Origin of the sequence: Pseudomonas sp., from assembly GCF_017744435.1 — a bacterium.
GTDB lineage: Bacteria > Pseudomonadota > Gammaproteobacteria > Pseudomonadales > Pseudomonadaceae > Aquipseudomonas.
The window spans coordinates 1-56,987 of the sequence record NZ_JAGIBG010000074.1; the positions used below are offsets into that span (position 1 = coordinate 1).

At 63.6% G+C, this 56,987-nt stretch carries 50 protein-coding genes and 1 tRNA gene (1 of these 51 running past the window's edge); 21 read left to right on the forward strand and 30 right to left on the reverse strand.

All coding sequences use genetic code 11. The features are described from left to right. Positions 1-165 precede the first annotated feature (165 nt). Together rssC and rssB are read right to left on the reverse strand one after the other, a co-directional pair. Complete coding sequence (rssC, locus tag J7573_RS26045; protein WP_027919583.1) at positions 166-648, reverse strand: anti-sigma factor antagonist RssC; 483 nt, start codon at positions 646-648, stop codon at positions 166-168. Then, positions 645-1,829, reverse strand: a complete 1,185-nt coding sequence (gene rssB / locus J7573_RS26050; RefSeq protein ID WP_294341703.1) for a two-component system response regulator RssB — start codon at positions 1,827-1,829, stop codon at positions 645-647. Before rssB ends, rssC begins: the two co-directional genes overlap by 4 nt. 270 nt (positions 1,830-2,099) lie before the next feature. On the opposite strand from rssB, the gene J7573_RS26055 reads away from it, so the two are divergent. Beyond that, positions 2,100-2,399 carry a PilZ domain-containing protein gene (locus J7573_RS26055; protein ID WP_159409532.1) on the forward strand — a complete coding sequence of 100 codons (300 nt, stop codon included), beginning with the start codon at positions 2,100-2,102 and terminating at the stop codon, positions 2,397-2,399. A gap of 51 nt (positions 2,400-2,450) precedes the next feature. Here J7573_RS26055 and J7573_RS26060 read toward each other — a convergent pair whose 3' ends face one another. Continuing rightward, positions 2,451-3,158, reverse strand: coding sequence for a VacJ family lipoprotein (locus tag J7573_RS26060; RefSeq protein WP_294341557.1), 708 nt, complete (start codon positions 3,156-3,158; stop codon positions 2,451-2,453). Positions 3,159-3,347: 189 nt separating this feature from the next. Between J7573_RS26060 and J7573_RS26065 the strand changes: the two genes are divergently transcribed. Continuing rightward, positions 3,348-3,911, forward strand: a complete 564-nt coding sequence (locus J7573_RS26065; protein ID WP_294341559.1) for a phosphonoacetaldehyde phosphonohydrolase-related protein — start codon at positions 3,348-3,350, stop codon at positions 3,909-3,911. Positions 3,912-4,034: 123 nt separating this feature from the next. Then, a complete protein-coding gene (locus J7573_RS26070) occupies positions 4,035-4,298 on the forward strand; it encodes a DUF4404 family protein (RefSeq protein ID WP_103449838.1) in 264 nt (87 codons plus the stop codon). Positions 4,299-4,336: 38 nt separating this feature from the next. On the opposite strand, the gene queF is transcribed toward J7573_RS26070, so the two are convergent. Continuing rightward, complete coding sequence (gene queF / locus J7573_RS26075; RefSeq protein ID WP_294341561.1) at positions 4,337-5,167, reverse strand: NADPH-dependent 7-cyano-7-deazaguanine reductase QueF; 831 nt, start codon at positions 5,165-5,167, stop codon at positions 4,337-4,339. Positions 5,168-5,235: 68 nt separating this feature from the next. After that, positions 5,236-5,763, reverse strand: coding sequence for a cupredoxin family protein (locus J7573_RS26080; RefSeq protein WP_294341562.1), 528 nt, complete (start codon positions 5,761-5,763; stop codon positions 5,236-5,238). Between the two features lie 181 nt (positions 5,764-5,944). Here J7573_RS26080 and cinR point away from each other — a divergent pair, with 181 nt between their 5' ends. Continuing rightward, positions 5,945-6,625 (forward strand): two-component system response regulator CinR, encoded by a 681-nt coding sequence (cinR, locus tag J7573_RS26085; protein ID WP_294341565.1) that lies wholly within the window; start codon positions 5,945-5,947, stop codon positions 6,623-6,625. Continuing rightward, positions 6,622-7,968: a heavy metal sensor histidine kinase gene (locus tag J7573_RS26090; RefSeq protein ID WP_294341707.1), complete on the forward strand. Its 1,347-nt coding sequence runs from the start codon at positions 6,622-6,624 to the stop codon at positions 7,966-7,968. The genes cinR and J7573_RS26090 overlap by 4 nt, the downstream gene beginning before the upstream one ends. A 42-nt stretch (positions 7,969-8,010) precedes the next feature. On the opposite strand, the gene J7573_RS26095 is transcribed toward J7573_RS26090, so the two are convergent. From J7573_RS26095 to J7573_RS26105, 3 genes are read right to left on the reverse strand one after another with little or no spacing between them, the layout of a single operon-like run. Further along, entirely contained in the window at positions 8,011-9,252 is a 1,242-nt protein-coding gene (locus J7573_RS26095) for a lipoprotein-releasing ABC transporter permease subunit (RefSeq protein WP_294341566.1), read from the reverse strand. A gap of 59 nt (positions 9,253-9,311) precedes the next feature. After that, positions 9,312-9,995, reverse strand: a complete 684-nt coding sequence (lolD, locus tag J7573_RS26100; protein ID WP_176506135.1) for a lipoprotein-releasing ABC transporter ATP-binding protein LolD — start codon at positions 9,993-9,995, stop codon at positions 9,312-9,314. Positions 9,996-10,002: 7 nt separating this feature from the next. Next, the gene (locus tag J7573_RS26105; RefSeq protein ID WP_294341570.1) at positions 10,003-11,253 is read right to left on the reverse strand and encodes a lipoprotein-releasing ABC transporter permease subunit; all 1,251 of its coding nucleotides are present in this window, start codon (positions 11,251-11,253) and stop codon (positions 10,003-10,005) included. Positions 11,254-11,346: 93 nt separating this feature from the next. Between J7573_RS26105 and J7573_RS26110 the strand changes: the two genes are divergently transcribed. Both J7573_RS26110 and J7573_RS26115 read left to right on the forward strand, forming a co-directional pair. Beyond that, positions 11,347-11,931, forward strand: a complete 585-nt coding sequence (locus J7573_RS26110; RefSeq protein WP_294341571.1) for a PilZ domain-containing protein — start codon at positions 11,347-11,349, stop codon at positions 11,929-11,931. A gap of 30 nt (positions 11,932-11,961) precedes the next feature. Then, positions 11,962-12,678, forward strand: a complete 717-nt coding sequence (locus J7573_RS26115) for a glycerophosphodiester phosphodiesterase (protein ID WP_294341574.1) — start codon at positions 11,962-11,964, stop codon at positions 12,676-12,678. Between the two features lie 48 nt (positions 12,679-12,726). Here the strand turns inward: J7573_RS26115 and sthA are convergent, their stop codons facing one another. The 3 genes from sthA to J7573_RS26130 form a co-directional block, all read right to left on the reverse strand. Next, positions 12,727-14,121: a Si-specific NAD(P)(+) transhydrogenase gene (sthA, locus tag J7573_RS26120; RefSeq protein ID WP_294341576.1), complete on the reverse strand. Its 1,395-nt coding sequence runs from the start codon at positions 14,119-14,121 to the stop codon at positions 12,727-12,729. A 202-nt stretch (positions 14,122-14,323) separates the two neighbouring features. Then, positions 14,324-15,295: an FAD:protein FMN transferase gene (locus J7573_RS26125; RefSeq protein ID WP_294341580.1), complete on the reverse strand. Its 972-nt coding sequence runs from the start codon at positions 15,293-15,295 to the stop codon at positions 14,324-14,326. A gap of 224 nt (positions 15,296-15,519) precedes the next feature. Continuing rightward, positions 15,520-16,983 carry a glyceraldehyde-3-phosphate dehydrogenase gene (locus J7573_RS26130; RefSeq protein ID WP_294341582.1) on the reverse strand — a complete coding sequence of 488 codons (1,464 nt, stop codon included), beginning with the start codon at positions 16,981-16,983 and terminating at the stop codon, positions 15,520-15,522. A 168-nt stretch (positions 16,984-17,151) separates the two neighbouring features. Between J7573_RS26130 and mfd the strand changes: the two genes are divergently transcribed. The 3 genes from mfd to J7573_RS26145 are packed head-to-tail and all read left to right on the forward strand — an operon-like array spanning position 17,152 to position 24,496. Next, complete coding sequence (mfd, locus tag J7573_RS26135) at positions 17,152-20,601, forward strand: transcription-repair coupling factor (RefSeq protein WP_294341585.1); 3,450 nt, start codon at positions 17,152-17,154, stop codon at positions 20,599-20,601. Positions 20,602-20,610: 9 nt separating this feature from the next. Beyond that, positions 20,611-21,183 (forward strand): CsiV family protein, encoded by a 573-nt coding sequence (locus J7573_RS26140; RefSeq protein WP_294341587.1) that lies wholly within the window; start codon positions 20,611-20,613, stop codon positions 21,181-21,183. Between the two features lie 4 nt (positions 21,184-21,187). Next, positions 21,188-24,496, forward strand: a complete 3,309-nt coding sequence (locus tag J7573_RS26145) for a DEAD/DEAH box helicase (RefSeq protein WP_294341589.1) — start codon at positions 21,188-21,190, stop codon at positions 24,494-24,496. 120 nt (positions 24,497-24,616) lie between these two features. Here the strand turns inward: J7573_RS26145 and nagZ are convergent, their stop codons facing one another. From nagZ to J7573_RS26160, 3 genes are read right to left on the reverse strand one after another with little or no spacing between them, the layout of a single operon-like run. Further along, positions 24,617-25,615: a beta-N-acetylhexosaminidase gene (gene nagZ / locus J7573_RS26150; RefSeq protein ID WP_181004570.1), complete on the reverse strand. Its 999-nt coding sequence runs from the start codon at positions 25,613-25,615 to the stop codon at positions 24,617-24,619. Between the two features lie 22 nt (positions 25,616-25,637). Beyond that, positions 25,638-26,162 (reverse strand): L,D-transpeptidase, encoded by a 525-nt coding sequence (locus tag J7573_RS26155; protein WP_294341593.1) that lies wholly within the window; start codon positions 26,160-26,162, stop codon positions 25,638-25,640. 40 nt (positions 26,163-26,202) lie between these two features. Next, positions 26,203-26,910, reverse strand: coding sequence for a TetR/AcrR family transcriptional regulator (locus J7573_RS26160; RefSeq protein WP_294341595.1), 708 nt, complete (start codon positions 26,908-26,910; stop codon positions 26,203-26,205). A 212-nt stretch (positions 26,911-27,122) separates the two neighbouring features. Here J7573_RS26160 and lexA point away from each other — a divergent pair, with 212 nt between their 5' ends. Continuing rightward, positions 27,123-27,731 (forward strand): transcriptional repressor LexA, encoded by a 609-nt coding sequence (gene lexA / locus J7573_RS26165; RefSeq protein ID WP_294341597.1) that lies wholly within the window; start codon positions 27,123-27,125, stop codon positions 27,729-27,731. 13 nt (positions 27,732-27,744) lie between these two features. Further along, on the forward strand, positions 27,745-28,221 hold the full coding sequence (gene sulA / locus J7573_RS26170; RefSeq protein ID WP_294341603.1) for an SOS-induced cell division inhibitor SulA: 477 nt from the start codon (positions 27,745-27,747) through the stop codon (positions 28,219-28,221). A gap of 39 nt (positions 28,222-28,260) precedes the next feature. On the opposite strand, the gene J7573_RS26175 is transcribed toward sulA, so the two are convergent. The 7 genes from J7573_RS26175 to J7573_RS26205 all read right to left on the reverse strand — a co-directional run bounded on the left by J7573_RS26175 (position 28,261) and on the right by J7573_RS26205 (position 36,555). Further along, positions 28,261-28,494, reverse strand: coding sequence for a hypothetical protein (locus tag J7573_RS26175; protein WP_004376430.1), 234 nt, complete (start codon positions 28,492-28,494; stop codon positions 28,261-28,263). Positions 28,495-28,544: 50 nt separating this feature from the next. After that, entirely contained in the window at positions 28,545-29,060 is a 516-nt protein-coding gene (locus J7573_RS26180) for a DUF6586 family protein (protein ID WP_294341638.1), read from the reverse strand. 187 nt (positions 29,061-29,247) lie between these two features. Further along, positions 29,248-31,860, reverse strand: coding sequence for a type I DNA topoisomerase (gene topA / locus J7573_RS26185; protein ID WP_294341641.1), 2,613 nt, complete (start codon positions 31,858-31,860; stop codon positions 29,248-29,250). A gap of 100 nt (positions 31,861-31,960) precedes the next feature. Then, positions 31,961-32,212 (reverse strand): DUF1653 domain-containing protein, encoded by a 252-nt coding sequence (locus J7573_RS26190; protein WP_079227151.1) that lies wholly within the window; start codon positions 32,210-32,212, stop codon positions 31,961-31,963. A gap of 80 nt (positions 32,213-32,292) precedes the next feature. Then, positions 32,293-33,468, reverse strand: a complete 1,176-nt coding sequence (fadA, locus tag J7573_RS26195) for an acetyl-CoA C-acyltransferase FadA (RefSeq protein WP_294341643.1) — start codon at positions 33,466-33,468, stop codon at positions 32,293-32,295. Positions 33,469-33,499: 31 nt separating this feature from the next. Next, positions 33,500-35,647, reverse strand: coding sequence for a fatty acid oxidation complex subunit alpha FadB (gene fadB, locus J7573_RS26200; RefSeq protein WP_294341644.1), 2,148 nt, complete (start codon positions 35,645-35,647; stop codon positions 33,500-33,502). 470 nt (positions 35,648-36,117) lie between these two features. Beyond that, entirely contained in the window at positions 36,118-36,555 is a 438-nt protein-coding gene (locus J7573_RS26205; protein WP_294341646.1) for a hypothetical protein, read from the reverse strand. A gap of 110 nt (positions 36,556-36,665) precedes the next feature. On the opposite strand from J7573_RS26205, the gene J7573_RS26210 reads away from it, so the two are divergent. Further along, the gene (locus tag J7573_RS26210) at positions 36,666-37,106 is read left to right on the forward strand and encodes a universal stress protein (RefSeq protein ID WP_294341649.1); all 441 of its coding nucleotides are present in this window, start codon (positions 36,666-36,668) and stop codon (positions 37,104-37,106) included. A 115-nt stretch (positions 37,107-37,221) separates the two neighbouring features. Here the strand turns inward: J7573_RS26210 and J7573_RS26215 are convergent, their stop codons facing one another. Continuing rightward, a complete protein-coding gene (locus J7573_RS26215) occupies positions 37,222-39,150 on the reverse strand; it encodes an ATP-binding cassette domain-containing protein (RefSeq protein ID WP_294341652.1) in 1,929 nt (642 codons plus the stop codon). Positions 39,151-39,372: 222 nt separating this feature from the next. On the opposite strand from J7573_RS26215, the gene J7573_RS26220 reads away from it, so the two are divergent. After that, a complete protein-coding gene (locus J7573_RS26220; RefSeq protein WP_294341656.1) occupies positions 39,373-41,301 on the forward strand; it encodes a transglycosylase SLT domain-containing protein in 1,929 nt (642 codons plus the stop codon). 121 nt (positions 41,302-41,422) lie between these two features. On the opposite strand, the gene J7573_RS26225 is transcribed toward J7573_RS26220, so the two are convergent. Beyond that, complete coding sequence (locus J7573_RS26225) at positions 41,423-42,226, reverse strand: MOSC domain-containing protein (RefSeq protein ID WP_294341659.1); 804 nt, start codon at positions 42,224-42,226, stop codon at positions 41,423-41,425. A gap of 56 nt (positions 42,227-42,282) precedes the next feature. Beyond that, the gene (locus J7573_RS26230) at positions 42,283-43,218 is read right to left on the reverse strand and encodes a chemotaxis protein CheV (RefSeq protein ID WP_110631238.1); all 936 of its coding nucleotides are present in this window, start codon (positions 43,216-43,218) and stop codon (positions 42,283-42,285) included. 350 nt (positions 43,219-43,568) lie between these two features. On the opposite strand from J7573_RS26230, the gene J7573_RS26235 reads away from it, so the two are divergent. The 3 genes from J7573_RS26235 to J7573_RS26245 all read left to right on the forward strand — a co-directional run bounded on the left by J7573_RS26235 (position 43,569) and on the right by J7573_RS26245 (position 46,014). Further along, positions 43,569-44,078: a histidine kinase gene (locus J7573_RS26235; protein ID WP_294341666.1), complete on the forward strand. Its 510-nt coding sequence runs from the start codon at positions 43,569-43,571 to the stop codon at positions 44,076-44,078. Positions 44,079-44,467: 389 nt separating this feature from the next. Continuing rightward, positions 44,468-45,358: a sensor histidine kinase gene (locus tag J7573_RS26240; protein ID WP_294341668.1), complete on the forward strand. Its 891-nt coding sequence runs from the start codon at positions 44,468-44,470 to the stop codon at positions 45,356-45,358. Next, positions 45,355-46,014 (forward strand): response regulator transcription factor, encoded by a 660-nt coding sequence (locus J7573_RS26245; protein ID WP_294341670.1) that lies wholly within the window; start codon positions 45,355-45,357, stop codon positions 46,012-46,014. The genes J7573_RS26240 and J7573_RS26245 overlap by 4 nt, the downstream gene beginning before the upstream one ends. On the opposite strand, the gene yegS is transcribed toward J7573_RS26245, so the two are convergent. Continuing rightward, positions 45,998-46,885, reverse strand: a complete 888-nt coding sequence (gene yegS / locus J7573_RS26250) for a lipid kinase YegS (RefSeq protein ID WP_294341671.1) — start codon at positions 46,883-46,885, stop codon at positions 45,998-46,000. The genes J7573_RS26245 and yegS overlap by 17 nt on opposite strands. Before the next feature lie 308 nt (positions 46,886-47,193). Here yegS and J7573_RS26255 point away from each other — a divergent pair, with 308 nt between their 5' ends. Next, on the forward strand, positions 47,194-48,648 hold the full coding sequence (locus J7573_RS26255; RefSeq protein ID WP_294341674.1) for a mannose-1-phosphate guanylyltransferase/mannose-6-phosphate isomerase: 1,455 nt from the start codon (positions 47,194-47,196) through the stop codon (positions 48,646-48,648). A 51-nt stretch (positions 48,649-48,699) separates the two neighbouring features. Next, complete coding sequence (locus J7573_RS26260; protein WP_294341677.1) at positions 48,700-49,947, forward strand: glycosyltransferase family 4 protein; 1,248 nt, start codon at positions 48,700-48,702, stop codon at positions 49,945-49,947. Here J7573_RS26260 and glp read toward each other — a convergent pair. After that, on the reverse strand, positions 49,936-51,162 hold the full coding sequence (glp, locus tag J7573_RS26265; RefSeq protein WP_294341678.1) for a gephyrin-like molybdotransferase Glp: 1,227 nt from the start codon (positions 51,160-51,162) through the stop codon (positions 49,936-49,938). The genes J7573_RS26260 and glp overlap by 12 nt on opposite strands. Continuing rightward, complete coding sequence (gene moaB / locus J7573_RS26270) at positions 51,146-51,685, reverse strand: molybdenum cofactor biosynthesis protein B (RefSeq protein ID WP_294341679.1); 540 nt, start codon at positions 51,683-51,685, stop codon at positions 51,146-51,148. The genes glp and moaB overlap by 17 nt, the downstream gene beginning before the upstream one ends. Before the next feature lie 168 nt (positions 51,686-51,853). Between moaB and J7573_RS26275 the strand changes: the two genes are divergently transcribed. Both J7573_RS26275 and J7573_RS26280 read left to right on the forward strand, forming a co-directional pair. After that, positions 51,854-52,075, forward strand: coding sequence for a YgdI/YgdR family lipoprotein (locus tag J7573_RS26275; RefSeq protein ID WP_110631211.1), 222 nt, complete (start codon positions 51,854-51,856; stop codon positions 52,073-52,075). An 81-nt stretch (positions 52,076-52,156) separates the two neighbouring features. Further along, a tRNA-Pro gene (locus J7573_RS26280) sits at positions 52,157-52,233 on the forward strand. A gap of 52 nt (positions 52,234-52,285) precedes the next feature. On the opposite strand, the gene mqo is transcribed toward J7573_RS26280, so the two are convergent. The 3 genes from mqo to J7573_RS26295 form a co-directional block, all read right to left on the reverse strand. Then, positions 52,286-53,869 carry a malate dehydrogenase (quinone) gene (gene mqo, locus J7573_RS26285; protein WP_294341685.1) on the reverse strand — a complete coding sequence of 528 codons (1,584 nt, stop codon included), beginning with the start codon at positions 53,867-53,869 and terminating at the stop codon, positions 52,286-52,288. Between the two features lie 187 nt (positions 53,870-54,056). Beyond that, a complete protein-coding gene (locus J7573_RS26290) occupies positions 54,057-55,673 on the reverse strand; it encodes a methyl-accepting chemotaxis protein (RefSeq protein WP_294341688.1) in 1,617 nt (538 codons plus the stop codon). A 189-nt stretch (positions 55,674-55,862) separates the two neighbouring features. Further along, a protein-coding gene (locus J7573_RS26295; RefSeq protein ID WP_294341692.1) for an ABC transporter transmembrane domain-containing protein crosses the window boundary here: on the reverse strand, positions 55,863-56,987 show its 3' portion. It continues 639 nt past the right edge of the window; only the last 1,125 of its 1,764 coding nucleotides appear in the window; its start codon lies off the right edge, out of view; it ends in the stop codon at positions 55,863-55,865.

Consider the following 56,987-nt stretch of genomic DNA (forward strand, 5'->3'; position numbering starts at 1 on the left):
AAGCCTTCCATGACCTGGTGAATGCGCTGGAGCGGACCTGATCTTCAGCCTGTGCCGGCCTCTTCGCGGCTAAAGCCGCTCCCACAGGCACGCCACAGGCTTCAAGGCGGGTGATATCCCTGTGGGAGCGGCTTTAGCCGCGAAGAGGCCGGCACAGGCTGAAGATCAGGTCCGCTCCAGCGCATTCACCAGGTCATGGAAGGCTTCGCGGTTGGAGTCATTGAGCCCCATGAGAATCTTGTGCGCCTCCAGCACCTTGGAGCGCACCACATCCTCGTTCTGATCCTGCGATGGCAGGTCGGTCAGGCACTCAGGGCGTGGCACCGGGCGGTCGACGATGTTGAACACCTGGTCGAAGCCCATGGATTGCAGCAGGCGCGAAATGTCCGGGTTGGTGGTGACCACGGTCGGCAACAGGCCAACCTTCTGCCGCGACAGGATCGACAGCTTGGCCAGCAGGCCCAAGGTGGTGCTGTCGATGCTTTCGGTTTCGGTCAGGTCGATGACGATGGTCGAGAAGTTCAGCGCGGTGAAAATCTTCTCGATCGTCGCATCCAGCGCCGAACACAGGGTCAGGCGCACTTCACCGACGAATTTCAGTACAAAGGTACCGCTCTGCTCGGCGAACTGGATTCTACCGGTACTCATTGAAGGTTCCTGCTCAACACCAATAGGGCGATATCATCCGGCATCTCCCCAAGCGTAGCCAATCCGAATCGTTGGCGCAGCCCATCCAGGCTACCACCCGCTGCATTGACGATATCCGGCAAGGCAGCTTCTTTATCTTTGAGCGTATGCCCTGGCAAAAGGTCCAGAATGCCATCGGACATCAGGCTCAGGCTGAACTGTGGTGGCAACTCGATCACCAGGTCCTGATAGGTCGCCTCGTCGAACAGCCCCACCGGCAGGCCGCGGCCTTCCAGATAGCGGGCCTGGCCCGGGGTATACAGCACCGGCAGCGGCAGATGGCCGCCCACGGCATAGGTCAGCAGGCCGGTTTCTTCGTCGATCACGCCACCGACCATGGTCACGTGCTTGCCCAGCTTGCAGTTGATCAGGCCGCGGTTGATGTGGCTGAGCACTTCCGAAGGCTTGAACTCGCGCAGCTTGCTGCTGCGCTTGAATTCGAACAACAGCCGTGTGGTCATGAACTTCAGCAACACCGTGACGAATGCTGACGACGCGCCGTGCCCGGAGACATCGGCCAGGTAGAAGGCAATACGCCGCTCATCCACGCGGAAGTAGTCGGCGAAATCGCCCGACAGGTACAGCGACGGGATGATCTGGTGCTCGAACGTGAACTCGCCGAGCTTCCAGGGGCTTTCCGGCAGCATGTTCATCTGCACCTGGCGACCGGCGGTCTGGTCCTCCTGCAACAGGTGCAGGCTGGCTTCCAGTTCACGGTTGGCCGCTTCGAGCTTGTCGCGGTAGCGCTGGTTTTCCAGCACCAGGCGCGAACGGTCGAGCGCCCGACGTACCGAGTGCTCGAGCACGGCCAGGTCTTCCAGCGGCTTGATCAGGTAGTCGGCAGCGCCCAGGCGCAAGGCCTCGACCGCGTCGCTCATCACGCCGGCACCCGATACCACGATCACCGGCAACTGCGGTGCGCGCTCGCTGATCTGGCGGATCAGTTCGAGGCCGCCCATCTGCGGCATGCGCAGATCGCAGATCACGAGGTCGGGCTGGTGTTCTTCGAAGACCTGGAGCCCCTGCTGGCCATTACCGGCCTGGAGGACGCTGAAGCCACTGTCTTCCAGATAGGCGGCGAGGCTCGCACGGACCACGTCGTCATCATCGATGATCAGCAGCGTTGCACTGATTTTCTGCATGTGGGCGAACGGCGCCGATTTGGGTTGGTGCAGGGGCGTCTGCAAGGCTGACATCCAACTGCTGGAATACTCTGTGGTAACACTCTACTTGAGTTGTAGGCCAAGAACTCGGGCCAGGCAACCAGCAGAGGCAACTCGTAAGGCGCAGACGGTACTCCCATCCGCCTGGCGTTTCAAGCATACGTCGGTCGAGTTCGGTGCTCTTTACAGGGCAAATCACCGAGAGTTATAAGAATGCCAACCAGTACAACCTATTGGGAAGGATGCAGCATGCCTCATACGCCCTCCAATCACAGCGAGAAACGCGATTTCATCCGCATGCGCATCGACACCGAGGTCAGCCTGCTGCATGAGGGGCAAGTCATCGCGGCGGTGTGCCTGGACCTTTCCAGCGGCGGCATGCAGGTGCAGGCGCCGCAGCAATTCAAGGTCGGTGACCACCTGGAGGTGCGCATCGACTCCGACCACCCCGCTCTCAAGGGCCTGCACGCCAGTACCGAGGTGGTGTGGATCGCCGATCAACCCGATGGGCAGCAGAAATTCGGCCTGCGCATCCTGGCCATGCATTGAGCTGTAACAAAAACGGCGACCCGAAGGTCGCCGTTTTCATGCCTGCAAGGATCAGAAGTCGTCTTCGACTTCGCCATCCTTGACCTTGAACTCGCGGTTCTGCAGGAAGGCATTGCGGATGAAGATGTACTTGTCACCCTGAATCAGCTTCTCGGCCGGCAGCAGGCTGGCCCGCGTATCGACCACGTTCAGGGCGAAGATCGAGTTACGCACCGGCACATCGTTGATGTAGCGGTAGGGTTCGGTGTAGGTGTCCGGGTACTTGGCCAGGCCGTCACGCACGGTGCTCGGGCCAAGCAGCGGGATCACCACGTACGGACCGCTGGGCACGCCCCAGTGGCCGAGGGTCTGTCCGAAGTCTTCGTCGTTGCGCTGCAGGCCCATCTTGCTGCCCACATCGAAGAAGCCACCAATACCGAATACGGTATTGACGATCAGCCGCGCCGTATCGACGCCCGCCGCATGGGGCTTGAGTTGCAGCACGTCGTTGGCCAGGTTGGTGACATCACCGACGTTGTTGAACATGTTGTGGATGCCATCCTGCAAGAACTGCGGGGTGACCCACTGGTAGCCCTTGGCCAATGGCTTGAGGCCATAGGTGTCGATCGCATCGTTGAAACGGAAGATCGGGCGGTTGACCGCTTCCCAGGGATCTTCCTCGGTGGCGGCATGGGTGGCTGCCACGGGCGCCAGCAACAAGCTGGCGCAGACACAGGCCTGGGTGACTCGTTCGATCACACCGGCACCGATCCTACGCATAGATGTTTCTCCATCGAATTTCTCGGTCGCAAGCGCAACGGGTGCGCTGCTGTAGGACGGCAGTATAGAGCCTTGTAGGCTGATAAACAGCTTTACACATTTTTGCTCAATAAATTGTGAACAACTGTTGCCCGTCACAGCACGGTAACAATCGTCGAATAGCCTGCGGATTATTTCAGGGACGTTACCATGCTCGCTGCACCCGCCATTACCGCTGTGCTGTTCGGCCTGCGCGGTTGCCTGGTCCAGGCTACCGACAGCAGCCCCCTGCCCGCCCCTGGCGCCCTCGAAACGCTGGCTGGCCTGCGCCATGCGCAGGTGCCGTGCATCTGGCTGGACGACCTGAGCAGCCTGCAAAGCAGGCGCATTGCCAGTGTGTTACCCGATTGGCTGCCAGGTCATTCGGTCAACGGCGTACGCTGGCCGGCGCCAAACGCCTGTTGGCAGGCCTTGATGAGCCTGGACAGCGAACGCCTGGAAGGTTGCGTACTGGTCAGCGGTGAGCCAAAACTCCTGCAGTCAGGCCTCAACGCCGGCTTGTGGACAGTCGGCCTGGCGGCCTGCAACCCGTCGTGCGACCTCTCCTCCAGGCAATGGCAGGCCATGACCCAGCAGGAGCAGGATCAGGCCCGCGGCAAGGCCACGCTGGCCCTGTTCAGCCTGGGCGTGCATTCAGTGATCGACCACCTCGATGAACTGGACACCTGCCTTGCCGACATCGCCCTGCGCTGCAGCAAGGGCGAAAAACCCTGACACAGCCCCATTGATGCGGATCATGCAAAGCGCCAGCGAGTGGATTACGCTAGGAGACAGGCGAGAACCTTTGCCGCTTCGCTGAGGTCCATGCCTTGCCAAGCCATTGATGGAGAACAGCCAATGCCTGCCCGCGAATTGCAAGAGCGCTTGAACAGCCTGCGCGAGCAACTGGACCGCAACGTACCGCTTACGGATGAAGAACTGGCCGCCCTGCACGAAGAGGCCAGGCAGATCGAAGCGCAGTTGAAGCTCGAGGAAGCCACGCCGGACAACAACGTGGTCGATGGGGTGAACCTGGCGATCGAACGCTTCGAAGCCGACCACCCGGATTTGACCGCCACCCTGCGCAGCATTGCCAACTCGCTGCACAGCATGGGTATCTAGACTGCCGGGGGCGCTTTGCGCCCCCAATTACACAGAACTTACTGGCGAACCAGTCGCAGGTTCGCCGGGCTGATCGCCCCGGTGCTGCGGTATGGGTTGATATCCAGCCCGCCGCGGCGCACATACCGCGCATACACGGTCAGGTGCTCTGGCTGCAGCAGGTTCTTCAAGTCCAGGTAGATCCGCTCCACGCACTGCTCATGGAAGTCGGCGTGCTGGCGGAAGCTGATCAGGTAGGTCAGCAGGCTGGCATGGTCCAGCGCCCTGCCCTTGTACTCCACCACCACGCTCCCCCAATCCGGCTGGCCGGTCACCGGGCAGTTGGATTTGAGCAAGTGGCTGTGCACGGTCTCTTCGACCATGCGCTCCGGGTTGCAGCTCAGCAGTTCAGGCTGCGGCTGCTCGTAGTTGTCGATCGCCACATCCAGCGCATCGATGCACTGCCCAGGCAACGCCACTACGCCCTGGGCCTCTACTTCCGCCAGGGTGCGTACCTGCACACCGACCGGCTTGCCAGCGGCGGCCGACAGGTCTTTCACCAGGCACGCCTGCAGCTCACCGATCGAGGCGAACTTGGTCTGGTTCAACGAGTTCAGGTAGAGCTTGAAGGACTTCGACTCGATGATGTTCGGCGAGTCGGCCGGAATGGCGAATTCACCGATGGCCACCACCGGCTTGCCCGAGGGCAGCAGCCACGACAGCTCGAAGCAGTTCCAGTAGTCCACGCCCTGCCACGGCAGGGTCTGGGCAGTCACGCCCAACTCTGCCCACTTGGCCGTGCGCGGGATCGGGAACAGCAGCGAAGGCGTGTAGGTGGCAATGTATTCGCTGGACTTGCCCAGCGGGGAATGTTCGGCGGCGGGATGCATGGAAACTGACCTGGAGGTTCGAAATTGCCTCTAGTCTACCGGTTTTGCACCCCGCCTTGGAGTGCCAGTCACTCGATGGTCAGCTCCCCGACCATACCGGCCTGATAATGCCCCGGCACGTTGCAGGCGAACTCGATCGGCGCCGACTTGCGGAAGGTCCAGGTCAGCTCGGCGCGCTGGCCAGGTTGCACCAGCACGGTGTTGCCAGCGTCGTGACCATGGGCACCGTGGTCCATCGGCTTGGCGGGCGCGTGGCCCATCTGCGAATGGTCCATGCCCTCATGCTGCATGGCCGCGTTGTACATCTTGCCCTGCATGGCGATCATTTCTTTCTGGTGCTCGGCATGCATGGCCTTGTCACCGAGGTTGAATTCATGGGGCAGCTTGCCCTCGTTGATCACCACGAAACGCACGGTCTCGCCCGCCTTTACATGCAGGTTCTTGGGCTCGAAGGCGATGTCCTTGAGCACGACCTCGACGGTGCGAGTGGCCTTGACTGCCGGGGCGGGCTCGCCGAAAGCGAAGGTTTTCGCCTCGCCGGCCAGGGTAGGCAGGCTGACCAAGGCCAACGCGGCGGCAATGAACAGGTGTTTCATGATGACTCCAAAATCACAGCGGGATGAGACCACTCTAGAAAGGCACGGCTGGCGGTTAGCTGACGGGAAGATTACAACTTTGTCAGCTTGGGCGAGGCTCGAGTTAGTCACGTATCATTTCAGCCATTACGTCACCCGCTCCCACATGGGACCGCGTCAACCCTCTGATTGTGGATTGAGCATGAAACTGCTGATCGTCGAAGACCAGGCCCGCACCGGCCAGTACCTCAGCCAGGGCCTGAGCGAAGCCGGCTTCGCCACCGAACTGGCCACCGACGGCGAGACTGGCCAGTACCTGGCCCTGACCGGCGACCACGACCTGCTGATCCTCGACGTGATGCTGCCCGGGCGTGACGGCTGGCAGATTCTGCAGGCCGTGCGCACTGCCGGGCTGGATACCCCGGTGCTGTTCCTCACCGCCCGCGACGCCGTCGAAGACCGCGTGCACGGCCTGGAACTGGGCGCCGACGATTACCTGGTCAAGCCCTTCGCCTTCTCCGAACTGCTGGCCCGGGTACGCAGCCTGCTGCGCCGCGGCGCCAGCCCCAGCCAGGACACCACCCTGACCCTGGCCGACCTGCGCCTGGACCTGATCCGCCGCCGCGCCGAACGGGCCGGTACACGCATCGACCTGACTGCCAAGGAGTTCGCCCTGCTCGAACTGCTGCTGCGCCGCCAGGGCGAGGTGCTGCCCAAATCGCTGATTGCCTCGCAAGTGTGGGACATGAACTTCGACAGCGACACCAACGTGATCGAAGTGGCGGTACGCCGCCTGCGCCTGAAGATCGACGACCCACACCCGAACAAGCTGATCCATACCGTGCGCGGCATGGGCTACGTGCTCGAAGAGCGCCAGGACTGATGCGCCGGCTTTCCCTCGGCACGCGCCTGGCACTGCTGTTTGCTGCCTGTACCGCCACCGTGTCGCTGGGTGCGGGGCTGCTGTTCAACCGTGCCAGCGAGCAGCATTTCGTCGAACTGGACCAGCAACTGCTGGAATCGCGCCTGTCCCCGTTTCGCAGCCAGCTTGCCGGCCTGAAGGGCCCTGACCAACTGCAAAGCCGCTTGCCAGCCCTGCGCAACGAGCTCAGCCACCAGGCTGACCTGGCGCTGCGCATCGATGGCCGCGACGGCGCAATCTGGTTTGCCAGCCGCGACGGCCTGCCAGGCACACCATCAACGCCAGGGTTGACGACCTTGCACGCAGACGGCGTCGATTATCGGAGCCTGGCAGTGTCGGCGGACGCTCAGACGGCTGCGCAACTGACGCTGTTTCTCGATATCACCCATCACCAGCACTTCCTGCAAGGCATGCAGCGCTTGATCTGGCTCACCGTCGGGCTCTCAGCCCTGACCACTGCCCTGCTGGGTGCCTGGGCCGCGCGCAGCGGCCTGCGCCCCCTGCGCCAGATGGGCCAGGTAGCCGCCAGTGTGTCAGCGCGCTCACTGACCACGCGACTGCCAGTGGCACAAATGCCTGAGGAGCTGGCAGAGCTGGCCACTACGGTCAACGCCATGCTGCAACGCCTGGATGACGCCTTCCAGCGCCTGTCGGCCTTCTCCGCCGACATCGCCCACGAGCTGCGCACGCCGCTGTCCAACCTGCTGACCCACACCCAGGTCACCCTCACCCGCCCGCGCAGCCTGGAGGAGTACCGCGAGGCACTGCATGGCAACCTCGAGGAGCTGCTGTGGATGGCGCAGATGATCAACGACATGCTGTTCCTCGCCAAGGCCGACCACGGCCTGCTGGTGCCGGGGCAGGCGGCACTGGCCCTGCACGATGACGTGGATGCACTGCTGGAGTATTACGCGCCGTTGGCCGAGGACAATGAGGTGCACTTGCTGCGCGAAGGCGAGGCGGTATTGCAGGGGGACCGGCATATGCTGCGCCGGGCCCTTTCCAATCTGCTCGACAATGCCTTGCGCTTTACGCCGGCGGGCGGGCAGATACGGGTGACGCTGGAGCCGGGGTTGCGGATTTGCGTGGCCAATACCGGAGCGGCAATCGAAGCGGCGGCGTTACCGCGCCTGTTTGATCGTTTCTACCGGGTGGACCCGGCGCGGCGGGAAGGGAGCAGTGAACATGCCGGGTTGGGATTGGCGATTACCCGGTCGATCGTGCAGGCCCATGGCGGGAGTATTTGGGCGGAATGTCAGGACGGTTGGACGCGTTTCGTGATGGAACTGCCTGAAACTCGGTGAAATTGGGGGGCGCAAAGCGCCCCCCAAGATCTCAAGCAAACATCAAACTGCCAGGCCAATCGCCGGCTGAACCTGAGAAGCCCGATACGCCGGATAGATGGTCGCCAGGAAGCTCATCACCAACCCGGCAGCACAGATCATCAGCACATCCCCGCCCTGCAGTTCGGACGGCAAGCTGCTGACGAAGTAAACATCAGAGGTAAAGATGTGCTGCCCGCTCACCCGCTCCAGCCAGCCGACGATCTGGCTGACATTGAGCGCGGCAATCACCCCGAGCACCCCGCCGATCAAGGTGCCGACAATGCCGATCAGGCTACCCTGAACCATGAACGTACCCATGATCTGCGCTGGCGTGGCGCCCAGGGTACGGAGAATGGCGATATCCGGCCCCTTGTCGTTCACCACCATCACCAGGGTGGCGATGATGTTGAATGCCGCCACCGCGATGATCATCAGCAGCAACAGACCGATCATGGTCTTTTCCATCTTCATCGCACTGAACAGGCTGCCCTGGGTGTGCGACCAGTCATCGGCGCGGTAGCCATCGCCCAAACCGGCTGCGATCGCCTTGGACACCTGGGGCGCTGCGTACAGGTCATGCAGCTTCAGGCGCACGCCTTGTACCTGGCCAGGCGCCCAGCGCTGCATTTCGCCGGCATCGGCCACATGCATGTAGGCCTGCGAACCGTCCAGCTCGGCACCGACCTTGAAGATGCCGACCACGGTCAGGCGCTGCATGCGCGGGGTGATACCGCCGGGTTCCTTGCTGATTTCCGGCACGATCAGGGTCAGCTTGTCGCCGGTGTTGAGGCGGAAGCGCCGCGCGGTCAGTTCGCCGATGACCACGCCGTACTCACCCGGCTGCAGGTCCTGCAGGCGGCCCTGGACGATATGCTGGCCGACGATCGAGACCTTGTCTTCCTCGGCCGGGTCGATGCCGCTGACCTGGATCGGCTGCATTGCGCCCTTGTACGAGAGCATGCCTTCCATCTCGGTGATCGGCGCCGCAGCCATCACGGCCGGGTTCTGCAACGCAGCGTCGGCTGCCTTGTGCCAGTCGTCCAGCGGCTGCACGCCAAGGATCGAGGCATGCGGCACCAGGCCGAGAATGCGCGAGCTCATTTCGCGCTGGAAGCCGTTCATCACCGACAACACCACGATCATCGCCAGCACGCCCAGCGACAGGCCGATCATCGAGGTCATCGAAATGAACGAGATGAAGTGGTTGCGGCGCTTGGCCCGGGTGTAGCGCGCGCCGATGAAGATGGGCAAGGGTCTGAACATGTAGGAAACACCCAATTAAAACGGGGAAACGGGGCGGCGCTGCCACCCCGTGAACTCGGTCAGATCGCCACCAGGTGGCCGTCGTCGAGCTTCAGTACGCGGTCCATCTGGCGCGCCAGGTTGAGGTCGTGGGTCACCACCAGGAAGGCGGTGCGCGACGCACTGGACAGCTCCTGCATCAGCTCCTGGATGCCCTGGGCGGTGTGGTGGTCGAGGTTGCCGGTCGGCTCGTCGAGCATCACCAGGCCCGGGCGGTTGACCAGGGCGCGGGCAATCGCCACGCGCTGGCGCTCACCTCCGGACAGTTCGGCCGGCTTGTGGTGCAGGCGATGGCCCAGGCCGACCCGCTTGAGCAGCGCCTCGGCACGCTCACGGGCTTCCGGGATGGCGGTGCGGCCGATCAGCAGCGGCATGCACACGTTCTCCATGGCGGTGAACTCTGGCAACAGGTGGTGGAACTGGTAGACGAAGCCCAGCTCGCGGTTGCGCAGCAGGCCGCGGGCACGCTCACCGAGGGCCGACAGTTCTTCACCGGCCAGCCACACGCTGCCCTGGGTCGGCCGGTCGAGGCCGCCGAGCAGGTTGAGCAAGGTACTCTTGCCGGAGCCGGAGCTGCCGACGATGGCCACACGCTCACCGGCGTGCAGCTCCAGGTTGAGCCCGGACAGCACCTGCACCGACTCCGGGCCCTCGTCGTAGGACTTGCCCAGGTTGCGGCAACTCAGAACGGCTTTATCACTCATGCGCGACTCACTCATAACGTAGCGCCTCTGCAGGCTGGGTGCGGGCCGCACGCCAGGCCGGGTACAGGGTGGCGAAGAAACTCAGGACCAGCGCCGCACCGCAGACCATGTACACATCCTGGGCCTGGATCTGCGACGGCAGGTAATCGATGAAATACACGTCGGCGTTGAGGAACTTGTGCCCGATCAGCGTCTCGATGCCGGCGATCGCCGCGCTCACGTTCAGCGCGGCAACGATCCCGACCACGGCGCCGATCAGCGTGCCGATCACCCCGATCACCGTGCCCTGGACCATGAAGATCAGCATGATCTGCCCAGGCGTGGCGCCCAGGGTACGCAAGATGGCGATGTCGCCACGCTTGTCGTTGACCACCATCACCAGGGTGGAAATGATGTTGAACGCCGCCACCGCGACGATCAGCAGCAACAGCAGGCCGATCATGGCCTTTTCCATGCGGATCGCCTGGTACAGGTTGCCGTGGGTGCGGGTCCAGTCGCGGCTGTAGTACTCCTGGTCACCCAGCTGCTGGGCGATGCTCCAGGCCACCCGAGGTGCCTGGAACAGGTCGTCGAACTTCAGGCGCAGGCCCTGCACCTGGTCCGGCTTCCAGCGGTGCAGGCGGGACAGGTCGGTGATGTTGGTCAGGCCCAGGTAACCGTCGATCTCGCCAGCGCCAACGTGGAAGGTGCCGACCACGGTGAAGCGCTTCATGCGCGGGAACATGCCGGCCGGGGTCACGCTGACCTCGGGGGCGACGAAGGTCAGCTTGTCGCCGATGGCGACGCCCAGTTTGGCCGCGGCCTTGTCGCCGATCATGATGCCCCACTCGCCGGGCGCCAGCTTGTCGAGGCTGCCTTGCTGGATGAAGTTGTCGATGATCGACACCTCGCGCTCGCGCGCCGGGTCGATGCCATTGAGCAGCACCTTCTGCACCTTGCCGTCATGGGTCAGCAGGCCCTGCATCTGCGTGTACGGGGCAACCGCCAGCACCTGCGGATTCTGCTTTACTTGTTGGGCAAGGGCAGACCAGTCGTTGATCGGCTGGCCGCTCTCCAGCGTGGCGTGGGGGATCATGCCCAACACGCGGGTACGCATCTCGTGGTCGAAACCGTTCATGACCGAGAGCACCACGATCATCACCACCACGCCCAGGGCGAGGCCGATCATCGAGGTCAGGGAAATGAACGAGACGAAGTGGTTACGGCGCTTGGCACGGGTATAACGCGTACCGATGAATGCGAAAAGAGGTCTGAACATGTCGGGGCTTGTTCGGATGAAAGGGAACGTCCTTGTGGCGAGGCGCCTACGGCGGCTTTACACTCGGACCACCGCCGCAACCATGGGTTCGCCATGACGACATTAGACGAAGAAGATCGCCGCGAATACTACCGCATCGAAGATCGGATCGCACTGGAAATCAGCCCCCTCAGCGCGGCCGAAGCCCTTGAGGCAGAACTGTTGCAAGATGATTCGCCGCTGTTCAACCTGCTCAGCGAGCTGCACCTGTCCGACTTCGAGTCGCAGCACCTGCTGCGCCAGCTGAGTGAGAAGGACCGCACCCTGGCAGCTTTCCTGCGTGCGCAGAACAAGCGCCTCGACCTGCTAAGCGCAGTGGTCGCGCAAACCCTGCTCGGTGAAATCGGCCAACCCCAGCGGGTCATCATTTCCGAAGGTGGCATCGAGTTCGCGCAACCTCAGCAGATCGCCCCCGGCACCCGGGTGAAGGTGAAGATGGTGCTGATGCCACGCGCCCACGGTCTGCTGCTGCGCGGCAGGGTCACCCACTGCGACCCGCGCCCGGACGGCGATTTCGAGGTCGGCACGGAATTCACCGACATGACCGATGCCCAACGGCAACTGCTGGCCCGCTACATCCTGCAACGCCAACAGCAGCAACGGCGCCAGCAGCTGGAACAAGACGGCCCCGCCTCCTGAGTCCTACCACCCTGATTTGAAGGAACGAACGTGACCCTGATCTACGGCCACCGCGGCGCCAAGGGCGAAGCCCCCGAAAATACCCTGAAGAGTTTTCAGCAGTGCCTGTCCCACGGCGTGAGCCGCTGCGAACTGGACCTGCACCTGTCGGCCGACAATGAGCTGATGGTGATCCACGACCCCACCCTCAAGCGCACCACCGGCCGGCGCGGCAAGGTGGTCGAACACCCGGCTGCCGAATTGATCAAGATCGATGCGCGCAAGGGTGGCCCTGGCCACGTGCAGCCCTGCCCTATTCCGAAACTGGAAGAGCTGTTCGAGAAATGCGCCTTCGAGCATTGGCAGTTGGAGGTCAAGAGCGCCTCGCGCACCCGTGCCGCCACCACCGTGCTGGCGATCCGCGAGCTGGCTCAGCAATACGGCCTGCTGGACAAGGTGACCATCACCTCGAGCTCACGCGAAGTGCTGGGCGCTGCCCAGGAGCTGGTACCGGATGTGAAGCGCGGGCTGGTAGCCGAGTACGCCTGGCTCGACCCCTTGAAGGTCGCGCAGAACTATGGCTGCGAACTGCTGGCATTGAACTGGACACTGTGCACCCCCGAGCGCCTGCTCAAAGCCCAGGGCCAGGGTCTGCATGTGTCGGTGTGGACGGTCAACGAGCCGGCACTGATGCGCCGGCTCGCTGATTTTGGCGTGGACAGCCTGATTACAGACTTTCCCGGTTTGGCCAAGACCACCCTCGGGTAGGGCTGAAATCGGTCTCCCCGACCGGCTCAGGCCACCGGCCGGAGCCGCTTAAAAAAGCCGGTTCAGGCCGTCGTAGGCAGCTACCCGATAGGCTTCGGCCATGGTCGGGTAGTTGAACGTGGTGTTGACGAAGTACTTCAGATTGTTCTGCTCACCCGGCTGGTTCATGATCGCCTGGCCGATGTGAACGATTTCCGAAGCCTGGTAGCCGAAGCAGTGCACGCCGAGGATTTCCAGGGTTTCGCGGTGGAACAGGATCTTCAGCATGCCTTGCGGCTCGCCGGCGATCTGCGCGCGCGCCATGCCCTTGAAGAACGCCTTGCCCACTTCGTACGGCACCTTGGCCTGGGTCAGCTCCTGTTCGTTCTTGCCGATCGAGCTGATCTCCGGGATGGTGTAGATGCCGGTCGGCACATCGTTGACGAAGCGCCAGCTGCCGTTGTCGACGATGCTGCCAGAGGCCGAACGGCCCTGGTCGTGAGCAGCGCTGGCCAGGCTTGGCCAGCCGATCACGTCACCGGCGCCGTAGATGTTCGACACGCTGGTACGGTAGGCCTCGTCCACCTCGATCTGGCCACGGCTGTTGACCTTGATGCCGATGTTCTCCAGGCCCAGCTTGTCGGTATTACCGGTACGGCCGTTGCACCACAGCAAGGCGTCGGCCTTGATCTTCTTGCCCGATTTCAGGTGCAGGATCACCCCGTTATCCAGGCCTTCGACGCGCTCGTACTCTTCGTTGTGGCGCACGGTGATGTTGTTGTTGCTGAAGTGGTAGCTCAGCGCCTGGGAAATTTCCGAATCCAGGAAGCTCAGCAGCTGGCCGCGGTTGTCGACCAGCTCCACCAGCACGCCAAGGCCGCTGAAGATCGAGGCGTATTCGCAACCGATCACGCCAGCGCCGTAGACGATCAGCTTGCGCGGGGTGTGGCTGAGGCTGAGGATGGTGTCGCTGTCGTAGACGCGCGGGTGGTGGAAGTCGATATCGGCCGGGCGATAGGGGCGCGAGCCAGTGGCGATGATGATGTGCTTGGCGTTGAGCTTCTCGACCACACCATTCGGGCAAACCACTTCGACGGTCTGCTCATCGGCGAAGCTGCCGGTGCCGAAGAACACATCGACGCGGTTGCGGGCATAGTAGCCGGTACGCGACGCGACCTGCTTGGCGATGACCTTCTCGGCGCTCTTGAGCACGTCGGGGAAGGAGAACCAGCGCGGCTCACCGATGGCACGGAACATCGGGTTGGTGTTGAACTGCATGATCTGCCGCACCGAGTGACGCAGCGCCTTGGACGGGATGGTGCCCAGGTGGGTGCAGTTGCCGCCGACCTGACGGCGGCTGTCGACCATTGCCACCTTGCGCCCCGCTTTGGCGGCGTTCATTGCCGCGCCTTCACCGGCCGGGCCGGAACCCAGCACCACTACGTCGTAGTTGTAGACAGCCATGCGTACTCCTTCAGAACTGGCCCGGGGTTACGGTTACCCGCGGGACTCGATCATGCCGCCAGGGCGTCATGAGAAAATTCGGGTGCAGTCTAATCAAGCGTGAACGCCGCGCACATTAACCCTTGGTCGCGTCGTAGGCCAATTTTGCCTGCACTACATGTCATTTACCGATCCCTGGCGGCGATCATCCCTGCCAACGCTTTCAATCGCCTTTCACCGCCTGCTCGAATGCAGGGGTCGCTCGGGAGACGAAGCCACCCTCGGCCCGAGTCACCAAAACCGCAGCCAGATCATGGGCCACGGCGAAGTCCCAGCCGCGCTCCGGCCCCAGGATCAACAGCAGGGTCGAATAGCCATCGGCCTGCAGCGTCGAGGCATCGAGCACGGTGACCGCGGCCAGGTCGTGGTCGACCGGGCGCCCCAGGCGGGCATCGAAGGTGTGTGAATAGCGCCGGCCATTCTCCTCGAAATAGTGGCGATAGTCACCCGAGGTCGATACCCCCAGGCCATTGACCGGAATGATCTGGCGGGCGATCTGGCGGTCTTCGCGGGGCAGTTCCAGGGCGATGCGCCAGGGGCTGCCATCGGGCTTGCGCCCCACAGCCTTGAGCTCGCCGGTGGCTTCGGCGACGAAACTGGCCACGCCCATGGCGCGCAGGCGCTCGGCGATCAGGTCGACGGCATGGCCGGCAGCAATGCTGTTGAAATCCAGTTGTACCGGGGCGTCCTTGCACAGTGCCTGGCCGTCGACGCGCAGGTGGCGATAGCCGACACGCTGGCGAGCCTGGGCCAGGGCCTGCGGGTCGGGCACCTGCTCGTGGCGGGCCTGCGGGCCGAAGCCCCAGAGGTCGAGCAGCGGCTCGACGGTGAGGTCGAAAGCACCGTCGCTCAGTTCGGCCAGGTGCTGGCCGAAGTCGACCAGTTCGAGCATGTCGGGCGGCAAGGCCATGCACTGGTTGGCGGGCAGCAGGTTGAACTGGCTGACCGTGGAGTCGCCGCGGTAGGTCGAGTAATGCTGATCGATGTCGTTGAGAATAGTCTCGACCGCCGCCTGGACTTGGGCCGGCGCGGGGCCGCCGGGTTCGCGGACGTACTGGATGCTGTAGCTGCTGCCCATGGTCGGGCCGCCCAGGCGTTCCAGGGTGGGGCCCTGGTTGCAGGCGGTGAGGAGCATCAAGAGGATTGAGAGAAGTGCACGCAATATCGAGATCTCGATTGTCTGTACCGGCCTCTTCGCGGGCTTGCCCGCTCCCACAGGGATATCACAAGCCTTGAAAGCAGTGATATCCCTGTGGGAGCGGGCAAGCCCGCGAAGAGGCCGGCACAGCCAACAACAAGTGCCAGGCAAAAAAAACGGGAACCCGAAGGTTCCCGTTTTTTCATGCGCTTACAAGCGAATCAGCGTGGAAACGCTGGCGGGTTCACACCCGACATCTCTTCCATCACGCGAACGACCTGGCAGCTGTAGCCAAATTCGTTGTCGTACCAGACGTACAGGACAACGCGGTTGTCGTTGGCGATGGTCGCCTCGGCATCCACCACACCGGCGTGGCGCGAACCGACGAAGTCGGTCGAAACCACTTCCTGCGAGCTGACGTAGTCGATCTGCTTGTGCAGTTCCGAGTGCATGGCGGTCTGGCGCAGGTACTCGTTGATCTCGTCGCGGGTGGTCGGTTTCTCGAGGTTCAGGTTGAGAATGGCCATCGAAACGTTCGGCGTCGGAACACGAATGGCGTTGCCGGTCAGCTTGCCTTTCAGCACTGGCAGTGCCTTGGCGGCAGCGGTGGCGGCGCCGGTTTCGGTGATGACCATGTTCAGCGGCGCGGCACGGCCACGGCGGCTGCCCTTGTGGAAGTTGTCGATCAGGTTCTGGTCGTTGGTGAACGAGTGAACGGTTTCGACGTGGCCGTTGACGATGCCGTACTGGTCGTTGATGGCCTTGAGCACCGGCACGATGGCGTTGGTGGTGCAGGAGGCTGCCGAGATGATCTTGTCATCGGCAGTGATGTCACCGTGGTTGATACCGTGCACGATGTTCTTCAGCGCGCCCTTGCCAGGTGCGGTGAGGATCACGCGAGCAGCGCCCGGGCAGGCCAGGTGCTGGCCCAGGCCGTCGGCATCACGCCATACGCCGGTGTTATCGACGATCAGCGCGTTGTTGATGCCGTACTGGGTGTAGTCGACTTCGCTCGGGCTCTTGGCGTAGATGATCTGGATCAGGTTGCCGTTGGCAGTGAGGGTGTTGTTGGCTTCGTCGATGGTGATGGTGCCATCGAACGGGCCATGCACCGAGTCACGGCGCAGCAGGCTGGCACGCTTGACCAGGTCGTTCTCAGCGCCTTTGCGCACGACGATGGCACGCAGGCGCAGGCCGTCGCCGCCACCGGTCTTCTCGATCAGGATGCGCGCCAGCAGGCGGCCGATGCGGCCGAAGCCGTACAGGACGACGTCAGTACCCTTGCGGGCCGAGACGTTCTGCTGGCCAACCACGTCGGCCAGCTCTTCACGGACGAACTGCTCGGCAGTGCGGCCGTTGCCTTCCTGCTTGAACTTGTTGGCCAGCTTGCCCAGGTCGACCGAAGCGGCGCCCAGTTTCAGCTCGCTCATGGCCTTGAGCAGGGGGAATGTCTCGTGTACGGACAGTTCGGTCTCGTCGGTCTGACGGTGACGCGCAAAGCGGTGGGCTTTGAGGATCGAGATAACCGAACGGTTGATCAGGCTGCGGCCATAAATCGAGCTCACCACATTGTTGTTGCGGTAGAGCTGACCGATAAGCGGGATCATCGCTTCAGCCAGAGCTTCACGATCGATCCACTCACCAAGACACTGGTCGGGCTTCTGAGTCACGGGAACCTTCCACATGTAGGGACAGAAAAAAGGGGCTACATTATGACGCCCCTGCGCGTAACCGGCAATGAGCGCCTGTCGCCGATGGCAAAGCCCGCTGTTCATGGCCTGTGAAGCCTGACAGCAGGCACCGTCACCGGTACAATCGATCTCTTTGCCGCAACGCTTGGAGTGCAATCTCCCGTGTCAGTTCTGCGCCTTCCGCAAATGTCGGCCACGGCCGGCAAACAAACCTGGGGCAACCTGCCCGGGGCCGCCCTCAGCCTGGCCATCGCCGAGGCCGCCAGCAGCGCGGGCCGCTTCACCCTGCTGCTGACCGCCGACAGCCAGGCGGCCGATCGTCTGGAACAGGAGCTGCGCTTCTTTGCCCCGGACCTGCCGGTGCTGCCGTTCCCCGATTGGGAAACCCTGCCCTACGACCTGTTCTCGCCGCACCAGGACATCATCTCCCAGCGCATCGCCAGCCTCTACCGGCTGCCGGAGCTGAGCCACGGCATTCTGGTAGTACCGATCACCACCGCCCTGCACCGCCTGGCCCCCACGCGTTTCCTGCTGGGCAGCAGCCTGGTGCTGGACGTGGGCCAGACCATCGACGTCGAACAGATGCGCACGCGCCTGGAGGCCACCGGCTACCGCTGCGTCGACACGGTCTACGAGCATGGCGAGTTCGCCGTGCGTGGCGCCCTGATCGACCTGTTCCCGATGGGCAGCAAGCTGCCCTATCGCATCGACCTGTTCGATGACGAGATCGAGACCCTGCGCACCTTCGACCCGGAGACCCAGCGCTCGATCGACAAGGTCGACTCGATCCGCCTGCTGCCGGCGCGCGAGTTCCCCATGCAGAAGGAAGAGGTGACCCGCTTCAAGGCGCGCTTCCGTGAGCGCTTCGATGTCGACTTCCGCCGCAGCGCGATCTTCCAGGACCTGGCCAGCGGCATCATCCCCGCCGGCATCGAGTACTACCTGCCGCTGTTCTTCGAAGAGACCTCGACCCTGTTCGACTACCTGCCCGCCGACACCCAGGTGTTCTCGCTGCCGGGCGTCGAGCAAGCTGCCGAGCACTTCTGGAACGACGTGCGCGGGCGCTATGAAGAACGCCGTGGCGACCTGACCCGCCCGTTGCTGCCGCCAGCCGAACTGTTCCTGCCCGTGGAGGACTGCTTCGCCCAGCTCAAGCAGTGGCCACGGGTGGTGGTCAGCGCCGACGACATCGAAGCCGGTGCCGGCCGCGAGCGCTTCCCGGCACGCGCCCTGCCCAACCTGGCCATCGAAGCCAAGGCCAACCAGCCGCTGGCGGCGCTGGCCGAGTTCCTCGACCAGTTCAGCGGCCGCGTGTTGTTCACCGCCGAATCGGCGGGCCGCCGCGAGGTGCTGCTGGAACTGCTCGAACGCCTCAAGCTGCGCCCGCAGACGGTCGACAGCTGGGCCGATTTCATTACCGGCCGTGAGCGCCTGGCGATCACTATCGCCCCGCTCGACGACGGCCTGCTGCTGGAAGACCCGGCCGTTGCCCTGGTCGCCGAGAGCCCGCTGTTCGGCCAGCGCGTGATGCAGCGCCGGCGCCGTGAAAAACGCGGCGAGGCCGCCAACGACGCGGTCATCAAGAACCTCACCGAGCTGCGCGAAGGCGCGCCGGTGGTGCACATCGACCATGGCGTGGGCCGCTACCTGGGCCTGGCCACCCTGGAGATCGACGGCCAGGCCGCCGAATTCCTCACCCTGGAATATGCCGAGGGCGCCAAGCTGTATGTGCCGGTAGCCAACCTGCACCTGATCGCCCGCTACACCGGCAGCGATGACGCCCTGGCGCCACTGCACCGGCTGGGCTCCGAGGCCTGGCAGAAAGCCAAGCGCAAGGCCGCCGAACAGGTTCGTGACGTGGCGGCCGAGCTGCTCGACATCTATGCCCGCCGCGCGGCGCGCAAGGGCTATGCGTTTGCCGACCCGGCTGCCGACTACGCCACGTTCAGCGCGGGCTTCCCGTTCGAGGAGACCCCCGACCAGCAAGCGGCGATCGAGGCGGTGCGCGTCGACATGCTGGCACCCAAGCCGATGGACCGCCTGGTGTGCGGCGACGTCGGCTTCGGCAAGACCGAAGTGGCCATGCGCGCCGCCTTCATCGCAGTGCACAGCGGCCGCCAGGTGGCGGTGCTGGTGCCGACCACCCTGCTCGCCCAGCAGCACTACAACAGCTTCCGCGACCGCTTTGCCGAATGGCCGGTGAAGGTCGAGGTGATGAGCCGCTTCAAGTCGGCCAAGGAAGTGGCCGCTGCGGCCGCCGACCTCGCCGAAGGCAAGATCGACATCCTTATCGGCACCCACAAGCTGCTGCAGGATGACGTGCGCTTCAAGGACCTGGGCCTGGCGATCATCGACGAGGAACACCGGTTCGGCGTGCGCCAGAAGGAGCAGCTCAAGGCCCTGCGCAGCGAAGTGGACATCCTCACCCTGACCGCCACGCCGATCCCGCGCACGCTGAACATGGCGGTGGCGGGCATGCGCGACCTGTCGATCATCGCCACGCCGCCGGCGCGGCGCCTGTCGGTGCGCACCTTCGTCATGGAGCAGAACAAGAGCACGGTCAAGGAAGCGCTACTGCGTGAACTGCTGCGCGGCGGCCAGGTGTACTACCTGCACAACGATGTGAAAACCATCGAGAAGTGCGCCTCCGAGCTGGCCGAGCTGGTTCCGGAAGCACGTATCGGCATCGGCCACGGGCAGATGCGCGAACGCGAACTGGAACAGGTGATGAGCGACTTCTATCACAAGCGCTTCAACGTGCTGATCGCCTCGACCATCATCGAGACCGGCATCGACGTGCCCAGTGCCAACACCATCGTCATCGAGCGCGCCGACAAGTTCGGCCTGGCCCAGCTGCACCAGCTGCGCGGCCGGGTTGGCCGTAGCCACCACCAGGCCTACGCCTACCTGCTGACGCCGCAGCGGCAGAAGATCAGCGCCGACGCCGAAAAGCGCCTGGAGGCCATCGCCAACACCCAGGACCTCGGTGCCGGCTTCGTGCTGGCCACCAACGACCTGGAGATCCGCGGTGCCGGCGAGCTGCTTGGCGAAGGCCAGAGCGGGCAGATCCAGGCAGTGGGCTTCACCCTGTACATGGAAATGCTCGAACGTGCGGTCAAGGCCATCCGCAAGGGCACCCAGCCAAACCTCGAGCAGCCGCTGGGCGGCGGCCCGGAGATCAACCTGCGCCTGCCGGCGCTGATTCCCGAGGACTATCTGCCCGACGTGCACGCCCGCCTGATCCTCTACAAGCGCATCGCCTCGGCGGCCGACGAAGACGGCCTCAAGGACCTGCAAGTGGAGATGATCGACCGCTTCGGCCTGCTGCCCGAGCCGACCAAGAACCTGATGCGCCTGACCCAGCTCAAGCTGCAGGCGGAAACCCTCGGCATCAAGAAGGTCGACGCCGGCCCCAACGGCGGCAAGCTCGAATTCGAGGCCGAGACCCCGGTCGATCCGCTGACCCTGATCAAGCTGATCCAGGGCCAGCCCAAACGCTACAAGTTCGAAGGCGCGACGCAGTTCCGTTTCCTGGTACCGATGGAACGCCCCGAAGAACGCTTCAATACCCTGGAGGCGCTGTTCGAGCGCCTGACCCCACAGCCTGCCTAAGGAAGATCCATGCGTGCCATCCGTTGCCTGACCCTGCTGCTCGCGCTGTTCGCGCCAGCTGCCTTTGCCGAAGGGATGTATCAGGTAGAAATGATCCTGGTGCGGCAGAACAGCGTGCCTGCCTTCACCAGCCCGTTCGCCCCGGAAGACTGGAGCGCGGGCGCCCCGCGCCTGGACAAGGGCGCCGAACGCCCGCTGGCCCTGCAGGACGAGGCCACTCGACTGGAGGCCACCGCCGACTACACCGTGCTGCTGCACAAGGCCTGGCAGCAGCCGGTCAGCAGCGACACCAGCCGCATCGCCCTGGGCGCCGGCAACGAGCAGTTCGGCCACTTCCCCATCGAGGGCAACCTGGGCATCACCGCCGGCCGCTTCATCGCCGTAGAGGCCAACTTCTGGGTCAACCAGCTCGACAGCAACGGTAACGTGCTGCAAAGCGAACAGTTCAAGCAGAGCAACAGCAACATGAAAGGCGGCCAGCTGACCTTCCTCGATGGCGGCCATCTGGCGCTGCTGCTGAAGGTCACGCCACCGGGCACGCCGAAGATGCCAGTAATGGACCCGGAGATGATGGAGCAGTAATGCAATGAGCCGCGACGCTCTCCAGTTGCTGCGCGAGTACCCGAACTGGACCCAGTCGTTCACCGACCCGGTCCTGCAGCGCGGCGAGCGTTACGCCCGGGAAGACCGGGTAGAAATCGAACACTGCAGCGGCCCACACATCGAAGCCACCTGTCGTGGCAGCGAAGGCAGCCCCTATCGACAGAAGATCACCCTCACCGCCCTGGCTGGCCGCTGCCACGTCCGCGGCCAGTGCAGTTGCCCGGTGGGGCAGAACTGCAAGCATTGCGCTGCAGCATTGTTCGTCCTGAGCGAGCCACAGGCAGCGGCGAACAATGGCGGCGATACACTGCCAGCCAACCTGCAGCGCTGGCTGAAAGGCCTCGAGCAACCTGTGCAGGAGCCCGCCGAAGCCCAGGACAAACGCGGGCGCATGGTCTGCTACCAGCTCAGGCTGACCGAAGAACCCGGCTGCGCGCTGCGGGTACGCAAAGGCATGCGCGAAGAGCAGGGCCTGCGCTACGCCCGTGTGCAGTCTCTGTACGAATTCCTTTACGAGCCCCCACGCTTCGTCAAGGAAGAAGACATCCGCATCCTGCGCCTGCTTTCGGCACTGAATCAGACCGGTAGCCAGGATCGCGGCTACCAGCTCAAAGGCCAGGAAGGCGGCGAACTGTTTCAGCGCGCGCTGGATACCGGACGCATGCTCTGTGACGAGAACAAGCCGCTGCTGCGCGAGGGGCCTGCGCTTGCGGCCGAATTCCGCTGGGTGCGACTGGATAATGGTCACTATCGCGGCATCTGGTATCACGGCGAAACACCGCTGAGCTGCGTGATTGCGCTACTGCCACTTTATTATTTCGATTTTTCGAGCAGTGAAGTGGGCAAGATCGAGCACAGCCTTGATCCACACATTGCCCTGCAACTGACCATCGCCCCTGATGTCCCGGAACACCTCGTCGTGCCTCTCAGCCACAAGCTCAACGCCTTGAACCACCAACTCCCTACGCCGACAACGCTGGACGAACAACTCATCAACGGCCTGCAACCCAGGCCGCACCTGACCCTCGGCAGCCTCGAATTCAGTGCCTACATGCCCAAGACCGGGCGCATGCAACGGCAGATGCAGCACCGCGCCGCACTGGCGTTCGACTACGACGGCCTGCGCGCCAGCGGCAACGACGACAAGCCTTTGACCCGCCTGGTCGATGCCACCAACCAGCGCATCCGCCGTCAGCCCCAGGCCGAGCAGGCGCTGCGCAAGGTGTTGCGCGACTTCGGTTTCAAGCCCGCCACCCGGCAAAGCAAGGCCCTGCCCGACAGCGCTGGCGAGATGCTTCAACTGCCCGACGACGAAGCCTGGCTGCGCTTCGCCCGCGATGGCCTGCCTCGCTTGCGCGAGGCCGGCTGGGACATCGACATCCACCGCGACTTCGCCTTCAACCTGCAGGACGTGGACGACTGGTACGCCAGCATCGACGAAGCGCCAGGGCATGAATGGTTCGACCTGGAACTGGGCATCGTGGTCGAAGGCCAGCGTCACAGCCTGCTGCCGATCGTGCTGCAACTGCTGCGCAGCAACCCCGAACTGCTGCGCCCTAGCGAGCTGGCACGGCGCAGCGACGACGAGCACCTGCTGATCGACCTCAACCGCGGCCGCCTGGACAGCCCGGCGCTGCGCGTCGCCCTGCCCTACGGCCGCATCAAGGCGGTGATGGGCACCCTTGGCGAGCTGTACCTGCACGAGGATGCGGTCGGCCCGACCCTGCGCATGGACCGCGCCGACGCCGCGCGCCTGAACGACATCGAGCACCTGCCGCTGCACTGGGAGGGCGGCGCCCATGTGCGCGACCTCGGCCGGCGCCTGCGTGATGCCCGCGACCTGCAGGTCGAAGTACCGATCGGGCTCAACGCCACCTTGCGGCCCTACCAGCAGCAAGGCCTCAACTGGCTGCAGGCCCTGCGCGAAATGGGCACCGGCGGCATCCTTGGCGACGACATGGGCCTGGGCAAGACCCTGCAGGCCCTGGCTCACCTGCTGCTAGAGAAGCAGTCCGGGCGCCTGACCGCTCCGGCACTGGCGGTGATGCCCACCAGCCTGGTGCCCAACTGGCTCGACGAAGCCCGACGCTTCGCTCCAGGCCTGCGCGTTCTGGCCCTGCACGGCCCGGGTCGCAGCAAGCACTTCGCCAAGCTGCACGAATACGACCTGGTGCTCAGCACCTATGCCCTGGTACCACGCGACCTGGAACACCTGCGCGCGCAAGCCTGGCATGTGCTGGTGCTGGACGAGGCGCAGAACATCAAGAGCAGCACCAGCAAGGCCGCCCTCGCCGTCTGCGAGCTGCAGGCCAACCAGCGCCTGTGCCTGACCGGCACGCCAATGGAAAACAACCTGGGCGAGCTGTGGTCGATCTTCCACTTCCTCATGCCCGGCTGGCTGGGTGACGTGAAACGCTTCAACCAGGATTACCGCACCCCGATCGAACGCCACGCCGACGCCGAGCGCCTGGCGCACCTGGTCACCCGGGTGCGCCCGTTCCTGCTGCGCCGCACCAAGGAACAGGTGGCCACCGAGCTGCCGGCCAAGACCGAAATGGTCCACTGGGTCGAACTCAGTGACGCCCAGCGCGACACCTACGAAGCGGTGCGCGTGGCCATGGACAAGAAGGTCCGCGACGAAATCGCCCGCAACGGTGCGGCGCGCAGCCAGATCGTGATCCTCGACGCCCTGCTCAAGCTGCGCCAGGTGTGCTGCGACCTGCGCCTGGTCAAAGGGGTCGAGACCAAGGGCAACCAGGCCGACAAGGGCAAGCTCGGCGCGCTGCTGGAGATGCTCGAAGAGCTGCTCAGCGAGGGGCGCCGGGTCCTGCTGTTCTCGCAGTTCACCTCGATGCTGGCACTGATCGAGCAGGAGCTGGAAAAGCGCAAGATCCGCTACAGCCTGCTCACCGGCGACACCCGCGACCGGCGCACGCCAGTGCAACAGTTCCAGCAGGGCGACAGCGAAGTGTTCCTGATCAGCCTCAAGGCTGGTGGTGTGGGGCTGAACCTCACCGCTGCGGACACCGTGATCCACTTCGACCCGTGGTGGAACCCGGCCAGCGAGAACCAGGCGACCGACCGCGCCTACCGGATTGGCCAGGACAAGCCGGTGTTTGTGTTCAAGCTGATAACCCGGGGGACGGTGGAAGAGAAGATCCAGGCGCTGCAGCAGGAGAAGGCAGCATTGGCGGCAAGCCTGCTCGATGGTGGGCAGGCGGGGCAGTGGCGGCTGGGGGATGATGAGATTGAGGCGCTGTTTGCCCCCTTGCCTGGCAAGCGGGGGCGCTAAGCCCGGTTTTTCCTGTACTGGCCTCTTCGCGGGCACGCCCGCTCCCACAGGAATTGCGCTGCTCTCAAGGCCGACGCCATCTCTGTGGGAGCGGGCTTGCCCGCGAAGGGGCCGACGAAGTCAATCGACCAGCTGTGCGTCCTTCAAGGCCCCCAGGGCCTCCAGCCAACGCGGCTGCTGGCGATAATCGGTACGCGCAAAGCCACGCCCACGCATCTGCGCAATGCGCGGCGACGGCTTGACCTTCAAGCGCTGTGCTGCGGTCAATGCCAGCTCCGCCGCCGCCCGGTCGTTGCACACCAGGCCCATGTCGCAACCGGCGCTCAGCGCCGCCTCGATGCGATTGGCGGCATCACCGACCACGTGCGCACCGGCCATGGACAGGTCGTCACTGAAGATCACCCCGTCGAAGCCCAGCTCGCCGCGCAGGATGTCCTGCAGCCAGCGCCGCGAGAACCCGGCCGGCTGGTTGTCGACCTGGGGGTAGATCACATGGGCCGGCATCACCGCCGCCAGTTGCCCGCTGAGGCGGGAGAACGGCACCAGGTCCGCCTGGCGCAGCTGATCGAGGCTGCGCTCGTCGGTAGGAATCGCCACGTGCGAATCCGCCTCGGCCCAGCCATGCCCCGGGAAGTGCTTGCCACAGGCCGCCATGCCCGCTGCATTCATGCCGCGAATGAACGCGCCAGCCAGCTGTGTGGCACGCTCGGGGTTACCTTCGAAGGCACGGCTGCCAACCACCGCGCTGCGCTGGTGATCGAGATCGAGCACCGGCGCGAAGCTGAGGTCGAGGCCGACTGCCAGCACCTCGGTCGCCATCAGCCAGCCGCACTGCTCGGCCAGGTACTCAGCATTGGCATTGTCGGCGATGGCGCGCATCGCCGGCAGGCGCACGAAGCCCTGGCGCAGGCGCTGCACCCGCCCGCCTTCCTGGTCGACCGCCAGGATCAGGTCGGGGCGGATGGCGCGGATCGAGGCGCACAGCTCGCGCACCTGGCGCGGGCTGTCGATGTTGCGGGCAAAGATGATCAGGCCGGCCACTTCCGGCTGGCGCAGGAGCTGGCGATCTTCGGCAGTCAGCCATTTACCGGCGATATCCACCATCAGGGAGCCTTGCAGGCTGGCGGTCATAGGCAATCCTTCATTGCAGATTCAGTGAAGCCCACTGGGGGCAGGCGGCCTCGTCGATACGCACCGGGCAATGTGCCGGAACGCGCTCGAACAGGCCAAGCAGATCGGTGTTGCGCAAACGTATGCAGCCATGGGACAGCGGCACGCCCAAGGGTTCCGTATCCGGCGTGCCGTGCAGATAGATGTAGCGGCGAAAGGTGTCAACACTGCCCAGGCGGTTGATGCCCGGCTCGCAGCCGCTGAGCCAGAGGATGCGGGTCAGGATCCAGTCACGCCCGGGATGCTGCGCGTGCAGCGCCGGCGACCAGACCTCGCCGGTCCAGCGCCGGCCTTGCAGCACGGCATTGACTGGCAAGCCCGCGCCGATCCGCGCACGCACCTGGTGCAGCCCGCGCGGCGTGCAACCCGAGCCACCGCGCTCACCCGCGCCATTGCGCGCAGTGGACACCGCAAGGCGCACGCGCAGCTGGCCCTGGGCAAAGCCGTAGAGGCGCTGGTCGGCGAGGGAGATGTGCAGGAAATCGAGGTCAGGCATGGGCGCTAGCTTAGCCGAAGCGCCCTGCCCCGCCCAGCCTTCAGGCCTTGGCGGTGGCGCTGCCCGTCTTGCTGCGCGGGCGCAGCTGGGCGCTGGCCATGGCGTTGTCGGTGACACCGGTGTCGGCACGCATGCCGGCGGCCAGGAACGGCACCATCAGGCGCATGACCTGCTCGATCGACGTGTTGATGCCGAAATCGGTCTCGGCAATGGCGCGCAACGCCTTGATCCCGGACATGCTGAACGCCGCGGCACCCAGCATGAAGTGCACGCGCCAGAACAGCTCCAGCGGCGGAATGCGCGGTGCAGCTTCGTTCACAAGCAGCATGTAGCGGCGGAACACTTTGCCGTACATGTCCTCAAGATAGCGCCGCAGGTGGCCCTGGCTTTGGCTGAAGGCCAGGCCCAGCAGGCGCATGAAGATCGACAGGTCGTTGTTGCTGCGCGGCTGCACCACCAACGCCTGCTCCACCAACATTTCCAGCAGTTCTTCGAGGCTGGGCTTTTGCTCGGGCTTGGCCTGACGCCGTTCCAGCTCGCGTTCCAGGCTGGCGCAGAACGGCCCGAGGAAGCGCGAGAAGACCGCCTGGATCAGGGCTTTTTTCGAGCCGAAATGGTAGTTGACCGCTGCGAGGTTGACCCCGGCCTTGCTGGTAATCAGCCGCAATGAGGTTTCCGCGAAGCCTCGTTCCGCGAACAGCTGCTCGGCAGCATCGAGGATGCGTTCAACGGTTTCAGATTGGGCCATCACTACTCCGCCAGACAGAGACAAACAGGTGTTTGAAACATACGTTTCAGCCCTGCTTATGTCAAGGCTCGGTGACTGGGCGGTCGCCATTTAAAAGCGCCAGACTGCAGGCTGCAAGCGTCATCCTGCGTATTTCCCGCTGCTTTGTGCTTGCAGCGCATCCAGTACTGTATATAATTCCAGTCACTGTATAAAAAGACAGAGCGCCTGCCATGTTGAAACTGACGCCACGCCAAGCCGAGATCCTGGCTTTCATCAAACGCTGCCTCGAAGACAACGGCTTCCCACCGACGCGTGCGGAAATCGCTCAGGAGCTGGGCTTCAAGTCGCCGAACGCCGCCGAGGAGCACCTCAAGGCCCTCGCCCGCAAAGGCGCGATCGAAATGACCCCGGGCGCTTCCCGTGGCATCCGCATTCCGGGCTTCGAGACCAAGGCCGAAGAAAACGGCTTGCCGATCATCGGCCGCGTAGCGGCTGGCGCCCCTATCCTCGCCGAACAGCACATCGAGCAATCCTGCAACATCAACCCGACCTTCTTCCACCCCCGTGCCGACTATTTGTTGCGCGTGCACGGCATGAGCATGAAGGACGTCGGCATCTTCGACGGCGACCTGCTGGCAGTGCACACTTGCCGCGAGGCCCGCAATGGCCAGATCGTCGTCGCTCGCATCGGCGATGAAGTGACCGTCAAGCGCTTCAAGCGCGAAGGCAGCAAGGTCTGGCTGATCGCCGAAAACCCCGAGTTCGCCCCCATCGAAGTCGACCTGAAAGAACAGGAACTGGTGATCGAGGGTTTGAGTGTCGGCGTCATTCGCCGCTGATCCAGGAGGCGTCATGCAGCAGTCCATCCAAGCACATCAGCAGGTCCAGCTTCCGCTGTTCGAAGCGTTCCTCGCCCAGCCGGTACTGCCAGGCCTGAAGGCCAGCGAGCAGGCCCGCAAGAGCAGCCATCCGGAGCTGTTCAGCGAGCTGTCCCTGCGTGGCGCCCCCGAACACTGCCAGAGCCTGTTGGCACCGGTGTTACGTGAACTGAGCGAAGAGGAAGAAGCCCGCTGGCTGACGCTTATCGCCCCACCGGCCAGCCTGACCCAGGCCTGGCTGCGTGATGCCGGGCTGAACCGGGAACGGATCCTGCTGCTGCAGCCCAGCGGCAATCAGAGCGCGCTGCAACTGGCCTGCGAAGCATTGCGACTGGGTCGCAGCCACACAGTCGTCAGCTGGCTGGGTAGCGTCAACGCTACCGCTCGCCAACAACTGGTACGCGCTGCCAGTGCCGGAAACGCACAAAGCCTGAACATCCGCCTCGGCTGATGTTCAGGCTTTGCCTGTAAAGCAATTCAAGCGGACGCTTTAGTGCAGCACGCGTGGCCCTTCGTCGCGCTCCAGCTCACCATCCATCAGGCGACCTGCCATCTGCACGCCAACGCTCAGCATGGCCTTCGCCACCTCGACATGCTGGCCCTGCAGGAACGCCTTGGCGTCTTCCGAGAAATCCAGGGTTACCAGGGAGCCTTCATCCTCGGCGCGACGCAGCTCGATACGGCCATCAGGCAACTCGACAATTTCCAGAAACGACGTAGACATATAGGGCAGTTCTCCACGAAAGGCCGTTAGTGTACCAGCCGCTGCGGCTATCAGCACTCACTCAACGCGTCGCGGAAACGTCTCACCAAGCCTTTGAGGTTATTACGCCAGCTTTCCAGCTCATCCCGCGAAAGCGCAGGATGCTCGGGCTCATCGAGATTGACCGTCTGGATCAGCGGCTGGGTAACGTCGGTTTTGGGTGCTTTTTTCACGACCGGTGGTCGGAACAAATCGGCATAAGCACTGAGCAGTTGCGCCAACCAGGTTTCGCGCTGGCGAACCAGTTCGAGCATCTCCGCCACTTCAGGAATGGCGATGTTGTTCAGCGCATCGTCGGCCAGTGCCTGTTCGACCGAAGCCACCACCGGCAGGCGGTAGAAGCCACCGATTTCATGACACAGCCCCAGCAGCGCGCCGTACAGGTGGAACAGCGCCGACTCGCGTTCGGCCTGGATCAGGCCTTGAGCGTTCATGGCCTGGCTCTGTTCGGCCTTGGCCATGGATTCGAGGGCCAGGCCTGCGAAGAACAGTTTCTGGTTGGTGCGGGTGTAGAGTTCCTGGGCCATTTCAGTGCCCTCCGTAAGGCTGCGAGGCGGATAGCTGCATCATAAATGATTGGGGCCGCCTTGCGGCCCTTCGCGGGTAAACCCGCTCCCACAGAGATCGCAACAGCCCTAAGGGCGATGCCTTACCTGTGGGAGCGGGTTCACCCGCGAAGGGGCGCGAAGCGGCCCCAATTACAGCGCCAAAGGATCAGCGCTTGTCTTCGACTTTCCAGCTTCCACCGTCGTAGAACGCCTTCCAGCCGGTCGGCTTGCCATCGACCTCGGACTGCACGTACTGCTCCTTGGTCTTGCGGCTGTAACGAATCACCGCCGGGCGACCTTCCGGGTCTTTCTGTGGTGCATCGCACAGGAAGTGGTACTTCGGATCGATCTCGTGCTTGTGCGGCACGATCTCCAGCACCAGCGGTGCACGGGTCTCGCGGTTTTTCGGGAACTGGCTGGCAGCCAGGAACAGCCCCGAAGCGCCATCACGCAACACGTAGGTGTCGTCGACCTTCTCGCACTTGAGCTCTGGCATTTCCACCTTGTCCATCTTAGGTGGCGCTGCCTCGCCGCTCTTGAGCAGTTTGCGGGTGTTCTTGCACGTCGGGTTGGTGCAACCGAAGAACTTGCCGAAACGGCCCGTCTTGAGCTGCATTTCGCTGCCGCACTTGTCGCACTCCAGGCTCGGCCCTTCGTAGCCCTTGATACGGTAGCTGCCCTCTTCGATCTCGTAGCCAGCGCAATCCGGGTTGTTACCGCAGATGTGCAGCTTGTGCTTCTCGTCCAGCAAGTAGGCATCCATCGCCGTGGCACAGATCGGGCAGCGGTGCTTGCCGAGCAGCACGCGCGACTCCGATTCACCCTCGTCGTCCGCGGCAATCTCGTCGCCCGGCACCAGGTTCACGGTCGCCTTGCAACGCTCTTTCGGCGGCAGGCTGTAACCCGAGCAACCGAGGAACACGCCAGTGGAGGCGGTGCGGATCATCATCGGCCGGCCACATTCCTTGCACGGAATGTTGGTCATGGTCGGCTGATTGGCACGCATGCCGCTTTCGGCGGACTCGGCAGTCAGCAGCTTCTTGCTGAAGTCGCCGTAGAACTCGTCGAGCACGTTCTTCCAGTCACGTTCGCCCTGGGCCACGTCGTCGAGGTTCTCTTCCATGCCGGCAGTGAAGCCGTAGTCCATCAGGTTGGAGAAGCTTTCCGACAGGCGCTCGGTGACGATGTCGCCCATCTTCTCGGAGTAGAAGCGGCGGTTGTGCAAGGTGACGTAACCGCGGTCCTGGATGGTGGAAATGATCGCCGCGTAGGTCGACGGGCGGCCAATGCCGCGCTTTTCCATTTCCTTGACCAGGCTGGCTTCGGTGAAGCGCGCCGGCGGCTTGGTGAAGTGCTGGCTCGGGTCGAGCTGGATCAGCTTGAGCGCTTCGCCCTGGGCCATTTCCGGCAGCACATCGTCCTCGCCCGGCTTGCTCTGCTGTGGCAGCACGCGGGTGTAACCGTCGAACTTGAGGATGCGGCCCTTGGCGCGCAGCTCGAAGTCGCCAGCCGCCACGGTGACGCTGGTGGACAGGTATTGCGCCGGTGGCATCTGGCAGGCCAGGAACTGGCGCCAGATCAGCTCGTACAGGCGCTCCGCGTCCCGCTCCATGCCGCTGAGCTTGGTCGGATGGGTGTTGACGTCGGAGGGGCGAATCGCCTCGTGCGCTTCCTGGGCGCCTTCCTTGCTGCCATACACCAGCGGGGCTTCCGGCAGGTACTGCTTGCCGAACTCGCGCTCGATGTAGCTGCGCGCCATGTCCAGGGCGTCGGCCGACAGGTTGGTCGAGTCGGTACGCATGTAGGTGATGTAACCCGCTTCGTACAGACGCTGGGCCATCATCATGGTCTTCTTCACCCCGAAGCCCAGGCGGTTGCTCGCGGCCTGCTGCAGGGTGGAGGTGATGAACGGGGCCGACGGCTTGCTGCTGGTCGGGCGGTCTTCGCGCTTGATCACGCTGTAGCTGGAAGCCTTGAGCTTCTCCAGCGCAGCCATCGCCTGGGCTTCGTTCAGCGGCTTGAAGGCTTCACCCTTCTCGCGCGCCACTTCGAAGCGCACCTTGGCGTTCTTGGCGGTGCCGAGGTCGGCGTGCACTTCCCAGTATTCTTCCGGGACGAAGGCACGGATCTCGCGCTCACGCTCGACCACCAGCTTCACCGCCACCGACTGCACGCGGCCGGCAGACAGGCCACGGGCGATCTTGGCCCACAGCAGCGGCGAGACCATGTAGCCCACCACGCGGTCGAGGAAGCGCCGCGCCTGCTGGGCGTTGACCCGGTCGATATCCAGCTCGCCCGGCTGCGAGAACGCTTCCTGGATCGCCTTCTTGGTAATTTCGTTGAACACCACGCGCTTGTAGCGGGTGTCGTCACCACCGATGGCTTCGCGCAGGTGCCAGGCAATGGCTTCCCCTTCGCGGTCCAAGTCGGTTGCGAGATAGATGGTGTCGGCATCCTTGGCCAGGCGGCGCAGTTCTTCGATCACCTTTTCCTTGCCAGGAAGGATCTCGTACTTGGCCTTCCAGCCGTGCTCGGGGTCGACACCCATGCGCGCCACCAGCTGGCGACGGGCCTTCTCTTTCGGCGACAGCGCCGGAGCCTCACCCGCAGCAGCCTTGCCACGCTTGGCGGCCGGCTCTTTGCTTGCGCTGGCCGAACCGCTGGTGGGGAGGTCTCGGATATGGCCGATACTCGACTTCACCACGTACTGGTTGCCCAGGTACTTGTTGATGGTCTTGGCCTTGGCCGGGGATTCCACAATGACCAGCGATTTGCCCATGGATCGGAGTATTCCTGAATCTGAAGATGAAAAACGCGTCAGGTGCCGGACGCGGCACCGCTATATATAGTGGCAAAAGAGTGAGGTCAAGCGTGGTCGATCACGCTTGCGACTTGCCAGACAGCTCGGGCAGCCCTTCTTCGGCCTTGACCAAAGCAAAGCGCGGCACCTGCTCGCCGTCAACCTCGACGGACTCCTGGAACATTGCAAGAGGCCTCACCCAGAAGCTGTAATCACCATACAGGCATTGGTAGAAGACCATCCACTCTTCGTTCTCGGAGTGCCGTGCAACACTGAAGACACGGTACTCAGGCCCTTTGTAATGCCGGTATACGCCTGGTTGTATCTGCATGTCGCCCTTCCTCTTGAAACAAATTCTGTAAAAAAACAAAAACCGGGGCACAAGGCCCCGGCTGCTGTCCCGCAACGCGATCAGACGCGTTCGAAGACAGTGGTGATACCTTGGCCGAGGCCGACGCACATGGTCGCCACACCCAGGGTACCGCCGTTCTGCTTCATGACGTTGAGCAGGGTGCCGGAAATACGTGCACCGGAGCAACCGAACGGGTGGCCCAAAGCGATGGCGCCGCCGTGCAGGTTAACCTTCTCATCCATCTTGTCGAGCACTTTCAAGTCTTTGAGCACTGGCAGGGCCTGTGCGGCGAAGGCTTCGTTGAGTTCGATGAAGTCGATATCGGCCATGGTCAGGCCGGCGCGCTTGAGGGCTTTCTGGGTCGCTGGCACCGGGCCGTAGCCCATGATCGCCGGGTCGACACCGGCCACCGCCATCGAGCGGATCACCGCCAGAGGCTGGATGCCCAGGTCCATGGCGCGCTGGCCGGACATGACGATCATGCACGAAGCACCGTCGGTGATCTGCGACGAAGTACCCGCAGTCACGGTGCCGCCTTTCGGGTTGAACGCCGGTTTCAGCGACGCCAGGCCCTCGAGGGTGGTTTCCGGGCGAATGGTCTCGTCGAAGTCGAAGACCTTCAGGAAGCCGTTCTCGTCATAGCCCTGCATCGGGATGATTTCATCCTTGAACTTGCCTTCGACCGTCGCCTTGTGGGCGAGCTGGTGCGAACGCAGGCCGAACAGGTCCTGCTGCTCACGGCTGATGCCATGCATCTTGCCCAGCATCTCGGCGGTCAGGCCCATCATCCCGGACGCCTTGGCCGCGTGCAGCGACATGTGCGGGTTGGGGTCGACGCCATGCATCATGCTGACGTGACCCATGTGCTCGACGCCGCCGACCACGAACACGTCACCGTTGCCGGTCATGATCGCCTGGGCTGCGGTGTGCAGTGCGCTCATCGACGAGCCGCACAGGCGGCTGACGGTCTGGGCGGCCGAGGTGTGCGGGATCTGGGTCATCAGCGACGCCATGCGGGCGATGTTCCAGCCCTGCTCCAGGGTCTGGTTGACGCAGCCCCAGATCACGTCTTCGACTTCTTTCGGGTCAACCTTGCCGTTGCGCTCCAGCAGCTTGCTGATCAGGTGCGCGGACATGTCTTCGGCGCGGGTGTTGCGGTGCATGCCACCCTTGGAGCGGCCCATGGGGGTGCGACCGAAGTCGACAATCACCACGTCTCTTGGATTCAGGCTCATATCAAATCTCTCGCTCTAGCTCGTTGACCACTCAGTTGAAGAAGCGCTGGCCGTTCTTGGCCATTTCACGCAGCTTCGCGGTCGGGTGGTACAGCGGCCCCAGGTCGGCGTACTGGTCGGCCAGGGCAACGAATTCGGCCACACCGATCGAGTCGATGTAACGCAGCGCACCACCACGGAATGGAGGGAAACCAATGCCATAGACCAGGCCCATGTCGGCTTCGGCAGCGGTTTCGACGATGCCGTCTTCCAGGCAGCGCACGGTCTCCAGGCACAGTGGCACCATCATCCAGTTGATGATGTCTTCGTCGGTCACTTCACGCTGCTCGAAGACGATCGGCTTGAGCACATCCAGCACGGTGGCGTCGAAGACTTTCTTCGGCTTGCCGCGCTTGTCGGTCTCGTAGGCGTAGAAGCCCTTGCCGTTCTTCTGGCCCAGGCGGTTAGCCTCGTACAGGGCGTCGACGGCCGAGCGGCGCTCGTCCTTCATGCGGTCCGGGAAGCCTTCGGCCATCACGTCACGGCCGTGGTGGCCGGTGTCGATGCCGACCACGTCCATCAGGTAGGCCGGGCCCATCGGCCAGCCGAACTTCTCCATGACCTTGTCGATGCGCACGAAGTCCACACCAGCGCTGACCAGCTTGGCGAAACCGCCGAAGTACGGGAACAGCACACGGTTGACCAGGAAGCCCGGGCAGTCGTTGACCACGATCGGGTTCTTGCCCATCTTCTTGGCGTAGGCCACGGTGGTGGCGACGGCGACTTCACTGGACTTCTCGCCACGGATCACTTCCACCAGCGGCATCATGTGCACCGGGTTGAAGAAGTGCATGCCGACGAAGTTTTCCGGGCGCTTGAGCGCCTTGGCCAGCAGGTTGATGGAAATGGTCGAGGTGTTGGAAGCGAGAATCGCATCCTCCTTCACCTGGCCTTCCACTTCGGCCAGCACGGCCTGCTTGACCTTCGGGTTCTCGACCACAGCTTCGACGACGATGTCGACGTTGGCGAAGTCGCCGTACGACAGGGTCGGGCGAATGGCGTTGAGCGCCTCGGCCATTTTCGCCGGTGTCAGGCGGCCCTTTTCGACGCGATTGCCGAGCAGCTTGGAGGCCTCGTTCAGGCCCAGCTGGATGGCCTCCTCGCGGATGTCCTTCATCAGGATCGGGGTGCCCTTGACCGCCGACTGGTAGGCGATGCCGCCACCCATGATGCCGGCACCGAGTACGGCGGCCTGCTTCACGTCGTGGGCGATTTCGTCATGGGCCTTGGCCTTGCGCTTCAGTTCCTGGTCATTCAGGAACAGGCCGATCAGGCTTTCGGCAACCGAGGTCCTGGCCAGCTTGGCGAAGCCTGCGGCCTCGACTTCCAGGGCCTTGTCGCGGCCGAAGTTGGCGGCCTTCTGAATGGTCTTGATGGCTTCGACCGGCGCCGGGTAGTTCGGGCCAGCCTGGCCAGCAACGAAGCCCTTGGCGGTCTCGAAGGCCATCATCTGCTCGATGGCGTTGAGCTTGAGCTTTTCCAGCTTGGGCTGGCGCTTGGCCTTGTAGTCCAGCTCGCCGCTGATGGCGCGCTTGATCAGGTCCAGGGCGCCGGCCTGCAGCAGCTCAGGGGCGACCACGGCATCGACGGCACCGACTTTCAGGGCGTCTTCGGCACGGTTTTCCTTGCCAGCGGCGATCCACTCGATGGCGTTGTCCGAGCCGATCAGGCGCGGCAGGCGCACGGTGCCGCCGAAGCCTGGGTAGATGCCCAGCTTGACTTCCGGCAGGCCGATCTTGGCGCTGCTGGACATGACCCGGTAGTCGGCTGCCAGGCACATTTCCAGGCCGCCACCCAGGGCGATACCGTTGATGGCCGCCACGGTCGGCACTTCGAGGTCTTCGAAGGCGTTGAAGATGCGGTTGGCTTCCAGGTTGCCGGCAACCAGTTCGGCCTCGGGCAGCTTGAAGTTGTCGACGAACTCGGTGATGTCGGCGCCGACGATGAACACGTCCTTGCCACTGCTGACGATCACGCCTTTCACCGAGGCGTCGGCCTTGATGGCGTCGACGGCCTGGCGCAGCTCGTCCAGGGTCAGGCGATTGAACTTGTTGACGGACTCACCCTTGAGGTCGAACTTCAGTTCGACGATGTCGCTTTCAAGAGCCTTAACCGTGATGGCTTTACCTTCGTAAATCATCAACTGATCTCCACGATATGGAAGCTGAACTGTACACGCCGATCGCTGGTGGAAGAGTAGGTCTTGCCGCCCTTGCCCCAGGCACACCCGTCAGCGCGCTAGTCGGGATTCTGTATGAGCGGTATGACATACAAACGCTCAATTCATACGCCCGTTTGATTTGGGTATGCACACATTCTCCGAAAAGATCGGCGTTGTCAAATGCTCCCGAACGGGGTGAAAACGCGACTTTCCGGTCATTTTGTATCGCCGGAGGCCAAAACATGATGACAGTGATTGCCGATCATTCATGTGAGCGATTGACTACAAGGAGACGGCCAGCGCTGCAATTTTTTCATGCAACCGGCCAGGCAATGGCTACACTGCGACTGGATTCAAGAATTTCCCGGCCTGCCTGGCCTTTTCTGCGCTGCAGAAACGACAAAGCGGCAACCTGGTAGCTACCGGGTTGCCGCTTTGTCGTTATGCCATCAAGCCAGGGTGTCGAAGGCGTGGGCAATATCCTGCAATACAGATTCATCACCGCGCTCGCTCCAGTACAGGGCGATCATGCGCTTGTCGGCCTCGACCTTGTAGACGGTCTCCGGCAGGCGCGCAAACACCTCGTTCAGGCGCGGTTCTTCGCACACTTCCTTCCACTGGTTCCACCAGACGCCGGGGCTGACCTGCCAGTAGCTCCAGCTGTCTTCGTGCCCCCGGCGGCGCCCGCGATGGTACTGTGGGCACGGGCTCGGCGGCTCCTGCTCAAACCAGTGCGGCCACTGCTGCGGTGCCAGCTGCATGGCCAGGCCCATGCGCCGCGCCTCCAGGCGCAGGCTCATCTGCTGCCCCTGCTTGCGCGACAGGCGCAACCAGGAAAGCGGACTGAGAATCAGCGCAAGGATTGACACCACTAGCCATACCGTCATATCTGTAGATTCCATAAAGCGTTGCAAATGAGCGGGTTACTCAGTATTCACGGATGACCTGCCGGAAAGCGACCATACTTCTACTATCGCGATTGTCAGGAGTACAGCTCATGTCCTACGAACATCTTCTGGTCGCTGTCGACCTTACCGAAGAATGCGACCCGGTGATCAAACGTGCCATGGCGCTGGCGGCACCGTCGAATGCCAAGGTCTCGCTGGTGCATATCGTCGAACCGATGGCCATGGCCTTTGGTGGCGACGTGCCGATGGACCTATCGCAACTGCAACAGCAGCAGTTCGACCAGGCCAAGGAGCGCATGGACCGGCTGTTCAACAAGTACCCCGACATCAACCGTGGCGACTCGCACCTGACCTACGGCCAGCCGCGCCAGGAAATCCACCAGCTTGCCAAGGAGCAGCACTGCGACCTGATCGTGGTCGGCAGCCATGGCCGCCATGGCCTGGCATTGCTGCTGGGCTCCACCGCCAATGACGTGCTGCACGGCGCACCGTGCGATGTGCTGGCGGTGCGCCTGCAGAAGAAAGAGTGATGTAACCAGGGCCGGCCCTTTCGCGGGCAAACCCGCTCCCACAGGGTTTTGCAATACCTGTGGGAGCGGGTTTATCGAGGCGTCGAACCGCCGCAAAGAGGCCAGTGAGGACTGATCAGCCTTCCAGCTCAGCCCACCGCTCTACCAGCGCATCCAGCTCGCCTTGCAGCTTCTCGATCCTGGCCAGCACTGCCGAGGTTTCGGCAATCGGCCGCTGATAGAAGCCGGCAGCGTTTACTTCCTCCTGCGCCTCGGCCATGCGCTGCTCGACCTCGTCGATCTGCCCCGGCAGCATCTCCAGCTCGCGCTGCAGCTTGTAGCTGAGCTTCTTCTTCGAAGCATCCGCCACCGGCGCGGCTGGCGCAGGCGTTGCCACTTCCACCGGCTTTTCGACCACGGCACTGTTGAGCTCGGACTTGCCACTCTTGCTCTCGGTCACGCCGAGCAGCTTCGCCGAACCACCTTGGCGGATCCAGTCTTCGTAGCCACCGACATACTCGCGCACCTTGCCCTCACCTTCGAACACCAGCGTGCTGGTAACGACGTTGTCGAGGAAGGCCCGGTCGTGGCTGACCATCAGCACGGTACCCTTGTAGTTGGACAGCACCTCTTCGAGCAGCTCGAGGGTTTCCACATCCAGGTCGTTGGTCGGCTCGTCGAGCACCAGCAGGTTGGCCGGCTTGCTGAACAGCTTGGCCAGCAGCAGACGCGCACGCTCGCCACCGGACAGCGCCTTGACCGGCGTGCGCGCACGCTGCGGGCTGAACAGGAAATCACCGAGGTAGCTCAGCACATGGCGGTTCTGGCCATCGATCTCGATGAAGTCGCGGCCTTCGGCGAGGTTGTCGATGACGGTCTTTTCCAGATCGAGCTGATGGCGCATCTGGTCGAAGTAGGCCACTTCCAGCTTGGTGCCGCGCTCGACCTTGCCTGCGGTAGGCTCCAGGTCACCGAGCATCATCTTCAGCAGGGTGGTCTTGCCGGTACCGTTGGCACCCAGCAGGCCGATACGGTCCTGGCGCTGCAGGACCATGGAGAAGTCCTTGACCAGCAACGGCCCATCGGCGTGATGGAAGCTGACGTTCTCCAGCACCATGACTTGCTTTCCGGACTTGTCCGCCGCCTCGATCTGGATGTTCGCCTTGCCCTGGCGCTCGCGACGCTCGCTACGCTCCACGCGCAAGGCCTTGAGGGCACGCACGCGGCCTTCGTTACGGGTACGGCGGGCCTTGATGCCCTGGCGAATCCACACTTCTTCCTGGGCCAGGCGCTTGTCGAACAGCGCATTGGCAGTCTCTTCGGCGGCCAGCGCGGCCTCCTTGTGCACCAGGAAGCTGGCGTAGTCGCCGTTCCAGTCGATCAGGCCGCCGCGGTCCAGTTCGAGGATGCGCGTGGCGAGGTTCTGCAGGAAGGAACGGTCGTGGGTAATGAACAGCACGGCGCCGTTGAAGCCGCGCAGGGCTTCTTCGAGCCAGGCGATGGCACCGATGTCCAGGTGGTTGGTCGGTTCGTCGAGCAACAGCAGGTCAGGCTCGGACACCAGCGCCTGGGCCAACAGCACACGGCGGCGCCAGCCACCGGAGAGCTCGGCCAGGGTCTTGTCGGCGGGCAACTGCAGGCGGCTCAGGGTGCTTTCCACCACCTGCTGCAGGCGCCAGCCGTCGCGGGCCTCCAGTTCGTGCTGGACGTGCATGAGTTTTTCCAGGTCGTCATCGCCCTGGATGTTCTGGCTCAGGTGATGGAACTCGGCCAGCAACTCGCCAACGCCATCCAGGCCTGCCGCGACCACGTCGAACACCGTGCGCTCGTCGGCAACCGGCAGCTCTTGTGGCAGCTCACCGATCTTCAGGCCAGGGGCGCGCCAGATCTCGCCGTCGTCGCCCTTCTGCTCGCCCTTGACCAGGCGCAGCATGCTCGACTTGCCGGTGCCGTTGCGGCCGATGATGCACACCCGCTCGCCACGGGCGATCTGCCAGGACACTTTGTCCAGCAGCGGCATCGCGCCGAATGCGAGGGACACATCGCTGAATTTGAGCAGGGTCATGTTCGTCTCCAGAAAGCGGGCGCGCATTCTACCTGACTTGGCCCTTTCCGGCATTAAGTTGACTACCGCACAGGGGCTTGGCGACACCCGGTCGGCGTTAACGCCCGGTTACAAGCACAGCGCTATCACCCGCCGCCGGCAAACGGCTAAGCTAAGGCAATCAGATTTCAACAGTGCTGGCTTCGCCGTCACTTCCCCATGGTTCAACTGCCCGGACGTATCATGCGCAGCCGCCTGTTACAGATTGCTTCCTGCCTGCTGCTCACCGCCGCCACTGCCAGTGCGGCGCAGGCCACCGACCTTTCCACGCAACGCCAGTACTACGACGAGGCCAAGCGTGCGCTGGCCAAGGGCGACAAAGGCCCTTACCTGCGCTACGCCCAGCAACTGCGCGATTACCCGCTCACGCCGTACCTGGCATACGACGAACTGACCGCGCGCCTGAAGACCGCCAGCAACGAGGAAATCGAAGGTTTTCTGGCCAAGCACGGCGACCTGCCCCAGGCCAACTGGATGAAATTACGCTGGCTGCGCTGGCTGGCCGAACGCGGCGAGTGGAACACCTTCGTCAAGTATTACGACCCCAAGCTCAATTTCACCGAACTGGACTGCCTCAATGGCCAGTACCAGTTGAGCCACGGCCAGCGCACCGAAGGCTTCGCCAGCGCCGAAAAACTGTGGAACGTCGGCAAGACGCAACCGGCTGCCTGCGACACCCTGTTCGGCATGTGGGCCGCAGAAGGCCAGCTGACCGAGGCCAAGCGCTGGAACCGCGCCAAGCTCGCGGCCCAGGCGCGCAACTACTCGCTGGCCAACAGCCTGGTGCAGGGCCTGACCACGCTCGGGCCGCAGGGCCGGCTGCTGATCGACGTGGCACAGAAACCCGAGCTGCTCAACCAGCCGTCGCGCTTCACCCCGGCCAACGAGGCCATGTCCGACGTGGTCAGCCTCGGCCTGCGCCGCCTGGCCCGGCAAGACCCCGACCGGGCCATGGAGATGCTCGACGACTACGCCCAGCGCATGCATTTCTCGCGTGACGAGAAGGTCGCCATCGCCCGCGAGATCGGCTTGACCCTGGCGCGCCGTTACGACCCGCGCGCGCTGGACCTGATGACCCGCTACGACCCCGAACTGCGCGACAACACGGTCAGTGAATGGCGCCTGCGCCTGCTGCTGCGCCTGGGCCGCTGGGAAGACGCCTACGAGCTGACCAAACGCCTGCCGCAGGACCTGGCCAGCAGCAACCGCTGGAAGTACTGGCAAGCACGCACCCTGGAGCTGGCCCAGCCGAACAACCCGCAGATTCCGTTGCTGTACAAGAACGTGGCGCGCGAGCGTGACTTCTACGGTTTTCTCGCGGCTGACCGGGCAAAAACCCCTTACCAGTTGAACAACAAGCCACTGCTGCTGAGCCCGCAACTGGTCAACAAGGTGCGCAACACCCCTGGCATTCAGCGCGCCCTGGAGTTCCACGCCCGCGGCCAGGTCGTCGAAGGCCGCCGCGAGTGGTACCACGTCAGCCGCCACTTCACCCGCGACGAAATGGTCGCCCAGGCACGCCTGGCCTACGACATGCACTGGTACTTCCCGGCCATCCGCACCATTAGCCAGGCGCAGTACTGGGACGACCTGGATATCCGCTTCCCGATGGCCTACCGCGACACCCTGGTACGTGAAGCCAAGGTGCGCGGGCTGCACTCGAGCTGGGTGTTCGCCATTACTCGCCAGGAAAGCGCCTTCATGGAGGATGCCCGCTCCAGCGTCGGTGCCAGCGGCCTGATGCAGGTGATGCCGGCCACCGCCAAGGAGACCGCACGTAAATTCAGCATCCCGCTGGCTTCGCCGCAGCAGATGTTCAACCCGGAGAAAAACATTCAGGTCGGTGCGGCCTACCTGAGCCAGGTGCACGGCCAGTTCAACGGCAACCGGGTGTTGGCGTCGGCCGCCTACAACGCCGGGCCGGGGCGCGTGCGGCAGTGGCTCAAGGGCGCCAAGCACCTGAGCTTCGACGTGTGGGTGGAGTCGATCCCGTTCGACGAAACGCGCCAGTATGTGCAGAACGTGCTGTCGTACTCGGTGATCTACGGGCAGAAGCTCAATGTGCCGCAGCCGCTGGTGGACTGGCATGAGCGGTATTTCGATGACATGTGATCGTTGCTGAGCCTGTACCAGCCCCTTCGCGGGTGAACCCGCTCCCACATGGACTGCACAGATTCTGAAAACTGTGGAAGTCCTGTGGGAGCGGGTTCACCCGCGAAGAGGCCGGTTCGGGTTATTCGAGCACTTCGACTTCCATCCCCACCTCAAGCCAACCTGCGCCATCCACGGCCAGGTTCTGCCCGAACAGGATATCCCCCTCCCTCTCGCGGAAGGTCTTCAAAGTCGTCAACGGCTCACGGTCGACACTGCGCTCCCCGGTCGCCGGGTCGAGCGTGGTGAAGATGCACCGCACACTCGGCTTGAGCACTCGAAACTCCAGCGCACCAATGCGAATCCGCTTCCAACCGTCCTCGGCAAACGGCTCAGCCCCCTGCACCACCAGGTTCGGCCGAAAGCGCAGCATCTCCATGGGCCGGCCAATCCGCCGGTTCAACTCATCCAGTGAACCTTGCCCGATCAGCAATAACGGAAAGCCATCAGGGAAAGCTGCACGGTCGCTGTTCAGGCCATAGCCGTTGGGCAGGTAGCGTGCCCGCTGCTCCGGGCAATGCACCAGGCGCACCGCCTTGCCGAGCCATTGCGACAGCCAGGCAGCCACCTCGTCGCCCGCATCGGGCACGCGCAAGGTATCGCGCCAGATGGTCACACCACGCAGCGCATCGTCCGCAGCGGGCACCGCCACACGCAGTGGCGCTTGCCCAGGCAGCTCCAGCAGCAACTCGCCAGCCTCCCCCGCGCTGGCCTTGAGCTGGCCCAGCTGTGGCCAGGCTCGCTGGGTGAGGAAGCGTCCGTTCTCTTCCTCGACCACCATCCAGCGTCGATCGCCCTGCAACCCCAGAAGGCCCACCGGCGAACCCTGCAGGCATTGCGCCTGCCCCGACTTCACCGGGTATCGATACAACTCACTGAGAAACATCCCTGCCTGCCTCATGCCTTGTCAAAAGCCAAGCTTATACCTGGCCGGCAGCGGGATCACGCGTTACGGGTATCCAGCAGCAGGCGCTGCTTGACCACATCGACCAGGCGATCAGGCTGGAACTTGGAGAGGAAATTGTCACAACCGACCTTTTTCACCATCGATTCGTTGAAGCTGCCCGACAACGAAGTGTGCAGCACCACGTAGAGCTTGCGCAGGCGTGCATCGCTGCGAATCTCGGTAGTCAGTCGGTAGCCATCCATCTCCGGCATTTCCGCATCGGTGAAGACCATCAACAGTTTCTCGCAGACGTCCTCCCCGGCATCAGCCCAGCCCTTGAGCAGGCGCAGGGCCTTCAGGCCATCACTGGCCACATGCAGCTTCACCCCGAGTTGCGACAGGGTATCGCGCAGTTGCGCCAGCGCCACGCTGGAGTCATCCACCAGCAGCACTTCACGGCCACGCGCGCGCGCCAGCACCGGGTCGGCCAGCTTGTCGCCGGAGACCCGGGCGTTATAGGGCACGATCTCGGCCAGCACCTTCTCCACATCGATCACCTCGACCAGCTTGTCGTCCACTTTGGTAATAGCGGTCAGGTAATGCTGGCGCCCGGCACTGGAAGGCGGCGGCATGATGGCTTCCCAGTTCATGTTGACGATGCGATCGACGCCACCCACCAGGAACGCCTGCACCGAGCGGTTGTACTCGGTGACGATGATGGTGCTGTCCGGCCCTGGCTGCAGGGGGCGCATGCCGATCGCCTGGGACAGGTCAATCACCGGCAAGGTCTGCCCACGCAGGTTGACCACACCACAGACGAACGCGTGGCGCTGCGGCATCAGGGTCAGCTTGGGCAGCTGCAGCACTTCCTGCACCTTGAATACGTTGATCGCGAACAACTGGCGACCGGCCAGGCGGAACATCAGGATTTCCAGACGGTTCTCACCCACCAGCTGCGTGCGTTGGTCTACCGTGTCGAGAATGCCAGCCATTGGAAAACCCCCAGGGTTGTAACGAAAAATAGGAAATGATCCGTTCTATATCGGCGCATTCCCGAGCATCTTGACCCTCGCGAAAAAATGCCCCGCAAGGCAATTGATATCACATTGGCATCATGATTTACTGCGACATGCCCCGCTTGGATCCATTTCAGTGCAACCTGCCGCACCCTAGGCCCTATCAGGGAAACCCCTAGGAGCAATCAGGTGCAACCTGCTGTTCGCGATATCCTTTAGCCATTAATGTGACGCCATTCTCACTGCATGAATGGAGTCAGGCTTTTGCTAGCGATCGACATGGCGTGGCCATCCCCTGCTCCAGCCCAACGCGCCGGAGTGACTTGATGGACAGCAGCGTCTCCAACATCGACACCCTGCAGGACTTCCTGCTGGATGCCCAGGTCTTGCTGACCCAGTCCCAGGAATGCCTGCAGCACCTGGAACTGATCCGCAATGATCCGGACGCCTGCCAATGCCTCAACAACGCCCTCCAGACCCTGGCCCGACGCGCCGGCACCCTGGGCCTGCTCGAAGTCGCCCATTATGCAAGCGTCCTGCACCAGCTGCTCGCCCCGGCCTGCCAGCAGCAGTGCCTGGACAACGCAGCCCTGCCCACGCTGAATGCCTGCCTGACCTTGCTGGCCTGGCAACTGGAACTGGTCGACCTGCACACCGGCCGGCTCGCCCTCGATACCTGCGAGCAGGTGACGCTACTGAGCGAACTGGCAGCCGCCCTGAATCAGCCATTGCCGCAAACGTGTGCGTCTTGCAACGATAACGGCAACCACTGCGTGCATCCGCATTCAACGGTACCTGCCAGATCTCCAGCCAGCCGGACCGCGCTGCGCCACTAGCCGGCTTGGCAAACGCAACTAAGCACAGGGTTGAAAGCGCAAAAGAGGCCGAACTTGTGGCGTTCTCCACTAGTTCAGCCCCTTGCACTTGAGCGGTCTTTTGCAAGTTGAACTTGCGGCGATCATCACTCGCCTCAGTAGTGGCACTTTGATACCTGCCGACCCTGCCGAGCCCCTCTCCCGAGCCCGGAAATGCTGAGGTTTCAGAGCATTACCCAGCCGCGACCAAATTGAACCGAAGTGTTAAGATGCGCGCAAACAAATGCCGGTCGGCCACCTATGTATCGCATCGAACCGCGCTCGCCATTTGTTGCAAGCACAACGCCAAAGCCTCTAGCAAGAGCTGTGCACGAACCCCATCAGCAAGACTTCAGTGGCTTCTCAATTTTATGTTCCCACGCTTGAAGATATCTCTGCGCTGCCGTTCACGCGCCACCTTGCTGCGCTGGGCGACGGCCATGCTGTGCGTGGTGTCCCTGCTTGCCAACCTGGCCCTGTTTACCGGCGGGCACGGCATGCCTGCCAGTCTGTTGTTGCTGCAACTGGTGGCCACGCTTGGCGTCTGCTGGCACCTGAGCCACGGTGCCAAGTCGATCAGCCTGCGCCCGGCCGAGCTGGCCGGGCGCATGCTCAAGGTCCAGGAAAGCGAGCGCCAGCACCTGAGCCGCGAACTGCACGACGACATCGGCCAGCTGCTCACCGCTGCCAAGATGCAGCTGGAATGGTTGCAACGCCGCGTACCGAACGACTTGCAGGCGCACTGTGGCAGCTTGCGCAGCACCCTCGAAGACACCCTGAGCAAGGTGCGCGACGTTTCCGCCATCCTCAACCCGCGGCAACTGGCCAGCCTGGGTCTCGAGGCCAGCCTGCGGGCGCACCTGGTGCGCACCCTGGAAAGCACCGACGTGCACTGGAGCCTGGAATGCCATCAGCGCCTGGGCGGTATATCCGAAGAGGTCGCCATGGCGGCGTTTCGCATCACCCAGGAGGCGGTTACCAACACGCTGCGCCATGCCCGGGCTCGCAACCTGACCATCCGCCTGCAGCGCAGCGCAGCAGGGCTTGCCCTGTCGATCCAGGACGATGGCCAGGGCTTCCTCCCTGCCGCCAATCCGGCCGAAGCCGGCCAGCGCGGCATGGCCGGCATGCAGGAGCGCGCCACTGCCCTCAATGGCAGCCTGGCGATCACCAGCCAGCTCGGCCTGGGCACGACGATCGACGTACTGTTCCCATGGCCACCCCGTACCCATGAACGCGCCAGGACTACCGCTTCATCATGACCTGTAGATTGCTGCTGGTGGATGACCACTCGCTGATCCGTGCCGGGGTCCGCGCCCTGGTATCCGACATCCCCGGTTATACCGTGGTCGGCGAAGCCGATGACGGCGACCAGTTGCTCGAGCAGGTACGGCAACTGGCACCCGACATCGTCCTGCTGGACATTTCCATGCGCTCGACCAGCGGCCTCGATGCCCTCACCCAGCTGCGCGCCACGGGCAGCACCTGCAAGGTGCTGATCCTGTCCATGCACACCGACCCGGACCTGATCATGCGAGCGCTGGAGAGCGGCGCCCACGGCTACCTGCTCAAAGATGCCACGGCGACCGAGCTGGAGCAGGCCCTGGTCGCCCTGCGCAATGGCGAGCGCTACCTCAGCCCGGCCATCGCCCATACGGTGATCAACCAGGCACTGATGCGTGCCCAGCATGGCAAGCAGCCTGGCGTCGACCGCCACAACCTCACCGCACGGCAACTGGAGATCCTGCGCCTGATCGTGCGCGGCAAGTCCACCCGCGAAATCGCCGCTGGCCTGGGCCTGTCGATCAAGACCGTGGAAACCCACCGCTCACAGATCATGAAGCGCCTGCAGATCTACGATGTGGCCGGCCTGGTGCTGTTCGCCGTGCGCGAGAAGATCATCAGCCTGGATGACTGATCAGCGGTGAATTCGGCGGCAAGTGCAGGCGCAACGCCGCCGGCACCGCCGCAAATCGCAGGCTGTCGGCCTGCAGGGGCTCGCCATCGAGGTTGATGTCCAACCCCTGCGAACAGGTGATCTCGACCCAGGGCAAACGTGCCCGCACGAACAACCCCTCACCCGCCAGCAAATCACGCAGTGCGCCGACCATTTCCTGGGGTGCCGGCAGGATGGCGATGTCGAGCAGGCCATCATCGACCTGTGCATCCGGGCACAACACTTGCCCACCGCCGGCCTGGCGACCATTGCCGATCCCCAGCGCCAGCAAGTCGCCCTGCCAGTCGAACCCCGGCCCTGACAGCTCGACCGAGGCGGCCTGCAGCTCGCTGAAGCGCGACAGCCCGGTGAACAGGTAGGCCGCGGCGCCGAGCATTTTCTTCAGGTCTTCAGAGGTGCTGGCGGTAACCTGGCTGCCGAAACCGCCTGTGGCCATGTTCAGGAACAATTGGCCGCCCACCTGGCCCAGGTCGATCGGCCGTGGCGGTAGCTCCAGCAATGCCAGGGCCTCGGCAGGTTCCAGTGAAATACCGGCGGCCCTGGCGAAGTCATTGGCGGTTCCCAGCGGCAGCAGTGCCAGGCTGGCTTCGCTGCGCGCCTGGCCCATGGCCTCGGCGACGTCTCGCAAGGTGCCGTCACCGCCGCCTGCGATCACCTGGCTGTACCCGGCCGCCAACGCTTCGCCAACCAGCCGCCGGGCATCGCCGCCTTCCCAGGTCACCCGCACATCCAGCGTCCAGCCACGCTCGCGCAGGGCGCCCACCGCCTGGCGCACTGCCTCGTTCATGGCCTGCTTGCCATGCAGGATCAAGATTGCCTTGCGCTCTGGCATCGCGTGTCTCCGTGGCGATCGTTCGGTCCAGATCTCGACCACAAACAGGGCCAAAATGCTGCACGGCGCAGGCAAATCTGCTCTAGATCGCGCATTGACCGAGCGCAAGGTCGAGCAAAAAAACGGTCAGATTCACATAAATATCATTGAAAGCTTTTCTCATCAGGCGCATGATCGACAAATATTTGGCCTTCATGGACGAAGCTTTAGTTAAAAGTCGGTTTTTTGACTTTTCCGCCAAAACCGTGACAGGTCGCGAAGTTCCCCTTCACTGCGCTGTAGCCAGCGCCATGAGTCGAGGCTGTGAAATGAGCGTTCTGATCCCCTGCATCATCGCCGGCGGTGCCGGTACCCGCCTGTGGCCGGTTTCTCGCGAAGCCATGCCCAAACCCTTCATGCGCTTGCCCGATGGCCAGAGCCTGCTGCAGAAAACCTTCATCCGCGCTGCGGCGCTACCGGGCGTCGAACGGATACTGACGGTGACCAACCGCGAAGTGTTCTTCCGCACCCAGGACGAGTACCGCCAGGTCAACCCGGGCAACCTCGCCCTCGACTACCTGCTGGAAACCAACGGCCGCAACACCGCGCCCGCGATCGCTGCAGCCGCGCTGCACTGTGCCAGGCATTACGGTAACGACAGCGTGCTGCTGGTGATGCCGGCCGACCACCTGATCCAGGACGCCGAAGCCTTCGCCACCGCCGTCGAGCACGCCCGGCAACTGGCCAACGATGGCTGGCTGGCCACCTTCGGCCTGCTGCCCAGCCGCGCCGAAACCGGCTTCGGCTACATCGAGCAAGGCGAGGCAATCGGCAAGCATGCGCATCAGGTCAGCTGCTTCGTGGAGAAGCCCGATGCCCTGACCGCCCGCGACTACCTCGAAGGCGGCCGACACCTGTGGAATGCCGGCATGTTCTGCCTGCGTGCAGGCAGCGTACTCGCCGAACTGCAGGCGCATGCCCCGGAACTGCTGGCCTGCGTGACCTGCTGCCTGGAGCAGAGCGCGACCAAGGAGGGCGACAAGGCACTGCAGGTGGAACTGGACCCGGACAGCTTCGCCCTGGCCGAGGACATCTCCATCGACTACGCCTTGATGGAGCGTTCCGACAAGGTGGCCGTGGTGCCTTGCGAACTGGGCTGGAGCGATATTGGCAGCTGGGAAGCGGTGCGCGAACTGCGTCACACCGACGACGACGGCAACCACTGCAACGGTGAAGCCGTGCTGCACGACGTGACCAACTGCTACATCGACTCGCCAAAGCGCCTGGTCGGCGCCGTCGGCCTGGACAACCTGATCGTCATCGACACCCCCGATGCCTTGCTGATCGCCGACGCCGCGCGCAGCCAGGAGGTCAAGGTGATCGCCCAGCAGCTCAAGCATCAGGGCCATGAAGCCTACCGCCTGCACCGCACCGTCATCCGCCCCTGGGGCATGTACACCGTGCTCGAGGAAGGCCCGCGCTTCAAGATCAAGCGGATCATGGTGCGCCCTGGCGAATCGCTGTCGCTGCAGATGCACCATCACCGCAGCGAGCACTGGATCATCGTCAGCGGCATGGCCTGCGTGACCAACGGCGAAGAAGAGTTTCTGCTCGACACCAACGAGTCGACCTTCATCAAACCCGGCCGCACTCACCGCCTGACCAACCCTGGCGTCATCGACCTGGTGATGATCGAAGTCCAGAGCGGCGAGTACCTGGGCGAAGACGACATCGTGCGCTTTACTGATATTTACGGACGCGTCCCGGCAGCAGCCATCGGTTGAGGGCTGGCGGACGCGTTTTTTGTCCGCAGCCTTCAGCGAGGTTTCCGGTTCATGCGCATTCTCTGGACTCTGCCCTACCTGCCCTGGCCCACCACCAGTGGCAGCAAGACCCGGCAATACCACCTGCTGCGCGCCCTCGCGCAGCAGGGCCACCGGATCACCTTGCTGGTCCAGTCGAAGATCCCCTTGTGCGATGCCGCCCGCGAAGCCCTCGAACCCTTGCTCGAACGCTTGATCGTACTGCCCCGGCGCCCATTGCACAGCCCGCTCAACCTGCTCGCCTCGCCCATCATCGATTACCCGATGCGGGCCATCATCAACGGCCTGGCCCCTGGCTTGCGGCACCAGTTCGAGCAGTTGCTGGACGAAGCCTGGGACGTCATCCAGATCGAGCACAGCTACAGCTTCCAGCCGTTCGAAAAAGCACTGCAGGCACGCGAACTGCCCTACATGCTCAGCGAACACAACCTGGAATCAGTGACCGGTGCCGCTTGCCATGACCGCCTGCCGCTGTGGCTACGCCCGCTCAACGCCTTCGACCGTTGGCGCTATCGACGCTGGGAGCAGCGCGTGCTGCGCCAGCCCACCGAAGTGGTGGCGGTGAGCCCGCATGATGCCGAGCTGATCAGCCAGGTCAGCGGCCGCCCGGTCAATGTGGTGGTCAACGGCGTCGATTGCGATTACTACCAGAACGTCCATCCAGCCCTGCACAGCCAGCGCCTGCTGTTCGTGGGCAACTTCGAGTACGCCGCCAATGTCGAGGCCATCGAATGGGCCCTGGAAGAAATCCTGCCCCAGGTGTGGATGAGCAATCCGGCGGTACGCCTGGCCATCGCCGGGCATGCCCTGCCGATCAGCTGGAAATTGCGCTGGAACGATCCGCGCATCGAGTGGGTCGGCTATCGCCCTGATCTGCGCGAACTGCAACGCCGTTCCGCGCTGTTCTTTGCACCCTTGCGCTATGCCGGTGGCTCCAAGGTGAAGATCCTCGAAGCCATGGCCGCCGGGCTGCCGGTGATCAGTACCGGCAAAGGCGTATCAGGCCTGGCCGCCAACAACGGCGAGCATTACCTGGGCAGTGACGACGGCGACCAGTTGGCGCTGCTGGTTACACAACTGCTCAACCAGCCGTGGCGCATGTGCCAATTGAGCGAGGCCGGCCGCCAGTTTGCCCGCAATCGCCACGACTGGAGCGTGGCCGCCCAGCAACTGGAAACGGTGCACATGCGCCTTACCCAGTCGGCACCGGCCGACGCCACCCAGGGCGGTGGCGCCTGGCTCGGTCGCTCAGCCGAGTAGTTCGCTCAGCGGTATGAACGGCACGCTGTCGCCCGGCTTCGGCGTGCTGCCTTCACGCACCTCCACCAGCCCCTCGGCCCAGGCCGCGCTGCGCAGCACACCGGAGCTCTGGTTCTTGTAGATGCGCACCTGGCCATTGTCGATGCGCGCGCGCAGGTACTCACGGCGGGTGCCGGCCTTGGTCCATTCGAACCCGGCCGGGACATCGAAGCGTAGCGGCGTGACATCGGCCACGCCCTGGCGGCGCAGCAGGTACGGCCGCGTCAACAGGCCGAAGGTCACCAGGGTCGATGCCGGGTTGCCGGGCAGGCCGATCACCGGCACACCGCGGTAATGCCCGAAGGTCAGTGGCTTGCCAGGCTTGATCGCCAGCTTCCACAACGCCAGTTCGCCAGCCTCCCGCAGTGCGGCGCCGAGGTAGTCGGCCTCGCCCACGGAAACGCCGCCGGTGGACAGGATCAGGTCGACATCGCCCAGGCCACCCAGGCACTCGCGGGTACGTTCCAGGTCATCAGGGAGAATGCCCATGTCGCGCACTTCGCAACCCAGCCGCTGCAGCCAGCTGACCAGCAAACGCCGGTTGCTGTTGTAGATCTGCCCCGGGCCCAGGGGCAGGCCAGGCTCGACCAGCTCATCGCCGGTGGACAGCACCGCCACCCGCACCCGCCGCACCACCTGCAACTGCGCATGGCCAAGGGTCGCCGCCAGGCCCAGTTCGATAGGCCCGAGCCGCGTACCCGCGACCATCACCTGCTCGCCCTTGCGGGTTTCCTGGCCCTGCGGGCGTACGTTCTGATCAGGCATCAGCGCTTCGCGGAAGCGCACCCGGCCATCCTCCAGCACCTCGGTGTTTTCCTGCATCTCGACGCAGTCGGCACCTGCCGGCATCGGTGCACCGGTGAAGATCCGTGCGCAAGTGCCGGGCTGCAAAGGTTCGGGCGCGTGCCCGGCGAAGATCCGCTGGCTGACCGGCAGAGGCTCGCCCTGCAGGTCGGCCAGGCGCAAGGCGTAACCGTCCATGGCGCTGTTCGGCCACGGCGGCAGGTCGAGCGTGGCCACCAGATCGATGGCCAACACGCGGCCTTCGGCTTCGGCCAGCGAGACGCTTTCGGTTTCCGTGACTGGCGCGGCCTCGGCCAGTGCCAGCAGGCGCTCCAGGGCTTCTTCCACCGGCATCAGCGGCCGGGCAACGGGGGCCTCAGCCACGGCTGTCACAGGCCGCTACCTGCTTCAGGTGGGCGACGAAATTGCACGGCCGATGGCGGGCATCCAGCTGTTCGGCAAGGATGCCGTCCCAGCCGGTGCGCACGGCATTGGTCGAGCCCGGCAGGCAGCACACCAGGGTGCCGTTGGCCAGGCCGGCCAGAGCACGGGATTGCACGGTGGAGGTGCCGATATCGGCCACGGAAATCTGCCGAAACAGTTCGCCGAAGCCCTCGACCTGCTTGTCGAGCAGGCAGGCGACCGCTTCCGGCGTGCTGTCACGGCCGGTAAAGCCGGTACCCCCGGTGATCAGCACCACCTGCACGCTGTCGTCAGCGATCCAGGTGGCGACCTGGGCGCGGATCTTGTACAGGTCGTCCTTGAGCAGCACACGCGCAGCCAGTGTGTGGCCAGCGGCGGTGAGGCGGTCGACGAACGTCTGCCCGGAGGTGTCGGTTTCAAATGTGCGGGTGTCGCTGACCGTGAGCACGGCAATGTTCAGCGCCACGAAGGGGGTATCTGCCTTGGCTTTCATGGGTGTCCGTCGCAGGGAAAGGGGATGGGCGCAGTTATATCACAGGCGGCCGTGCAGGCAGTCACAGGTCAATGACCCAGGCTTGCCGCTATGCTGGAATGTAAAAGGAACTTGCGTGGACGCCCTGCGTCATAAAGTCATCTTGCACCATCGCACTGGAGAAACACGATGATTCAACGGACCCTTCCCGCCTTCCTGCTCGCCCTGGGCCTTGGCGCCCTCGCCGGCTGCGCATCGCCGACCGTGATCACCCTGAACGACGGCCGCGAAATCCAGGCAGTGGATACCCCCTCCTATGACGAGGACTCCGGTTTCTACGAATTCGAACAGCTTGACGGCAAGCGCACGCGCCTGAACAAGGACCAGATCCGCACCGTCAAGGAGCTCTGATCCGGGTGCTTTTTCTGGCATAAGCCCTTTTAACTACAAGGGCTTGTGCCCGAAAAATCTATGCAGTAGGATTTTGTTCATCGGAGTGTAGCGCAGCCAGGTAGCGCGTCTCGTTCGGGACGAGAAGGCCGCAGGTTCGAATCCTGTCTCTCCGACCAGAATCCTCATCAAAAAGCCCGCCTTGCGCGGGCTTTTTGTTGTCTCGCGAAACTAGTTGACCGCAGTCACCTGCTCCGCCTGCACCGGCACATGCAGCAACTGCAGGCGCGAGCTGCTCCACTCGCGGGTGCGGTTGGTCAGCTCGATGTCGTTGTTCAGCTTCTGCCCATAGCTCGGCACGATTTCCTTCAGGCGCGCCTGCCACTCCGGCGTCTTGACGCGGTCCTTGAAGGTCTTCTCAAGCACCGTCAGCATGATCGGCGCGGCCGTCGAGGCGCCCGGCGAAGCCCCCAGCAGCGCGGCAATGCTGCCATCCTGCGCGGCCACCACTTCAGTACCGAACTGCAGAATACCGCCGAGTACCGGGTCCTTCTTGATCACCTGCACACGCTGGCCAGCCTGCAGCAGCTTCCAGTCCTCGTTCCTGGCATTGGGGAAGTACTCGCGCAAGGCATGCATGCGGTCGTCGAAGCTGAGCATCAGCTGGCCCATCAGGTAGGTGCTGAGGTCGAAGTTATCGATCCCTGCGTTCACCATCGGCAGGACATTGTGGCTGGTCAGGGAGGCGAACATGTCCAGCAACGACCCGTGCTTGAGGTACTTGGTGGAGAAGGTCGCGAACGGGCCGAACAGCAGCACTTCCTGGCCATCGATCACCCGCGTGTCCAGGTGGGGGACCGACATCGGTGGCGCCCCGACCGAAGCCTTGCCATACAGCTTGGCCTTGTGCCGGGCGACGATGTCTGGGTTGTCGGTCATCAGGAACTGGCCACCGACCGGGAAGCCTGCATAACCCTCCGCTTCAGGGATGCCTGATTTCTGCAGCAACTTCAACGCGCCGCCACCGGCGCCGATGAACACGAAGCGGGCATTGACGCTGGCCTCCTTGCCGCCGTGGGCAAGGTCAGCCACCACCACCTTCCAGGTGCCATCTGCGTTACGCACGATATCGCGCACTTCATGGCTCAGGTTCAGCGTGACGTTGGGGTTGCGGGTCATCGAGGCAAACAGCTGGCGGGTGATCTCGCCAAAGTTCACGTCGGTCCCCATGGCCATGCGCGTGGCGGCCACGCGCTGTTGCGGGTCACGCCCTTCCATCACCAACGGCACCCACTTGCGGATCTGCTCGTGGTCTTCGCTGATCTCCATGCCACGGAACAGCGAGCTGTGCTGCAAGGCGGCAACGCGCTTGTGCAGGAAGGCGATGTTCTCGTCACCCCAGACGAAGCTCATGTGCGGCACGTTGTTGATGAACGACTTGGGATTGCTGAGTACGCCCTGCTCGACCTGGTAGGCCCAGAACTGCTTTGAGATCTCGAACTGCTCGTTGACCCCGACGGCCTTGCTGATGTCGATGCTGCCGTCTTTGCCTTCGCTGGTGTAGTTCAGCTCGCAGAACGCCGAATGGCCGGTACCGGCGTTGTTCCAGGCGTTGGAGCTCTCTTCGGCGACTTGGCCCATGCGCTCGTAGACGCCGACCTTCCAGTTCGGTTCCAGCTCGGTGAGGTAGGTACCCAGGCTCGCGCTCATGATGCCGCCACCAATCAGCAGCACATCGACGGTCTTTTCGGAGTCCTCGGGTTTGGAGCAGCCGATGACGCCCAGGCAGAGGAACGTCAGCAGGAATTTCTTCATTGATGTTGTCCAGTTGTTGTGTACACGCGCGCCGCACAGAGCAGGGAGCGTGCCAACTGGGTTCGGGCCAATGAATACGAGTGTGACAGCGGGTCGCATGGCGACATTCCGCCACAGTGAGAACGGTTTTTTCCTGCTCGATGGCGGGTTTCCCCCAGGGGGGCCGCTGCGCGGCCCCGGCCATTGATCAGGCTGTCAGCCGCGAGGTGACCTCACCCAACTGCCCCGACAGCCCATGCAGGCGCTGCCCAGCCTGCTCGGTATGCTGCACCGCTTCCTGGTTGGCGGTGGCAATCCGGGTGATTTCGATCAGGTTGCGCGAAATGTCTTCGGCCACGCTGGTCTGCTCTTCGGCCGCCGTGGCGATCTGCCGGTTCATGTCGCGAATCGCCTCCACCGCCAGGGTGATGCGCTGCAGCATCTGCCCGGCCTGCTGCACCTGCTCGGCGCCCTCCTCGCTGCGCTGCTGGCCGCTCTCGATGGCCTTGACCGCCTCCACCGCGCCAGACTGCACGGCTTCGATGATCTGGTGAATCTCGGCAATCGATGCCGCCGTGCGCTGGGCCAGGCTGCGCACCTCATCGGCGACCACGGCAAAGCCACGCCCGGCCTCCCCTGCACGGGCCGCCTCGATGGCGGCATTGAGCGCCAGCAGGTTGGTCTGCTCGGCGATGCCACGGATCACTTCCAGCACCTTGCCGATGCGGGAGCTGTCATTTTCCAGGTCGCGGATCACCGCAGCAGTGCCGGCGATCTCGCGGTTGACCACGCCAATGATGTCGATGGTCTGCTGCATCACCTGCTCGCCCGCCTGGGCACTGTGGTCGGCATCGTCGGCGGCACGTGCGGCCTCGGCGGCGTGGCGGGCCACCTCCTGGGCAGTGGCAGACATCTCGTGCATGGCCGTGGCCACTTGATCGGTGCGCTGGAACTGGTCGTGGGTGCCACGGGCCATGTCCCCGGCAATGTTGCGCAACTGGCCACTGGCGCCTTCCAGTTCCTGGGCGTTGTCCTTGAGGCGACCAACGGTCTCGGCGAGGAAATCGCGCAGCGTATTGGCGGCACGCGCCAGGCGGCCCAGTTCGTCCTCGCGACGGCTGTCGACGCGGGCAGCGAAGTGGCCCTGGCTGAGTTGCGCCACGTATTCGATCAGTTGGCGGATCGGCTCGATCAGGCTGCGGTTGAGCAGCCACAGGCTGAGCAGGCCGACCAGCAATGCCGACCCCAGCATCACCAGCACACCCAGCCACACGGTGCGTTCGGCACCGGCATTGATCTCGGCGGCACGCCCACGGGCGTCGGCGCGCAATTGCTCGACCAGCGCGCTCATCTGCTCGCTGGCCGCCCGGTCCACGCCCTTCACCGCCTGGTCGCCGGCTACCGGATCGCCACCGGCCGCCAGAAATGCCTGACGCCCGTGTTCATAGGCCTGGCCGAGCTGGCGGTGGCTGTCACGCAGTTGCTGCAGCGGTGCCTTGAGCTTGGCATCGCTGCTGTCGATCAGCTCTCCAAGCAGTTGCTGAACCTGCTGCTCACGGGCCTGGAACTGCTGCCAGTACTTGTCCAGCTCGGCCGGCTGGCGGCCACGCAGCAGCACGTTCTTCCATTCCTGCACCTGGATCTTGAACTGCAGGTTGGCTTCATCGATCAATTGCGAAGCCCTCAGCGGCCCGTCCACCAGTTCGCCGTAGCCACGCACGCTGGAGGACAGAAACTGGAAGCACACCAGGGCGATCAGCAGCATCGCCGCCAGGCTGCCACCAAGCAGGGTGAGAATTTGCACTCGGAGTGATTTACGCAACATCGCGGATCTCGGGAACAAGGAATAAGAAAACGGCGCGCCGTTGCAGCGCCGCGACAGACATCCTTGTCCTCGTTCGCAGGCCAAAAAAAAGCTGCCATCGATCGATAGCAGCCAGGTCGAGCACTTACGCAACAGTTGAAATCAATACTCTCAGGCAATTGCTACAGAATTGTTACAACTGCGCGACACTCAGCCCGTGGTGAACTGCAGCTCGGCCAGGCGAGCGTAAAGCGGGCTTTCCTCGATCAGCTGCCGGTGCGTGCCGACCGCGACCACACGCCCCTTGTCGACCACCGCGATGCGGTCGGCGTGCTGCACCGTGGCCAGGCGGTGCGCGATGACCAGCGTGGTACGCCCGGCCATCAGGCTCGGCAGGGCCTGCTGGATCAGGTGCTCGCTCTGCGCATCGAGGGCGCTGGTAGCTTCGTCGAGCAGCAGGATCGGCGCATCCACCAGCAGCGCCCGGGCGATTGCCAGGCGCTGCTTCTGGCCTCCGGAAAGGCCAACGCCGCCCTCGCCCAGTGGCGTCTGGTAACCCTGCGGCAGTTGCCGGATGAATTCGTCGGCATGGGCACCATGGGCTGCCGCCTCGACGTCGATCAGGGTCGCCTCGGGCCTGCCGTAGCGGATGTTGGCCTCGACCGTGCCGCGGAACAGTGACGGGTTCTGCGCCACCAGGGCGAACTGACGGCGCAGCTCGTCTGGCTCCAGCGCCGTGATCGGCTGGCCGTCGAGCAGGATGCGCCCCTGTTGCGGATCGTAGAAGCGCAAGAGCAGGTCGAACAAGGTCGACTTGCCCGCCCCCGACGGCCCCACCAACGCCACAGTCTGGCCTGGCTCGATGGTCAGGCTTAGGTGGTCGATGGCGGCCACCGTTGGCCGCGACGGATAGGCGAAGGTCAACTGCTGCAGTTCGATGCGCCCACTGGCACGCGGCTGCGCCAGCGTCATGGGGGCCTCTGGCGCCAGGATCGTGCTGCTCGCCGCCAGCAGTTCGGCGATGCGCTCGGCGGCCCCGGCAGCGCGCTGCAACTCGCCGATCACTTCACTCAGGGTGCCAAAGGCGCTGCCGACGATCAGGCTGTAGAACACGAACGCTGCCAGCTCCCCTGCAGAAATGCGCCCGGCGATCACATCCATGCCCCCCACCCACAACATGACGCCAACCGCGCCCAGCACCAGCACGATCACCAGGGTGATCAGCCAGGCACGCTGGGCGATACGTTGCCGGGCCACGGCAAACGCGGCCTCCACCGTACCGGCGAACAGCTCGCGGTCGCGTGCCTGGTGGTTGTAGGCCTGCACGGTCTTGAT

Excerpts from the sequence above, each read along its gene's own strand:
- yegS (WP_294341671.1), bottom strand. The coding sequence starts at position 46,885 with ATGCCAGAGCGCAAGGCAATCTTGATCCTGCATGGCAAGCAGGCCATG.
- J7573_RS26145 (WP_294341589.1), top strand. The coding sequence starts at position 21,188 with ATGAGCCGCGACGCTCTCCAGTTGCTGCGCGAGTACCCGAACTGGACC.
- fadB (WP_294341644.1), bottom strand. The coding sequence starts at position 35,647 with ATGATTTACGAAGGTAAAGCCATCACGGTTAAGGCTCTTGAAAGCGAC.
- fadA (WP_294341643.1), bottom strand. The coding sequence starts at position 33,468 with ATGAGCCTGAATCCAAGAGACGTGGTGATTGTCGACTTCGGTCGCACC.
- J7573_RS26230 (WP_110631238.1), bottom strand. The coding sequence starts at position 43,218 with ATGGCTGGCATTCTCGACACGGTAGACCAACGCACGCAGCTGGTGGGT.
- J7573_RS26220 (WP_294341656.1), top strand. The coding sequence starts at position 39,373 with ATGCGCAGCCGCCTGTTACAGATTGCTTCCTGCCTGCTGCTCACCGCC.
- sulA (WP_294341603.1), top strand. The coding sequence starts at position 27,745 with ATGCAGCAGTCCATCCAAGCACATCAGCAGGTCCAGCTTCCGCTGTTC.
- moaB (WP_294341679.1), bottom strand. The coding sequence starts at position 51,685 with ATGAAAGCCAAGGCAGATACCCCCTTCGTGGCGCTGAACATTGCCGTG.
- J7573_RS26210 (WP_294341649.1), top strand. The coding sequence starts at position 36,666 with ATGTCCTACGAACATCTTCTGGTCGCTGTCGACCTTACCGAAGAATGC.
- J7573_RS26060 (WP_294341557.1), bottom strand. The coding sequence starts at position 3,158 with ATGCGTAGGATCGGTGCCGGTGTGATCGAACGAGTCACCCAGGCCTGT.
- mqo (WP_294341685.1), bottom strand. The coding sequence starts at position 53,869 with ATGAAGAAATTCCTGCTGACGTTCCTCTGCCTGGGCGTCATCGGCTGC.
- J7573_RS26190 (WP_079227151.1), bottom strand. The coding sequence starts at position 32,212 with ATGCAGATACAACCAGGCGTATACCGGCATTACAAAGGGCCTGAGTAC.
- J7573_RS26260 (WP_294341677.1), top strand. The coding sequence starts at position 48,700 with ATGCGCATTCTCTGGACTCTGCCCTACCTGCCCTGGCCCACCACCAGT.
- J7573_RS26255 (WP_294341674.1), top strand. The coding sequence starts at position 47,194 with ATGAGCGTTCTGATCCCCTGCATCATCGCCGGCGGTGCCGGTACCCGC.
- J7573_RS26125 (WP_294341580.1), bottom strand. The coding sequence starts at position 15,295 with ATGCTCCTCACCGCCTGCAACCAGGGCCCCACCCTGGAACGCCTGGGC.
- queF (WP_294341561.1), bottom strand. The coding sequence starts at position 5,167 with ATGCATCCCGCCGCCGAACATTCCCCGCTGGGCAAGTCCAGCGAATAC.
- lolD (WP_176506135.1), bottom strand. The coding sequence starts at position 9,995 with ATGAGTGATAAAGCCGTTCTGAGTTGCCGCAACCTGGGCAAGTCCTAC.
- J7573_RS26155 (WP_294341593.1), bottom strand. The coding sequence starts at position 26,162 with ATGCCTGACCTCGATTTCCTGCACATCTCCCTCGCCGACCAGCGCCTC.
- J7573_RS26225 (WP_294341659.1), bottom strand. The coding sequence starts at position 42,226 with ATGTTTCTCAGTGAGTTGTATCGATACCCGGTGAAGTCGGGGCAGGCG.
- J7573_RS26130 (WP_294341582.1), bottom strand. The coding sequence starts at position 16,983 with ATGTGGAAGGTTCCCGTGACTCAGAAGCCCGACCAGTGTCTTGGTGAG.
- J7573_RS26070 (WP_103449838.1), top strand. The coding sequence starts at position 4,035 with ATGCCTGCCCGCGAATTGCAAGAGCGCTTGAACAGCCTGCGCGAGCAA.
- J7573_RS26055 (WP_159409532.1), top strand. The coding sequence starts at position 2,100 with ATGCCTCATACGCCCTCCAATCACAGCGAGAAACGCGATTTCATCCGC.
- cinR (WP_294341565.1), top strand. The coding sequence starts at position 5,945 with ATGAAACTGCTGATCGTCGAAGACCAGGCCCGCACCGGCCAGTACCTC.
- J7573_RS26160 (WP_294341595.1), bottom strand. The coding sequence starts at position 26,910 with ATGGCCCAATCTGAAACCGTTGAACGCATCCTCGATGCTGCCGAGCAG.
- J7573_RS26290 (WP_294341688.1), bottom strand. The coding sequence starts at position 55,673 with ATGTTGCGTAAATCACTCCGAGTGCAAATTCTCACCCTGCTTGGTGGC.
- sthA (WP_294341576.1), bottom strand. The coding sequence starts at position 14,121 with ATGGCTGTCTACAACTACGACGTAGTGGTGCTGGGTTCCGGCCCGGCC.
- J7573_RS26105 (WP_294341570.1), bottom strand. The coding sequence starts at position 11,253 with ATGTTCAGACCTCTTTTCGCATTCATCGGTACGCGTTATACCCGTGCC.
- J7573_RS26110 (WP_294341571.1), top strand. The coding sequence starts at position 11,347 with ATGACGACATTAGACGAAGAAGATCGCCGCGAATACTACCGCATCGAA.
- J7573_RS26205 (WP_294341646.1), bottom strand. The coding sequence starts at position 36,555 with ATGACGGTATGGCTAGTGGTGTCAATCCTTGCGCTGATTCTCAGTCCG.
- J7573_RS26065 (WP_294341559.1), top strand. The coding sequence starts at position 3,348 with ATGCTCGCTGCACCCGCCATTACCGCTGTGCTGTTCGGCCTGCGCGGT.
- rssB (WP_294341703.1), bottom strand. The coding sequence starts at position 1,829 with ATGCAGAAAATCAGTGCAACGCTGCTGATCATCGATGATGACGACGTG.
- J7573_RS26140 (WP_294341587.1), top strand. The coding sequence starts at position 20,611 with ATGCGTGCCATCCGTTGCCTGACCCTGCTGCTCGCGCTGTTCGCGCCA.
- topA (WP_294341641.1), bottom strand. The coding sequence starts at position 31,860 with ATGGGCAAATCGCTGGTCATTGTGGAATCCCCGGCCAAGGCCAAGACC.
- J7573_RS26275 (WP_110631211.1), top strand. The coding sequence starts at position 51,854 with ATGATTCAACGGACCCTTCCCGCCTTCCTGCTCGCCCTGGGCCTTGGC.
- J7573_RS26215 (WP_294341652.1), bottom strand. The coding sequence starts at position 39,150 with ATGACCCTGCTCAAATTCAGCGATGTGTCCCTCGCATTCGGCGCGATG.
- J7573_RS26080 (WP_294341562.1), bottom strand. The coding sequence starts at position 5,763 with ATGAAACACCTGTTCATTGCCGCCGCGTTGGCCTTGGTCAGCCTGCCT.
- J7573_RS26245 (WP_294341670.1), top strand. The coding sequence starts at position 45,355 with ATGACCTGTAGATTGCTGCTGGTGGATGACCACTCGCTGATCCGTGCC.
- J7573_RS26240 (WP_294341668.1), top strand. The coding sequence starts at position 44,468 with ATGTTCCCACGCTTGAAGATATCTCTGCGCTGCCGTTCACGCGCCACC.
- J7573_RS26095 (WP_294341566.1), bottom strand. The coding sequence starts at position 9,252 with ATGTTCAGACCCTTGCCCATCTTCATCGGCGCGCGCTACACCCGGGCC.
- J7573_RS26180 (WP_294341638.1), bottom strand. The coding sequence starts at position 29,060 with ATGGCCCAGGAACTCTACACCCGCACCAACCAGAAACTGTTCTTCGCA.
- rssC (WP_027919583.1), bottom strand. The coding sequence starts at position 648 with ATGAGTACCGGTAGAATCCAGTTCGCCGAGCAGAGCGGTACCTTTGTA.
- lexA (WP_294341597.1), top strand. The coding sequence starts at position 27,123 with ATGTTGAAACTGACGCCACGCCAAGCCGAGATCCTGGCTTTCATCAAA.
- J7573_RS26175 (WP_004376430.1), bottom strand. The coding sequence starts at position 28,494 with ATGTCTACGTCGTTTCTGGAAATTGTCGAGTTGCCTGATGGCCGTATC.
- J7573_RS26235 (WP_294341666.1), top strand. The coding sequence starts at position 43,569 with ATGGACAGCAGCGTCTCCAACATCGACACCCTGCAGGACTTCCTGCTG.